Annotated in this window: 55 protein-coding genes and 3 pseudogenes; 32 read left to right on the top strand and 26 right to left on the bottom strand. The window is 62.7% G+C overall.

Annotated features, from left to right (window positions below; genetic code table 11):
* Positions 1-81 precede the first annotated feature (81 nt).
* Positions 82-1,581, bottom strand: a complete 1,500-nt coding sequence (locus tag GWC77_RS19570) for a metallophosphoesterase family protein (protein WP_173259782.1) — start codon at positions 1,579-1,581, stop codon at positions 82-84.
* Between the two features lie 250 nt (positions 1,582-1,831).
* Between GWC77_RS19570 and GWC77_RS19565 the strand changes: the two genes are divergently transcribed.
* From GWC77_RS19565 to GWC77_RS19530, 8 genes are all read left to right on the top strand, one after another.
* Complete coding sequence (locus GWC77_RS19565) at positions 1,832-2,710, top strand: MurR/RpiR family transcriptional regulator (RefSeq protein ID WP_173259780.1); 879 nt, start codon at positions 1,832-1,834, stop codon at positions 2,708-2,710.
* Positions 2,703-3,716, top strand: a complete 1,014-nt coding sequence (locus tag GWC77_RS19560; RefSeq protein WP_173259778.1) for an isoaspartyl peptidase/L-asparaginase family protein — start codon at positions 2,703-2,705, stop codon at positions 3,714-3,716. Before GWC77_RS19565 ends, GWC77_RS19560 begins: the two co-directional genes overlap by 8 nt.
* A 50-nt stretch (positions 3,717-3,766) precedes the next feature.
* The gene (locus GWC77_RS19555) at positions 3,767-5,671 is read left to right on the top strand and encodes a dipeptide ABC transporter ATP-binding protein (RefSeq protein ID WP_254367046.1); all 1,905 of its coding nucleotides are present in this window, start codon (positions 3,767-3,769) and stop codon (positions 5,669-5,671) included.
* A gap of 32 nt (positions 5,672-5,703) precedes the next feature.
* A complete protein-coding gene (gsiB, locus tag GWC77_RS19550; protein WP_173259776.1) occupies positions 5,704-7,251 on the top strand; it encodes a glutathione ABC transporter substrate-binding protein GsiB in 1,548 nt (515 codons plus the stop codon).
* Positions 7,252-7,318: 67 nt separating this feature from the next.
* Entirely contained in the window at positions 7,319-8,239 is a 921-nt protein-coding gene (gsiC, locus tag GWC77_RS19545) for a glutathione ABC transporter permease GsiC (protein ID WP_173259774.1), read from the top strand.
* Between the two features lie 11 nt (positions 8,240-8,250).
* The gene (gene gsiD / locus GWC77_RS19540; protein ID WP_173259772.1) at positions 8,251-9,150 is read left to right on the top strand and encodes a glutathione ABC transporter permease GsiD; all 900 of its coding nucleotides are present in this window, start codon (positions 8,251-8,253) and stop codon (positions 9,148-9,150) included.
* 39 nt (positions 9,151-9,189) lie between these two features.
* The gene (locus tag GWC77_RS19535) at positions 9,190-10,293 is read left to right on the top strand and encodes a P1 family peptidase (protein WP_173259770.1); all 1,104 of its coding nucleotides are present in this window, start codon (positions 9,190-9,192) and stop codon (positions 10,291-10,293) included.
* Between the two features lie 3 nt (positions 10,294-10,296).
* Positions 10,297-11,115, top strand: a complete 819-nt coding sequence (locus GWC77_RS19530) for a M55 family metallopeptidase (RefSeq protein ID WP_173259768.1) — start codon at positions 10,297-10,299, stop codon at positions 11,113-11,115.
* 92 nt (positions 11,116-11,207) lie between these two features.
* On the opposite strand, the gene rpsU is transcribed toward GWC77_RS19530, so the two are convergent.
* The 3 genes from rpsU to GWC77_RS19515 form a co-directional block, all read right to left on the bottom strand.
* The gene (gene rpsU, locus GWC77_RS19525) at positions 11,208-11,420 is read right to left on the bottom strand and encodes a 30S ribosomal protein S21 (protein ID WP_173259766.1); all 213 of its coding nucleotides are present in this window, start codon (positions 11,418-11,420) and stop codon (positions 11,208-11,210) included.
* Positions 11,421-11,506: 86 nt separating this feature from the next.
* A complete protein-coding gene (locus tag GWC77_RS19520) occupies positions 11,507-11,788 on the bottom strand; it encodes a hypothetical protein (protein WP_173259764.1) in 282 nt (93 codons plus the stop codon).
* Positions 11,789-11,828: 40 nt separating this feature from the next.
* Entirely contained in the window at positions 11,829-12,116 is a 288-nt protein-coding gene (locus GWC77_RS19515) for a hypothetical protein (RefSeq protein WP_173259762.1), read from the bottom strand.
* A gap of 289 nt (positions 12,117-12,405) precedes the next feature.
* Here GWC77_RS19515 and GWC77_RS19510 point away from each other — a divergent pair, with 289 nt between their 5' ends.
* From GWC77_RS19510 to GWC77_RS19485, 6 genes are all read left to right on the top strand, one after another.
* Positions 12,406-13,221, top strand: coding sequence for an acetoacetate decarboxylase family protein (locus GWC77_RS19510; protein ID WP_173259760.1), 816 nt, complete (start codon positions 12,406-12,408; stop codon positions 13,219-13,221).
* A gap of 89 nt (positions 13,222-13,310) precedes the next feature.
* Entirely contained in the window at positions 13,311-14,189 is an 879-nt protein-coding gene (locus GWC77_RS19505) for an AraC family transcriptional regulator (protein WP_173259758.1), read from the top strand.
* A 137-nt stretch (positions 14,190-14,326) separates the two neighbouring features.
* On the top strand, positions 14,327-15,457 hold the full coding sequence (ribBA, locus tag GWC77_RS19500) for a bifunctional 3,4-dihydroxy-2-butanone-4-phosphate synthase/GTP cyclohydrolase II (protein WP_173259756.1): 1,131 nt from the start codon (positions 14,327-14,329) through the stop codon (positions 15,455-15,457).
* Positions 15,458-15,514: 57 nt separating this feature from the next.
* Complete coding sequence (gene ribH, locus GWC77_RS19495; protein ID WP_173259754.1) at positions 15,515-16,024, top strand: 6,7-dimethyl-8-ribityllumazine synthase; 510 nt, start codon at positions 15,515-15,517, stop codon at positions 16,022-16,024.
* On the top strand, positions 16,021-16,458 hold the full coding sequence (nusB, locus tag GWC77_RS19490; RefSeq protein WP_173259752.1) for a transcription antitermination factor NusB: 438 nt from the start codon (positions 16,021-16,023) through the stop codon (positions 16,456-16,458). The genes ribH and nusB overlap by 4 nt, the downstream gene beginning before the upstream one ends.
* 90 nt (positions 16,459-16,548) lie before the next feature.
* Positions 16,549-17,748 carry a pyridoxal phosphate-dependent aminotransferase gene (locus GWC77_RS19485; RefSeq protein ID WP_173259750.1) on the top strand — a complete coding sequence of 400 codons (1,200 nt, stop codon included), beginning with the start codon at positions 16,549-16,551 and terminating at the stop codon, positions 17,746-17,748.
* 102 nt (positions 17,749-17,850) lie between these two features.
* On the opposite strand, the gene GWC77_RS19480 is transcribed toward GWC77_RS19485, so the two are convergent.
* On the bottom strand, positions 17,851-18,984 hold the full coding sequence (locus GWC77_RS19480; RefSeq protein ID WP_173259748.1) for a transglycosylase SLT domain-containing protein: 1,134 nt from the start codon (positions 18,982-18,984) through the stop codon (positions 17,851-17,853).
* Between the two features lie 604 nt (positions 18,985-19,588).
* Between GWC77_RS19480 and GWC77_RS19475 the strand changes: the two genes are divergently transcribed.
* Both GWC77_RS19475 and GWC77_RS19470 read left to right on the top strand, forming a co-directional pair.
* A complete protein-coding gene (locus GWC77_RS19475) occupies positions 19,589-21,163 on the top strand; it encodes a UbiD family decarboxylase (RefSeq protein WP_173259746.1) in 1,575 nt (524 codons plus the stop codon).
* 34 nt (positions 21,164-21,197) lie between these two features.
* Positions 21,198-21,875 carry a LysE family translocator gene (locus GWC77_RS19470; RefSeq protein ID WP_173259744.1) on the top strand — a complete coding sequence of 226 codons (678 nt, stop codon included), beginning with the start codon at positions 21,198-21,200 and terminating at the stop codon, positions 21,873-21,875.
* A gap of 111 nt (positions 21,876-21,986) precedes the next feature.
* Here the strand turns inward: GWC77_RS19470 and GWC77_RS19465 are convergent, their stop codons facing one another.
* Positions 21,987-22,265, bottom strand: a complete 279-nt coding sequence (locus GWC77_RS19465) for a hypothetical protein (RefSeq protein ID WP_173259742.1) — start codon at positions 22,263-22,265, stop codon at positions 21,987-21,989.
* Between the two features lie 321 nt (positions 22,266-22,586).
* Positions 22,587-22,748: a hypothetical protein gene (locus GWC77_RS19460; protein ID WP_173259740.1), complete on the bottom strand. Its 162-nt coding sequence runs from the start codon at positions 22,746-22,748 to the stop codon at positions 22,587-22,589.
* Between the two features lie 326 nt (positions 22,749-23,074).
* Here GWC77_RS19460 and GWC77_RS19455 point away from each other — a divergent pair, with 326 nt between their 5' ends.
* Positions 23,075-24,004: a Rossmann-like and DUF2520 domain-containing protein gene (locus tag GWC77_RS19455; RefSeq protein ID WP_173259738.1), complete on the top strand. Its 930-nt coding sequence runs from the start codon at positions 23,075-23,077 to the stop codon at positions 24,002-24,004.
* Positions 24,005-24,067: 63 nt separating this feature from the next.
* Positions 24,068-24,631: a YggT family protein gene (locus GWC77_RS19450; RefSeq protein WP_173259736.1), complete on the top strand. Its 564-nt coding sequence runs from the start codon at positions 24,068-24,070 to the stop codon at positions 24,629-24,631.
* 63 nt (positions 24,632-24,694) lie between these two features.
* Here the strand turns inward: GWC77_RS19450 and GWC77_RS19445 are convergent, their stop codons facing one another.
* Entirely contained in the window at positions 24,695-25,450 is a 756-nt protein-coding gene (locus tag GWC77_RS19445; RefSeq protein ID WP_173259734.1) for an SDR family oxidoreductase, read from the bottom strand.
* A gap of 235 nt (positions 25,451-25,685) precedes the next feature.
* Here GWC77_RS19445 and GWC77_RS19440 point away from each other — a divergent pair, with 235 nt between their 5' ends.
* Positions 25,686-26,687 (top strand): LysR family transcriptional regulator, encoded by a 1,002-nt coding sequence (locus GWC77_RS19440; protein WP_173259732.1) that lies wholly within the window; start codon positions 25,686-25,688, stop codon positions 26,685-26,687.
* Positions 26,688-26,715: 28 nt separating this feature from the next.
* Here GWC77_RS19440 and GWC77_RS19435 read toward each other — a convergent pair whose 3' ends face one another.
* The 5 genes and pseudogenes from GWC77_RS19435 to GWC77_RS19420 form a co-directional block, all read right to left on the bottom strand.
* Positions 26,716-28,269 carry a DHA2 family efflux MFS transporter permease subunit gene (locus tag GWC77_RS19435; protein ID WP_173259730.1) on the bottom strand — a complete coding sequence of 518 codons (1,554 nt, stop codon included), beginning with the start codon at positions 28,267-28,269 and terminating at the stop codon, positions 26,716-26,718.
* A 105-nt stretch (positions 28,270-28,374) separates the two neighbouring features.
* Positions 28,375-29,700 carry an HlyD family efflux transporter periplasmic adaptor subunit gene (locus tag GWC77_RS19430; RefSeq protein WP_173259728.1) on the bottom strand — a complete coding sequence of 442 codons (1,326 nt, stop codon included), beginning with the start codon at positions 29,698-29,700 and terminating at the stop codon, positions 28,375-28,377.
* A gap of 33 nt (positions 29,701-29,733) precedes the next feature.
* Positions 29,734-31,251: an efflux transporter outer membrane subunit gene (locus GWC77_RS19425; protein WP_254367048.1), complete on the bottom strand. Its 1,518-nt coding sequence runs from the start codon at positions 31,249-31,251 to the stop codon at positions 29,734-29,736.
* 111 nt (positions 31,252-31,362) lie between these two features.
* Positions 31,363-31,716, bottom strand: a pseudogene (locus GWC77_RS29660) (lecithin retinol acyltransferase family protein); the annotation flags it as partial.
* Positions 31,717-32,221: 505 nt separating this feature from the next.
* Positions 32,222-33,247: a LysR family transcriptional regulator gene (locus GWC77_RS19420; RefSeq protein ID WP_173259724.1), complete on the bottom strand. Its 1,026-nt coding sequence runs from the start codon at positions 33,245-33,247 to the stop codon at positions 32,222-32,224.
* Between the two features lie 572 nt (positions 33,248-33,819).
* On the opposite strand from GWC77_RS19420, the gene GWC77_RS19415 reads away from it, so the two are divergent.
* Positions 33,820-34,320, top strand: coding sequence for an Ohr family peroxiredoxin (locus tag GWC77_RS19415; protein ID WP_173259722.1), 501 nt, complete (start codon positions 33,820-33,822; stop codon positions 34,318-34,320).
* 55 nt (positions 34,321-34,375) lie between these two features.
* On the opposite strand, the gene GWC77_RS19410 is transcribed toward GWC77_RS19415, so the two are convergent.
* The 7 genes and pseudogenes from GWC77_RS19410 to GWC77_RS19385 all read right to left on the bottom strand — a co-directional run bounded on the left by GWC77_RS19410 (position 34,376) and on the right by GWC77_RS19385 (position 37,949).
* Positions 34,376-34,783, bottom strand: a complete 408-nt coding sequence (locus tag GWC77_RS19410) for a cupin domain-containing protein (protein ID WP_173259720.1) — start codon at positions 34,781-34,783, stop codon at positions 34,376-34,378.
* A 63-nt stretch (positions 34,784-34,846) separates the two neighbouring features.
* A complete protein-coding gene (locus GWC77_RS19405) occupies positions 34,847-35,326 on the bottom strand; it encodes a carboxymuconolactone decarboxylase family protein (protein ID WP_173259718.1) in 480 nt (159 codons plus the stop codon).
* A gap of 187 nt (positions 35,327-35,513) precedes the next feature.
* Positions 35,514-35,615 (bottom strand): annotated as a pseudogene (locus GWC77_RS29655) (RNA polymerase subunit sigma-24); the annotation flags it as partial.
* Between the two features lie 39 nt (positions 35,616-35,654).
* Complete coding sequence (locus GWC77_RS19400) at positions 35,655-35,894, bottom strand: hypothetical protein (protein ID WP_173259716.1); 240 nt, start codon at positions 35,892-35,894, stop codon at positions 35,655-35,657.
* A 303-nt stretch (positions 35,895-36,197) separates the two neighbouring features.
* Positions 36,198-36,521 carry a DUF190 domain-containing protein gene (locus GWC77_RS19395; RefSeq protein ID WP_173259715.1) on the bottom strand — a complete coding sequence of 108 codons (324 nt, stop codon included), beginning with the start codon at positions 36,519-36,521 and terminating at the stop codon, positions 36,198-36,200.
* Between the two features lie 47 nt (positions 36,522-36,568).
* Positions 36,569-36,955 (bottom strand): fluoride efflux transporter CrcB, encoded by a 387-nt coding sequence (gene crcB, locus GWC77_RS19390; protein WP_173259713.1) that lies wholly within the window; start codon positions 36,953-36,955, stop codon positions 36,569-36,571.
* Between the two features lie 19 nt (positions 36,956-36,974).
* Entirely contained in the window at positions 36,975-37,949 is a 975-nt protein-coding gene (locus GWC77_RS19385; RefSeq protein WP_173259711.1) for a LysR family transcriptional regulator, read from the bottom strand.
* A gap of 384 nt (positions 37,950-38,333) precedes the next feature.
* Between GWC77_RS19385 and GWC77_RS29650 the strand changes: the two are divergent.
* Positions 38,334-38,539: pseudogene (locus tag GWC77_RS29650) on the top strand (YeeE/YedE thiosulfate transporter family protein); the annotation flags it as partial.
* Positions 38,540-38,673: 134 nt separating this feature from the next.
* Positions 38,674-39,309 carry a 2-hydroxychromene-2-carboxylate isomerase gene (locus GWC77_RS19375; RefSeq protein ID WP_173259709.1) on the top strand — a complete coding sequence of 212 codons (636 nt, stop codon included), beginning with the start codon at positions 38,674-38,676 and terminating at the stop codon, positions 39,307-39,309.
* A 194-nt stretch (positions 39,310-39,503) separates the two neighbouring features.
* Here GWC77_RS19375 and GWC77_RS19370 read toward each other — a convergent pair whose 3' ends face one another.
* A complete protein-coding gene (locus GWC77_RS19370) occupies positions 39,504-40,211 on the bottom strand; it encodes a type III effector HopF2 (RefSeq protein ID WP_173259707.1) in 708 nt (235 codons plus the stop codon).
* A gap of 956 nt (positions 40,212-41,167) precedes the next feature.
* Between GWC77_RS19370 and GWC77_RS19365 the strand changes: the two genes are divergently transcribed.
* The 4 genes from GWC77_RS19365 to GWC77_RS19350 all read left to right on the top strand — a co-directional run bounded on the left by GWC77_RS19365 (position 41,168) and on the right by GWC77_RS19350 (position 44,067).
* Positions 41,168-42,223 carry a hypothetical protein gene (locus GWC77_RS19365; protein WP_173259705.1) on the top strand — a complete coding sequence of 352 codons (1,056 nt, stop codon included), beginning with the start codon at positions 41,168-41,170 and terminating at the stop codon, positions 42,221-42,223.
* 166 nt (positions 42,224-42,389) lie between these two features.
* Positions 42,390-43,016, top strand: coding sequence for a glutathione transferase GstA (gstA, locus tag GWC77_RS19360; protein WP_173259703.1), 627 nt, complete (start codon positions 42,390-42,392; stop codon positions 43,014-43,016).
* Positions 43,013-43,723 (top strand): glutathione S-transferase family protein, encoded by a 711-nt coding sequence (locus GWC77_RS19355; RefSeq protein WP_173259701.1) that lies wholly within the window; start codon positions 43,013-43,015, stop codon positions 43,721-43,723. Before gstA ends, GWC77_RS19355 begins: the two co-directional genes overlap by 4 nt.
* Before the next feature lie 14 nt (positions 43,724-43,737).
* Positions 43,738-44,067 (top strand): multidrug efflux SMR transporter, encoded by a 330-nt coding sequence (locus GWC77_RS19350; protein ID WP_173259699.1) that lies wholly within the window; start codon positions 43,738-43,740, stop codon positions 44,065-44,067.
* 52 nt (positions 44,068-44,119) lie between these two features.
* Here GWC77_RS19350 and GWC77_RS19345 read toward each other — a convergent pair whose 3' ends face one another.
* Entirely contained in the window at positions 44,120-45,076 is a 957-nt protein-coding gene (locus GWC77_RS19345) for a LysR family transcriptional regulator (RefSeq protein ID WP_173259697.1), read from the bottom strand.
* A gap of 129 nt (positions 45,077-45,205) precedes the next feature.
* Between GWC77_RS19345 and GWC77_RS19340 the strand changes: the two genes are divergently transcribed.
* The gene (locus GWC77_RS19340) at positions 45,206-45,922 is read left to right on the top strand and encodes an SDR family NAD(P)-dependent oxidoreductase (protein WP_173259695.1); all 717 of its coding nucleotides are present in this window, start codon (positions 45,206-45,208) and stop codon (positions 45,920-45,922) included.
* Positions 45,923-45,937: 15 nt separating this feature from the next.
* Here GWC77_RS19340 and GWC77_RS19335 read toward each other — a convergent pair whose 3' ends face one another.
* Positions 45,938-46,921: a haloalkane dehalogenase gene (locus tag GWC77_RS19335; protein ID WP_173259693.1), complete on the bottom strand. Its 984-nt coding sequence runs from the start codon at positions 46,919-46,921 to the stop codon at positions 45,938-45,940.
* Between the two features lie 113 nt (positions 46,922-47,034).
* On the opposite strand from GWC77_RS19335, the gene GWC77_RS19330 reads away from it, so the two are divergent.
* From GWC77_RS19330 to GWC77_RS19315, 4 genes are all read left to right on the top strand, one after another.
* Positions 47,035-47,955, top strand: coding sequence for a LysR family transcriptional regulator (locus GWC77_RS19330; RefSeq protein WP_173259691.1), 921 nt, complete (start codon positions 47,035-47,037; stop codon positions 47,953-47,955).
* 52 nt (positions 47,956-48,007) lie between these two features.
* Positions 48,008-48,556, top strand: a complete 549-nt coding sequence (locus tag GWC77_RS19325; RefSeq protein ID WP_173259690.1) for a putative glycolipid-binding domain-containing protein — start codon at positions 48,008-48,010, stop codon at positions 48,554-48,556.
* 296 nt (positions 48,557-48,852) lie between these two features.
* The gene (locus GWC77_RS19320; protein WP_173259688.1) at positions 48,853-49,665 is read left to right on the top strand and encodes a class I SAM-dependent methyltransferase; all 813 of its coding nucleotides are present in this window, start codon (positions 48,853-48,855) and stop codon (positions 49,663-49,665) included.
* Between the two features lie 126 nt (positions 49,666-49,791).
* Positions 49,792-50,835 carry an acetylserotonin O-methyltransferase gene (locus tag GWC77_RS19315; RefSeq protein ID WP_254367047.1) on the top strand — a complete coding sequence of 348 codons (1,044 nt, stop codon included), beginning with the start codon at positions 49,792-49,794 and terminating at the stop codon, positions 50,833-50,835.
* 139 nt (positions 50,836-50,974) lie between these two features.
* Here the strand turns inward: GWC77_RS19315 and GWC77_RS19310 are convergent, their stop codons facing one another.
* The gene (locus GWC77_RS19310; protein WP_173259686.1) at positions 50,975-51,706 is read right to left on the bottom strand and encodes an MBL fold metallo-hydrolase; all 732 of its coding nucleotides are present in this window, start codon (positions 51,704-51,706) and stop codon (positions 50,975-50,977) included.
* A 495-nt stretch (positions 51,707-52,201) separates the two neighbouring features.
* On the opposite strand from GWC77_RS19310, the gene GWC77_RS19305 reads away from it, so the two are divergent.
* Positions 52,202-52,339: a hypothetical protein gene (locus GWC77_RS19305; protein ID WP_173259684.1), complete on the top strand. Its 138-nt coding sequence runs from the start codon at positions 52,202-52,204 to the stop codon at positions 52,337-52,339.
* Between the two features lie 40 nt (positions 52,340-52,379).
* Here the strand turns inward: GWC77_RS19305 and GWC77_RS19300 are convergent, their stop codons facing one another.
* Both GWC77_RS19300 and tnpB read right to left on the bottom strand, forming a co-directional pair.
* Entirely contained in the window at positions 52,380-53,912 is a 1,533-nt protein-coding gene (locus tag GWC77_RS19300) for an IS66 family transposase (RefSeq protein ID WP_173259683.1), read from the bottom strand.
* A 62-nt stretch (positions 53,913-53,974) separates the two neighbouring features.
* On the bottom strand, positions 53,975-54,283 hold a 309-nt coding region (gene tnpB / locus GWC77_RS19295; RefSeq protein ID WP_173259681.1), incomplete at its 5' end, for an IS66 family insertion sequence element accessory protein TnpB.

The following is a 54,283-nucleotide window of genomic DNA, read 5'->3' as shown; positions in this document are numbered from 1 at the left end:
TGCAACATGCGCCGAGCGTCAATCAACAAACGCTTGTCAGCGTCAATCAACATCGGCATCATCAACCTCGCCGCGACATTCTCATCTTGTTTGTCGCGCGTCTCTCATCCAGATTGTCGCGCCACACGCACCCGGCATCGGACGGTTCGGCTTCGTGAATACCTTCGCTTGCGCCATGCCGGTGCCGGTGTCGACGCCATACACATCGAGCGGCGCGCTGGTGCCGCCACCGCCGAGGATCAAGTGGATCGTCCCGCGCGTGGTGTCGAACGTATTGGCCCCGTACTGCGCATGACGTACCGGTCGCGGCGTCAGCGTATCGACGCGCTCGCCCGTCGCCAGGTCAGTGCCCATGTACCGGAAACAGCCGCACACCGGATAGCTGCGCTCGTAGTCATGGTCGTGCCCGCAGAGTACGAGGTCGACGCCGTAGCGCTCGAAGAGCGGCAGCCACGCCTCGCGCAATGCCTTGTCCGAACCGTTGCCTGTCTTCGACGAACTTAGCGCGTCCTGATGCATCTGCACGACGATCCAGTCGATATCGCGGTCGTCCGCGGCGCAGCGCAGCGTTTTCTCGAGCCAGCGCGTCTGCTCGCCGTTGCTGTAGCCGCGCACGTATAGCGAGGTTCCCGGCGCGATCGGCGCATTGCCCGTGCTCGGAGCGGGCACGAGCGGCGCGGGGCCCGCGACGAACGCGGCTGCATCCTGGTATACGACGTCATCGGCATCGAGCGAGATGAACAGCACCGAGCTCACCTGAAACGCGTACCAGCGGCCCGGGAAACGTGTGCCGTTATCGGGCAGCGTATAGCGCGTCAGATACGAATCGAGGCCTTGCGGGCCGTTGTGAAACTCGAGTTCATGGTTGCCCGGGCACGGCATCCAGGGACGATTCGCCGCCGATGTCTGGTTGTTGTTCCCGAAATCGCGCCACACATCGGTTTGATGCGCCGGGTTGAGGTTCGCGTAACAGAGGTCGCCGTTCAGCAGATGGAACAGCGGCTGAAACCGCTCGACGGCCTCGACCGCGAAGCGGCTTTGCGGCGACGACAAGACCCAGTTGGTGTTGGGCGTCGCCAAATCGCCGTAGCTCGTGAAGCGGAACGGCTTGCGACCGCGCGGAGCGGTCGCGAAGCTCGCGCTGAACGGCGTGCCCACGCGGCTGCTGTTGTCCGCGGTGACTTCATAGCGGTACGTGGTATCGGGCCGCAAGCCACGCACGCGCGCGTGATAAGTGAACACTGCCACGCCGGAGAGCCCGTCCGTGTACACGCGCTGTACCGCGCGCACGGTTTCGCTGTAGCCATGGTCCGCGCTCACGGTCACACGCGCCCCGGTGGCCGCCGCCTGCGACGCCCACGACACGACGACCTCGCTCGTCGGATCGTCGCCCCACGTCAGATGGATTTGTTCGGGCGTGCCGTCGGCCGCCTCGCCTGCCGAAGCCGCTTTCGCGGCCACGGTCAGCGCGCCGGCCGCGCCCGCGAATCCCGAGGCGCCCGCGAGCTTGAGAAAGCCGCGGCGCGAGATGCTGCCACTCGCATGATCCAAAGACGCATCGGTGGTGTTTTGCTTCGTCATTTCCTGTCTGCCCCTCATGTGTCCACGGCCGTGCGCCGGCCGACGCGCTTGCATGTCGCGCCATGCTAGCGGCGGCTAGTGAAGGCCAGATGTCATCCACATTGCACTTGCGCCACCTCTTGCCACCCAAGAACGCCCGCCATCCTCTATCCTCCGTCTCGGTGTAAACCCCTATGAAAATATTTTTTTGTCGTCGATACTCTGGTGAAAATTTACTTACATGACGAACACCACTGCCCCTGGCACCCCCATGAATCCGCCCTCCTCGTCCGTCGTCGAACGCATAGCCGAAACGCTGCCGGCCTTGAGCGACGCACATCGGCGCCTCGCCGATTACGTGCTCGCGAAGCCGTTCAAGGTTGCGTTGATGAGCATCGACGAATTCGCGAACGCCTGCGAGGTCTCGAATGCGACAGCCAATCGCTTCGTACGCAAGCTCGGTCTGCCTGGCTACCCACAGTTCCGCGCGCTGCTCGCGCAGGGGTTCGAGGACGCGCTGGCGCCTGTCGAGCGCTTGCGTTTCGAGCGCACGCGAGCCGCGTCGGCGGCCGATGTCTTCGCTGCATCGCTCTACGAGGATCAGCGCAATTTCGAACTCACGCGCGCGTCGCTGAGCGCCGACCAGTGCGAGAAGGCGGTGCAAGCCGTGTTGGACGCCGGGCGCATCTCGGTTCTCGGCTTCGGAGCGAGCGGCTATCTCGCAGGGCTCCTGCAGCGCAATCTGGCCGTGTATTGCGACATGGTGGAAAACCTCGCGACGATCGGCGGCGTATCGGAAGCCGCGCGCCAGATTTCCCGGCTCCGCGCGGGCGACCTCGTCATCGCCATTTGTTTTCCGCGCTATCTGGCCGATACGGTCACCCTGGTCAAGGCCGCACGCGACACGGGCGCCAACGTTCTCGCGCTCACCGACAAACCCACGTCCCCGATTGCCGCCTGCGCCGACATCTGCTTGTTCGCGCATAGCGAGCGGCAATACCTGTCGAATTCGGAGACGTCGGCACTCGGCTTGATCGAGGCACTGTGCGCGGCTGTCGCCCATCGCTCCGCCAATTCGCTCGACGCGGTGGCAAAGGTCACCGAATCGGTGATGCCCTGGCTGAACCACAAGGAAGAAAAGCATGACTGACGCTGTACTCGCCATTCATGGCGGCGCGGGCGCAATGGCTCGCGCAGAAGCTTCGGCAGACGTGCGCGAGGCCTACCAGAGCGCCATGCGCGAGATTCTGCGCAACGCCGGACGGATTCTCGACGAAGGCGGCACCGCGCTCGACGCCGTGACGCAAGCCGTGCGGCTGCTCGAGGAATGTCCGCTTTTCAATGCGGGACGCGGTTCGGTCTTCACGAGCGCGGGTACACATGAACTCGATGCGGCGATCATGGACGGCCGCACGCTCAAAAGCGGCGCGGTGGCCAATCTGCGCACCGTGCGTAATCCGGTGCTCGCCGCACGTGCCGTGATGGAGCGCAGTCAGCATGTGCTGTTCGTTGCGGACGGCGCCGAAGCGTTCGCGCGCGCACATGGGCTCGAGTGCGTGGAGCCCTCGTTCTTCTCGACACCCGAGCGCCGCGCGCAGCTCGAACGTGTGCAGCGAACGAGCGCGGACGGAACCGCGCTCGATCACGACGGCGCCGCGGCCGCGCAATCGGCGGTACCGCTATCGTTTCCCGGCGAATCGCAGGACAGCGCCCTGAGTTCCCCGCCGCTCGACGAGGATCGCAAGCTTGGCACGGTGGGCGCCGTCGCGCTCGATGCGCAGGGCAACCTCGCCGCCGCGACATCGACGGGCGGCATGACCAACAAGCAGCCCGGGCGCGTCGGCGACACGCCGATCATCGGCGCGGGTTGCTATGCGAGCAACGGCACCTGCGCGATTTCGACGACCGGAACAGGCGAGATGTTCATCCGCCTCGTGGCCGCGCATGACGTCGCGGCCCAAATGAAGTACGCGGGCGCTTCGCTCGAGCGAGCCTCGCATAGCGTGATCCACGAACAGCTGCCGCTCATCGACGGCAGCGGCGGCCTCGTCGCCGTCGACGCCCACGGCAACGTCAGCATGCCATTCAACACCGAGGGGATGTACCGGGGCTTCATTCGCACCGGACAAGCCCCTGTCGTCGCCATCTATCGGTGACACGCGAACGCGCCCCGTCGCTCCCGGCCCTTATCGATGCGAGACAAACGATGAACCCGACCGCTGCACCATTCGAAGACATGGCACCCGGCCAAGTCGTCCGCGTCGACGATCTGAGCGTCGAATTCAAGGGTCCCGAGCGCACGATCCCGGCGGTCAAGCACCTGTCGTTTCATGTGGATCGCGGCGAAACGCTTGCTATCGTCGGCGAGTCGGGTTCCGGCAAATCGGTCACGTCGCTCGCGCTGATGCGCCTCGTCGAGTATGGCGGCGGACGCATTACGAGCGGACGCATGCAATTCCGGCGCCGCGCCGGTCCCGTCGTGGACCTCGCGTGCAGCAGTGCGCAGCAGATGCGCGCGATGCGCGGCGCCGATCTCGCGATGATCTTCCAGGAGCCGATGACATCGCTGAATCCCGTGTTCCCCGTCGGCGAGCAGATTGCGGAATCGATTCGCCTTCATCAAGGCTTCGGCGCAAGCGCCGCGCGCGCCGAAGCGCTGCGTATGCTCGATCAGGTCCGCCTGCCCGATGCCAGGAACGTGCTGGGGCGCTTTCCGCATCAACTCTCGGGCGGCATGCGCCAACGCGTCATGATCGCCATGGCGCTGGCGTGCCGACCCGCCCTGCTGATTGCCGACGAGCCGACCACCGCGCTCGATGTCACCGTACAAGCGCAGATTCTGCAGTTGATTCGCGAATTGCAGCGCGACATGCAAATGGGCGTGATCTTCATTACGCACGACATGGGTGTCGTCGCGGAAGTGGCCGATCGCGTGCTCGTCATGCTACGCGGCGAAGCCGTGGAGGATGGCCCCTCGCAGCAGATTTTCGATGCGCCGTCCCATCCGTATACGCGAGCCCTGCTTGCCGCGGTACCGCGGCTCGGCTCGATGCGCGGCACCGATAGCCCCGCGCGTTTTCCTCTGATCGACGGCGCCGATGTGGCAGGCAAGCTGCCGATAGCGCAGGCTCCCGCAACCGCTGCGGCAACCGCCACGGCAGCCCCCGCCGCGAAACGCGAGCCGATTCTCAGCGTGCGCGAGCTCACGACGCGTTTCGACATCCGTACGGGCCTCTTCAGCCGCGTGAAACGCCGCGTTCATGCAGTCGAGCAGGTCAGTTTCGATCTGCATCCCGGCGAAACGCTGTCATTGGTCGGCGAATCGGGCTGCGGCAAATCGACGACGGGCCGCTCGCTGCTGCAACTCGTCAAAAGCCAGGGCGGCCGAATCGTATTCGACGGCCAGCCGATCGATAGTCTGCAGGGTGCGGCACTTCGCGAGCTGCGCTGCCATATCCAGTTCGTTTTTCAGGACCCGTTGGCCTCGCTCGATCCGCGCTTGAGTGTAGGTTACTCGGTCATGGAGCCGATGCGCATCCATAAGCTGTATGCCGAGCGCGACGCCGAAAAACGCATGCGCCATCTGCTCGAGCGTGTCGGATTGCCGGCCGACGCGGCGCAGCGCTATCCGCATGAGTTCTCGGGCGGCCAGCGGCAGCGCATCTGCATTGCCCGGGCACTCGCCACCAATCCCAAGGTCATCATCGCGGACGAATCGGTGTCCGCGCTCGACGTATCGATCCAGGCTCAAATCGTCAACCTGCTGATCGATCTGCAGCACGAACTCGGCATGGCGATGCTGTTCATCTCGCACGACATGGCCGTGGTGGAACGGATCAGTCATCGCGTGGCCGTCATGTATCTCGGTCAGATCGTCGAAATCGGCTCGCGTCGCGACATCTTCGAGAATCCTCGGCACCCCTACACGAAGAAGTTGATGAGCGCGGTGCCGATTGCGGACCCGCGTCGGCGCCACCTCGACCGCAAGCTCTCCTCCGACGAGATTCCGAGCCCGATTCGCGATGTCGGCGACGAGCCCGTCGTGGCACCGCTTACGCAGATCGCTCGGGACCATTTTGTCGCGCAGCATGCCATTGCCGCGCAGTTTTGATGCACCACCACCCTGCTACGAGGAGTTCAACGATGCGTACGTTTCGCGCTAAACAATGGGTCGGCGCCGTTGCGCTTGCTTTCGGTGTATTCACGGCACCGTTGGCGATGGCCGCAAAGGACGTGACAGTCGCAGTGCAGATCGCCCTGGATTCGCTGGATCCCTACAACACGAATTCGACGCTCGCACAGGCCGTCGGCAAAGCCTATTACGAGGGACTCTTCGGCTTCGACAAGGATTTGAAAGCGCAGCCGGTACTCGCGCAGAGCTATACAGTCAGCCCGGATGGTCTGGTCTATACCTTCACCCTGCGCCAGGGCGTGAAGTTCCAAGACGGTACGGCATTCAATGCGGAAGCGGTCAAGGTCAACTTCGATCGCGTATTGGACAAGAGCAACGGCCTCGCCCGTTACAACCAGTTCAACCGGATCAAATCGGTGGAGGCAGTCAACCCCTCCACCGTGAAGATCACGCTGAATCAGCCGTTCTCCGCATTCATCAACGCACTCGCGCATCCTTCGGCCATGATGATCTCCCCGGCAGCGCTCAAGAAGTGGGGCAAGGATATCGCGTTCCATCCGGTCGGCACGGGTCCGTTCGAGTTCGTGGAATGGAAACCGGCCGAGTACGTGAAGGTCCGAAAGTTCGCCGGCTACTGGCGCCAGGGCTTTCCGAAGATCGATACGCTGACCTTTCGGACTGTGACCGACAACAATACGCGCGCCACGGTGATCCAGACCGGCGAAGCGCAGCTTGCCTATCCGGTGCCGTATGAGCAGGCCGCGCTACTCAAAGCCAACCCGAAGCTCGATGTCGTTTCCACGCCATCGATCACGGCGCGGTACGTCTCGATGAACGTGCTGCAAAAGCCGTTCAACGACGTGAGGGTGCGCGAAGCGGTCAATTACGCGATCAACAAGGACGCGCTGGCCAAGGTCGCGTTCGCCGGTTACGCGTTTCCCTCGCAGGGCGTCGTGCCCCAGGGCGTGGCATTCGCCGACAAGATGTCGCCCTGGCCCTACGATCCGGCCAAGGCACGCGCGCTGCTGAAAGAAGCGGGTTATCCGGACGGTTTTTCGACCGCGCTCTGGTCCGGCTATAACGACGGCACCTCGGCCAAGGTCGTGCAGTTCCTGCAGCAACAGCTCGCGCAGGTCGGCATCAAGACGTCGATCGAGTTGCTTGAATCCGGCCAGCGCGTACAGCGTGTGCAACAGGTCAAAGATGCGAAGACCGCGGCGGTGCGCATGTACTACGGCGGCTGGTCCGCATCGACCGGCGAAGCCGACTGGGCACTGCGTCCGCTGCTGACCACCGATGCATGGCCGCCGGTGTTTTACAACACGGCGTATTACTCGAACGCCGATGTCGATAAAGACGTCTCGGATGCCTTGCTGACCACGGACGCTGCGAAACGGCAACAACTCTATGCGGATGCGCAGCAGCGCATCTGGAAGGATGCGCCGTGGATCTTCCTGACCACCGACCGCACCCTGGCAGTCGAGAGCAAGAAGCTGAGCGGCTTTTATGTGATGCCGGACGGCTCGTTCAACTTCAGCGACGTCGACCTCGCGCAGTAAGTCGTTTCGTATCTCCTACCGAAGCGCGGACGGATTGTCCGATCCGCGCTGACCATGCGGGTTCATCATGCTCGTCTATATCGCCAAACGACTGCTGGGCACCCTTCCGACGCTGGTGCTCGTGACGATCGCCGTCTTCATGTTCGTTCACGTGCTGCCCGGCGACCCGGCGCGCCTTGCCGCAGGCGCCGACGCCGACGAGGCCACCGTCGCGCTCGTGCGCCATCAGCTCGGCCTCGATCTGCCGTTGCCCGCGCAATTCGCGCGCTATACGGAACGCATGCTGCATGGCGATCTCGGCGAGTCGCTGCGCACACGGCGCCCCGTATCGCGCGAGATCGCCGATCGTTTCATGCCGACGTTCGTGCTGACGCTGACCAGCATGGCATGGTCGGTGGTATTCGGTCTCGTGGTGGGCGTGACCTCGGCGGTCTGGCGCAATCGTGCGCCCGACGCGATCGGCATGACCCTCGCGGTTTCGGGCATTTCGTTTCCGGCATTTGCGCTCGGCATGGTGCTGATGCAGATTTTTTCGGTGCAGCTCGGATGGCTGCCATCGATCGGCGGCGGCTCGTGGCGGCACTACATCCTGCCCTCGATCACGCTCGGCGCCGGCGTGGCTGCCGTCATGGCGCGCTTCACGAGGGCCGCGTTCGTCGAGGTGATGCAGGAAGACTACGTGCGCACCGCGCGGGCCAAGGGCCTCTCCGAGTGGATCGTCATCGTCAAACACACGTTTCGCAATGCGCTGATTCCCGTCGTGACGATGATGGGGCTGCAATTCGGCTTCCTGCTCGGCGGCTCCATCGTCGTCGAGGCGGTGTTCGCCTGGCCCGGCATGGGCAGCCTGCTCGTCGATTCGGTCAACATGCGCGATTACCCCGTCATCCAGGGGCTCATCTTGCTGTTCTCCACCGAATTCATCGTGATCAACATCGTGGTGGATGTGCTGTACGGGCTCATCAACCCGACCATCCACTACTCATGAGGGAGGCCGTGATGAGCGAACTCGAGGCTACCGCACTGCAACCCAACGTCGCGCCGCCCGGCCGCGTGCGCACGCCGGCGCGCGAGTTCTGGCGCAAGTTCCGCAAGCAACGGCTGGCAAAAGGTGCGGGCGTTTTCGTCGTTCTGCTCGTGCTGATCGCAATCTTCGCGCCGTGGATCGTGCCTTTCGATCCGGAGAATTATTTCGATTACAACGCGCTGAACGCCGGCCCGTCATGGGCGCACTGGATGGGCGTCGACGCGCTCGGGCGCGACGAATTCAGCCGCATCGTCATGGGCTCGCGCATCTCGCTGGCCGCGGGATTGATATCCGTGGCACTCGGCGCGCTCGGCGGCACGCTCATGGGTCTCATGGCCGGCTATTACGAGGGCTGGTGGGATCGCATCGCAATGCGCATTTCGGACGTGCTGCTCGCATTCCCCGGAATTTTGCTGGCGATCGGCGTCGTCGCGATTCTCGGTTCGAGCATGGCCAACGTGATCATCGCCGTCGCCGTGTTCAGCGTGCCGGCATTCGCGCGGCTCGTGCGCGCCAGCACGCTGTCGATCAAGCACATGACGTACATCGAAGCGATGCGCAGCATCGGCGCCTCGGACTGGGTGATCGTGTTCCGTCACATTCTGCCCGGCACGATCTCGCCGATCGTCGTCTACGGCACCATGCGCATCGGCACGTCGATCATCACGGCCGCAAGCTTGTCGTTTCTCGGCATGGGCGCTCAACCGCCGACGCCCGAGTGGGGCGCGATGTTGAACGACGCGCGGGCGGATATGCTGCTGGCGCCGCATGTGGCCATTTTTCCAGCGCTCGCGATCTTCCTGACCGTCCTGGCCTTCAATCTGCTGGGAGACGGCCTGCGCGACGCGCTCGATCCGAAACTCGACCGCTGACGTCGACTACGACGGCGAGACTGCGATAAAGAGAGTTCCATGCCTTTTCAGCAAGCACCAGACGCCGGTGCCGGCGACGCCCCGAGGGTGGGCACCCTGCCCTCCGGGCCACTCGACCTCATCAGCGACGTGGCCGGAGTAAAAGTCGGGCACGCCACCATCGCCGAAGGCGAGCGCCAGACCGGCGTGACGGTGGTGATACCGCATGAGCGCGACGAATTCCTCTACAAGGTGCCGGCGGCCGCGACCGTCATCAACGGCTTCGGCAAAAGCGTCGGGCTCGTGCAATTGGAGGAACTCGGCGCAGTGGAAACGCCGCTGGCATTGACGAATACCTTTTCGGTCGGCGCGGTCGCCACCGCGCAGATCGAAACGGCTCTCCGCCGCCATCGGCAAATCGGTCGCGAGTGGCCCACGCTGAATCCGCTCGTGTTCGAATGCAACGACGGGTATTTGAACGATATCCAGGCAATGGCCGTGTCGGCCGGGCATTACGCCCAGGCATGCGCGGCGGCCGCGCCGATGTTCGCACAGGGGTCGGTGGGCGCGGGACGCGGCATGTCGTGCTTCGGATTCAAAGGAGGCATCGGTTCCGCCTCGCGTGTGGCCATGCTTGCCAACGGCGAACGGTATACGCTGGGCGCGCTCGTGCTGGCGAATTTCGGGCGCCTTTGCCATCTGAGCGTTGCGGGACAGCCGCTGGGCCGAACGCTTGCCGCGCGCCATGCCGGCGCTCGCGACGAACTCACCGAACCGGAGAAAGGCTCGATCATCATGATCGTCGCCACCGATGCCCCGCTCGATACGCGGCAACTCGGGCGCGTATCGAAGCGCGCCGGGGCCGGGCTCGCGCGCATGGGCTCCGTTTATGGGCACGGCAGCGGCGACATCGCGCTGGCCTTCAGCACGGCCTACCAGATCCCCCACTTGCCGGACGAGCACATGCCGTCTGTGCGCATGCTGCACGAGTCGCACATCGACGCGCTCTTCGAAGCGTGCGCCGAAGCCGTGGAGCAAGCCATCGTCCACGCGATGTGGCGTGCGGCTTCCGTGACGGGGCGGGATGGCCACAGCCGACGCTCGATTGTCGAAGCGCTGCCCGATTGGCGCAATGCCTTCGACCCGCAACGAAGCGAGGAATGACCGTTGAAGATTCTGATTTCCACCGACATCGAAGGCATCGCGGGCGTAGTCCATAGCGAGCAAACGCGCCCGGGCAACGCCGAATACGAACGCGCGCGCATCTGGATGACCGACGAAGCCAACGCGGCGGTCCGCGGGGCCTTCGATGGCGGTGCGACGCAAGTCCTCGTCAACGATTCGCATGGCGGCTTTCGCAACCTGCTGCTCGATCGCCTGGACGCACGCGCGCAGACGATCACGGGCAAGCCGCGCTATCTCGGCATGATGGCCGGCGTCGAACAGGATTGCGATGCGGTCTACATGATCGGCTATCACGCGCGCGCCCAAAGCATGGGCGTGCTCGCACACACGATCAACAGTTTTGCGTTCCGGTGCGTGCGCGTGAACGGCATCGAACTCGGCGAGGCTGGCTTGTACGGTGCGCTCGCCGGGGAATTCGGCGTGCCCGTTGCGCTGCTCTCGGGCGACGATGTCTTCCTTGCGGAAACGACATCGACGTTTCCAGGCGCAATCGGCGTGCAAACCAAGCGCGCAGCGGGCAACGCGTCTTGCACGAGCCTGGCGCCAGCAGATGCATGCAATAAGGTCTACGAGGCCGCGCGGGCAGCCGTGTCCGCAGCGCGCGATGTGTCGCCGTTCACGATCGCGGCGCCGCTCGAATGCGAGCTCGTCGCGCAGACAGCGGGCCTTGCCGACCTGTTCTGTCAGTGGCCCGAGATGCAGCGCATCGATGGCACCGCGTTGCGTTTTCGCGCGGCCGATATGCAATCGATCGTGCGGATGCTGAACTGCCTTTCGGCGATGTCTTTCATGCTGCGCTGATCGCCCGTTGCCGATGCACGTGTCTCGTGAACGGACGAAGCGTCGACCGCGGGGTTGAATCCCCTCGCGCGCCCATTGGGCGGCGCGGCAGTTCAATACATCTTTTTCGGCGGCATGGAACGGCGAATCTGCTTGCGCAGCCGGGACACCGCCGCGGCACGCTTGCGTTTGCGTTCGGTGGTCGGCTTTTCGTAAGCCATCCGCGCACGAAGCTCTTTGATCAGGCCCGTGTTTTCAATGCTCCGGCGAAAACGCCGCAGCGCCACTTCCATGGGTTCGTTCGGTTTGGGAATGACGGTAGTCAATATTGCTCCTGGTTTGCGATCCGGGCAGCGAGCGCAACGCATGTTCGAATGCATCCGCCGACCGCCGAGCGCGCGTGGATCGTTGTTTAAAGGTCACCGACGGATGCGCCTTCCACCTTGCCGTCGATGATGTCTTCGCCGTGTCGATACGCGGCACGGCGTGCCGTGCCGAAAGAGACGAATGCCTGCTGCTGGTCCATTTTGAAGACCCTTCCGGCGCCACTTCGATCCCCGGCCCGGCATACGCGAATGGCGATGTCGTAGCCTTCCGCGTATCGCGAGTGACCGTCGAACCGTTCGAATTTGCGCGAGAACACGAGGGGATAGAGATCGTATCCCTTATAAGAGCGGAGCTGTGTCGCCAACATGATGATTTCCCGACAGGAGGTGCACTATACACGGACCGCGTTATTCGCTGTCCCAGACGGTTTTGTCGGGATCGCACGCATCGATCAACTGCTCCGCATACGCGATGGAAGCTCGGCGCGCGTCGCCGGCATTCTCGAACGGCCTTTTGACCGTCAGCCGGAAGACGCGGCTGCGCGCAGCGGCGCCAGCATCCTCCATCTCCTGAATACGGACGGCGGCATCGAAGCCTTCGTCGTAGTTGTGAGCGAATCCAGGCTTGGCTGCCTGATGCGGAAAGACCAGAGGGTAAAGCTCCAACCCTCGGTATGAATGAAAACCGGTGCTCATGGGGTGACCCCAGCGCCGCACGGGTGCGGCAAGATATCGACAGAAAAACGGCCAGCCAAGGACTGGTACCGCGGAAGCAAGCTTGCCTTATGCCTGGCGTTCAGGGGCACGGGGTGCCCTGGCGGAGGAATCGCGACGTGCGCGGGAAGCGGGCGCTCGAATCGAGCGAGCTACCCCATGTTACGCGTTTTTGCGCCTTCTCACAGAGAAACTTTCGTTCACTGGCGTTCAAGACGCCTCCCGAAGTGCCCGCCATACTGGCTTCTCACCGAAAACGAAGGGGGCACACATGCTGCAAGGCTATTCGATTCCGCGCACGCCGAATGGAACGTCGTCGCTTGCACCGCACCCGCCGTGGCACTACGCCGGCGAGTGTCTTGCCGTCGAATTCGCGGCCGACAGCGACGCCCTGGCGGCCTATCTGCCGCGTGGGTTGACACCCGCGACAGGCGAGCGCGCCGGCCGCTGCACCCTGTTTTTCTGCGAATGGCAATTCGCCACCGATGCAGGCCACGAGTATCTCGACCCGGTCGCAAGTCAATACAAGGAGACGATCCTGCTCGTCGCCTGCGAGCGCACAGGCTCGCCCGCCTCCTACTGTCCGTACATCTGGGTCGACCAGGATCTGGCCCTCATGCGCGGTCTCATTCAGGGCTGGCCGAAACAGTTCGGACACACGGCCATCACACGCAGCTATGGCGTGCATTCCCCGGCATCGCCGAGTCCGTCGGCAGGCGGCCGGTTCGCCGCCTCGCTCGCCTATCGCGATCGCCGCGTGTTCGATGCGCGCGTCACGCTGGACGGCCCCACCGAGCGCCTGCCCGAGCCCGGCTTCGCGTCGACGTTCAACGTGCGCCACTTTCCGCGCCTCACCGCCGGCTGGCACGACGCGCCCGCCGTACACGAACTCACGCAGCTGCGTGCGCGCAACGTTTCGATCGATCGGTTGCAAAGCGGGCGGGCCGAGCTCGACTTGTGCGCGCATCCGTCGCTCGAGCTCGATGCGTTTCGCCCACTGAGCGTCGGCAACGGTTTTCGGATGGTCGTGTCGCTGACCATCGACGATCTCGTCGTCGCCGAGAATTACCTCGCCGACCAGCGATGAATCCCGCATATCGATCGATGATCGGGCGCGTGCCCTCGCCGCCGATCAGCCGCTACCATATCGGCTGATCGGCGATCGAGGAGCGTGTCATGTCCGTCTCGCGCTTTACGTGGTATTGCGGCACCGAACTGCCGGGCGAAATCATGGCCGCTGCGCTGCAGGACTACCGGTTCGAGCCGCATTTTCACGATGCGTGGTCGATCGGCGCGATCGCCGACGGCGCGTGCGCGTTTTCGTGCGCAGGCGCGCAATGGGTCGCCCGGCGCGGCGACCTCGTCGTGATTGCGCCGCGCGCCGTTCATACCGGCGGAGCCGCGAAAGCAGGGCTGAAATACGGCATGGCCTACATCGATCCGGCCTGGTTCGACCAGCACGCCGCGCTCGTGCATCGCGACGGCACCAGGTTCGAGCAGATCGTCATTCGCGACGAGGCGCTGTGCGAACAATGGGTCGCGGCACTGACCGCCTCCGAGCTTTCGTCGCAGGAACGGGCACTCGCGCTCAGCACGGCGCTATTGGCGCTGCTCACCCGACATGGCGTACCGGCGGCGCATGCGGGCGATGCCGCGAGCGCGAACGTGTGCGAACAAGCCGACGACAGCCCCACCGCGAGCCCTTTGCGCGCCACCGGCGCGACCGACCGGGCGAGCGAGGAGCTGCGCCGCCAGCTCACGGAGCACACGCCCGTGAAGGCCGACGTGACGGCCACGGCGCGCCGCTGGGGCGTGCACCGCACGACGCTCGTCAAGCACTTTGCCCGGCGCTACGGACTGCCGCCCGATGCCTGGCTGCGCAGCTGGCGCATCGCCCGCGCGAAGGCCCTGATGATGCGCGGGGCGCCGCTCGCCGATATCGCCGCCCAAACGGGCTTCGCCGATCAGGCCCATTTGACACGTGTCTTCAAACGTATTCATGGAAGCGCGCCCGGAACGCTTCGCAAAGCGTTTGCGCAGGAGCCCGCGCGCTGACGGCAGGCGAGCCGCACGCTGACGGTCGGAGCCGCTTTCCGAACGAATAGGACGAATGCACGCACGCGGACGCGGGATTGCGGCCACGACCGTCAGGCTGGCGTAAAATACGCGCTTTCCAGCACAAGCCCACCGACATGACCCTCGCCTCCACACCCGAGATCATCGCCGAACTGAAGGCCGGCCGCATGGTGATCCTCGTCGACGAAGAGGATCGCGAAAACGAGGGCGACCTCGTCCTGGCCGCCGACTTCGTCACACCGGAAGCGATCAACTTCATGGCCCGCTACGGTCGCGGCCTCATCTGCCTGACGCTGACGCAGGAGCGCTGCAAGCAGCTGCACCTGCCGCTCATGACCTACCGCAACGGTACGCAGTACGGCACGGCTTTCACGGTCAGCATCGAAGCGGCCGAGGGCGTGACAACCGGCATTTCCGCAGCCGACCGTGCACGCACGGTCGCAGCGGCCGTCGCACGCGATGCCCGTCCCGAGCACATCGTCCAGCCCGGCCACGTGTTCCCGATCATGGCGCAGCCGGGCGGCGTGCTCGTGCGCGCGGGGCATACCGAGGCCGGCTGCGACCTCACGGCGCTCGCGGGGCTCACACCGGCCGCCGTGATCTGCGAAGTCATCAAGGACGATGGCACGATGGCCCGTCTGCCCGATCTGCTCGACTTCGGAGCGCAGCACGGCCTGAAGACCGGCACGATCGCCGATCTGATCCACTACCGCAGCCGCACCGAATCGATCGTCACGCGCGTTGCCGAGCGCACGATGCAAACGGCGCACGGTGCGTTTCGTGCCGTCCTTTATCAGGACCACCCGAGCGGCTCGCCGCATCTCGCGCTCGTGCGCGGCACACCGTCGCCCGAACGGGACACGCTCGTTCGCGTGCACGAGCCGCTGTCGGTGCTCGATCTGCTCGAAGTCGGCAGCTCGACGCACTCGTGGACGCTCGATGCAGCCATGAAGGAAATCGCCTCGCGCGATCTCGGCGTCATCGTCATGCTCAATTGCGGAGATTCCAAGGACCATCTGGTCGACGTCTTCAAGGCCTTCGACGAAAAGGAGAAGGCCGAGCAGTTGAAGCGCCGGCCCGTCGATTTCAAGACCTATGGCGTCGGCGCACAGATCCTGCGCGAGCTCGGCGTAGGCAAAATGCAGGTACTGTCGAACCCGCGGCGCCTCGGCAGCATGTCCGGCTACGGCCTCGAAGTCACCGGTTTCGTGCCGATGCCGGGCGCCGCCGCGACGAAAAGCGCATAATCGGCCGTCGCCGCATCGGTTGCGACTCGCCCCCTTTCTCTTCTCACGGATAACCCCATGGAAATCGGACAATACCAACCGAATCTCGACGGCGACGGCCTGCGGATCGGCATCGTCCAGTCGCGTTTCAACGAACCGGTCTGCAACGGGCTCGTCGACGCCTGCATCGAAGAGCTCGAACGGCTCGGCGTGACGGGCGAAGACGTGCTGCTCGTGACGGTGCCGGGCGCGCTCGAAATCCCCCTCGCGCTGCAAAAGCTCGCCGAGAGCGGCCAATTCGACGCGCTCATCGCGCTTGGCGCCGTCATTCGCGGCGAAACCTATCATTTCGAACTCGTTTCGAATGAAAGCGGCGCCGGCATCACGCGCATTGCGCTCGACTTCGGCGTTCCCGTCGCCAACGCGGTGCTCACCACCGATAGCGACGACCAGGCTGTTGCCCGCATGACCGAGAAGGGCCGGGACGCGGCGCGCGTCGCGATCGAAATGGCGAATTTGTCGGTCGCGCTCGAGCAACTGAGCGGCGACGATGAAGACGAAGACGAGGAAGAAGAGGACGAGGCATGAAGAGTGCACGACGCCGCTCCCGTGAACTGGCCACGCAGGGGTTGTATCAGTGGCTGCTGTCGGGTGCCGCCGCCGGTGAGATCGATGCCCAGTTGCGCGGCGCGCAGGGGTTCGACAAGGCAGACAAGGAGCATCTCGACGCGCTGCTGCATGGCGTGATCCGGGACGCCGCCGATCTGTCGGCCGCCCTCGCGCCGTGTCTCGATCGACCGATCGAACAGCTCTCCCCCGTGGAGCGCGCCGTGCTGCTCGTCGCCGCTTACGAGTTCAAGTGCCATCCCGATATCCCCTACCGTGTCGTCATCAACGAAGCGGTCGAACTCGCCAAGACGTTCGGCGGCGTGGATGGCTACAAGTATGTGAACGGCGTGCTCGACAAGCTCGCGATCACGCTGCGCCCCGGCGAAGCGCAGGCAAGCCGCGGCAGCCACTGATCGGGCGCGCACGCGCCGCCGCAGCCAACGGCCGCGCCCGTGCCTCGCCACGGGCCGCCCCTCTCCTACTGAAATCGAACGCGCATCAGCATGACCGTCGCCACCGAACCGCTCGTCAAGCTCGCTTCGCGAGTCGACGCGATCGCCCCGTTCTACGTCATGGAGCTCGCCAAGCAAGCCGCGCAGCTCGAGCGCGCGGGGCGCGACATCATCCATATGGGCATCGGCGAGCCTGACTTCACCGCACCGGAGCCTGTCATCGAGGCCGCCGCGCAGGTACTGCGGCGCGGCGTGACGAAGTACACCGGCGCGCTGGGCATCGCCCCGCTGCGCGAAGCGATTTCCGATTACTACGCGGGCGTCTATGGCGTTTCGGTCGATCCTAGCCGCATCATCCTGACGGCCGGCGCATCGGCGGCTTTGCTGCTCGCCTGCGCAGCGATCGTCGATCGCGACGACGAAGTCCTGATGCCCGACCCATCGTATCCGTGCAATCGGCATTTCGTGGCGGCGACGGAAGGCAAACCGGTGCTCGTGCCGAGCGGCCCCGAAGCGCGCTTCCAGTTGAGTGCGAGCGACATCGAAACGCACTGGGGCCCGCGCACGCGCGGCGTGCTGCTCGCATCGCCATCGAACCCTACCGGCACGTCGATCGCTCCGGCCGAACTCGAGCGCATCGTCCATGCCGTACGCGCGCGCGGCGGCTTTACGATCGTCGATGAGATCTATCAGGGGCTGTGGTACGACGCGCGTCCGGTGTCGGCGCTCTCGTTTGGCGACGATGTGGTCACGGTCAACAGCTTTTCGAAGTACTTCAACATGACCGGCTGGCGGCTCGGTTGGCTGGTCGTGCCGCCCTCGATGATCGATGCCTTCGAAAAGCTCGCGCAGAACCTCTTCATCTGCGCATCGGCGCTGGCCCAGCACGCGGCGCTGGCCTGTTTCGAACCCGAAACGATCGCGATCTACGAAGGCCGCCGGCTCGAGTTCAAGCGGCGCCGCGATTTTGTCGTGCCGGCACTGCGCTCGCTCGGCTTCTCGGTGCCCGTCGTTCCCGACGGCGCGTTTTATGTCTATGCGGATTGCCGCGGCGTGCCGCACCCCGCGGCCGGCGACAGCGCCGAGCTCGCGAAGGCCATGCTGCACGATGCGGGCGTCGCGCTTGTTCCCGGGCTCGATTTCGGCGTTCACGCACCGCGCAACTATATTCGTCTGTCGTATGCGACGGCCTATCCGCTCATCGAGGAAGCCGTCGCTCGGCTGGGCCGGCTCTTCGGCCGGTCAGTCTAGTCGGCATAAGCCGTGACCCCGCCGCAGTCCGCGGCAATCGCCCATAAAAAAAGCACCCGGCCGGGTGCTTTTTTTATGTATCGGGCGCGAGGACGGCGTGGCTTACGCGCCAAGTTCCGAGCTGCTCCCATGCTGCGCATCGGCGTTGCCATCGCTGCCCGTGTCACTGTCGCTGCGGACCGGCGCCGTACTCTTGACGGTGGCAGCCGCGGGATGATTGCTGTTCAGCGCGACCTGAACACGCTTGTTCGAGGCGACCACAGGACGCTGCGGTTGGGGCTGCGGCGCCTGCGGCGCGTTGATGGGTACCGAGCGCCCGCGCGCGACGTCGCGCAAACGCGTCCGCTCCGCCATCACTTTTGCACCGTAGCCGCCATCGTCAGGCGAGGTGGAACCGACATAGAAGCGCAGACCCTCGGCAAGCGAGCCGCCGCGCGCGATGCAGTCCTTCAGCACGAGTGCGCCCACCGTGATATTGGCGAGCGGCTCGAGTGCCGCCGTCGTCCCCCCGAAATACTGGAACTTGTCGGAGTGGACCTTCGCCATCACCTGCATGAGGCCTTGTGCGCCTACGCCGCTTTCCGCGTAGGGATTGAAGCCCGATTCGATTGCCATGACCGCGAGCAGCAAGAGCGGATCGAGGCCAACTTGGCGGCCCGTTTCGAACGCCGCTTTCACGAGCTCGGAGACCGGTTCCTGGGCGACGTGATACCGGCGCGCCAGATAGGAGGCGACGAGCGCCTGCTCGCGCACCGACACGAGAACGCGGTCGTCGCGCGCCTCCGCTGCAACGCGCTGCGAGGAAATCGTCTTCGCGAGCAGATCGACGCTCGTAGGCGTGCGTGCATCGAGCGAGGTTGCGCTGCTTGCAACACTGAGCCCACTCGCGCCGCTGCCATCGAAAGCGCCGTCATAGCGCGCGTTGTCGGCGTTGATTTCGTTGGCACTGAGCGTCTCGTCGCGGGACGCCGCATGGGCAGGCGCGAACGGCGGCAGGGGATGGCCGCTCAACAGACGCGCGGGGCCGGCCTCGACGGCGGCCGTCAGCACCGGCATCAGCTTGGCTGCGAGCGTCCCACGCACCGTCGGCAACAGCCACAACGCGAGCGCCACCGCCACGGCGCAGGCGCCGACGATGCTGAACAGATGGTGGCTGACACGCGTTCCACGGCGCAACGCTGCCCGCACGAGCGGGGCGAAGCGAACATCGGGACGCCACGATAACCAAGTATTCATTCAGTTCTCCCATTGGGCATGGCCTCGCGAGGGGTACTGCGGCGCATGGTGCGCCAATCGCGAAAGCCAAGGCGTGCACGGCCTTGGTTGGGACCGCGGCGACGCCGGGATACGGCACGGTACCGTCGAATACGGTACCGGACCGTGTGGAGAGCCACATCGGAGCAAAAGGACCGTCGGCATGCCCCGAAGGCATGCACGCGGTGGCTCTCACACGCAAACGCCAGCGGCACGAAGCGCTGGCAAGAACAACCATCGGACCGAGCACCGTGCAAGGCGGCGAGCGGTGACGCGGTGCGTCAATGACTGGGGTATAGAACTCGAATCGCATTGGCCCAGCAGCCAATGCCGACGGATTCTAGCAGGCTTTTATAGATCGTCAATGCTACAAATTCTCAAATTCATAACTAAATGTAATTAAAGAAAGGCCCCAAACGGCCGAAAACTATGCCTCACGCGCGTTTCGGGCCGATTGTGAAAACGCTTTCGACGACGCGATTCCGCGCTCGACGAGTACAATCGCAGGCCATTCGGCCCCCTCGCCGTAGCGGGGAACGGCCCTCATTCCGAGCGCCGCGCGGCGGCCGCCGCCTGACCGTTATCCATGAAATACAAAGACTTGCGTGATTTTGTCGATCGTCTCGAAGCAACGGGCGAATTGCGCCGCATCGATCATCCGGTGTCGCCTGTCCTCGAAATGACCGAACTCGCCGATCGCGTGCTGCGCGCGGGCGGCCCCGCATTGCTTTTCGACGCGCCGAAGGGCTACCGGTTTCCCGTGCTTGCGAACCTCTTCGGCACGACACGCCGCATCGCGCTGGGCATGGGGATCGACAGTGCCGGCGCGGCGAGCGACGGTGCCGCGCTGGATTCGCTGCGCGATATCGGCCGACTCCTGTCCGCATTGAAAGAGCCCGAGCCGCCCAAGGGGCTGAAAGACGCCGGCAAGCTGATCTCGCTCGCCAAGGCGGTCTGGGACATGACGCCGAAGACGGTGAGCTCGCCGCCGTGCCAGGAGATCGTCTGGGAAGGCAACGATGTGGATCTCGCGAAGCTGCCAATCCAGACCTGCTGGCCCGGCGATGCGGCGCCGCTCGTCACATGGGGCCTCACGGTCACGCGCGGGCCCAATAAGACGCGGCAAAACCTCGGCATCTACCGACAACAACTGATCGGCCGCAACAAGCTCATCATGCGCTGGCTCGCGCATCGCGGCGGTGCGCTGGACTTCCGCGAGTTCGCGCTGAAGCACCCCGGCCAGCCCTACCCGGTCGCTGTCGTCCTTGGCGCCGATCCGGCGACGATTCTCGGAGCGGTCACGCCCGTTCCCGACACGCTCTCCGAGTACCAGTTCGCCGGACTGCTGCGCGGCGGGCGCACTGAACTCGCCAAGTGCCTCACGCCCGGCGTGGACACATTGCAGGTACCCGCACGCGCGGAGATCGTGCTCGAAGGGTTCATTCACCCCCAGGCCGGCGACGCCACAGCCGTCCCGCCCGGTGCCCCCGCGCGCCCGTCGCATGGCCCCGCCGCAGCCTATGAACATGCGCTGGAGGGGCCCTATGGCGACCATACCGGCTACTACAACGAGCAGGAGTGGTTCCCGGTGTTCACGGTGGAGCGCATCACGATGCGCCGCGACGCTATCTACCATTCGACCTACACCGGAAAACCGCCCGACGAGCCCGCAATGCTCGGCGTCGCGCTGAACGAGGTATTCGTGCCGTTGCTGCAAAAGCAGTTTCCCGAGATCACGGACTTCTACCTGCCACCCGAAGGATGCAGCTATCGGATGGCCATCGTGCAAATGAAGAAGAGCTACGCCGGGCACGCGAAGCGCGTCATGTTCGGCGTCTGGAGTTTTCTGCGGCAGTTCATGTACACGAAGTTCATCGTAGTCGTCGATGAGGATGTCGACGTGCGCGAGTGGAAGGAAGTGATATGGGCCGTCACGACACGAGTCGACCCCGCGCGCGATACGCTGCTCGTCGAACGCACTCCCATCGACTATCTCGATTTCGCCTCGCCCGTGGCGGGTCTCGGCTCGAAGATGGGTATCGACGCGACCAACAAATGGCCGGGCGAAACCGATCGCGAATGGGGACGTCCCATCGCGATGGATCCGGCCGTGAAAGCACGCGTCGATACGCTGTGGGACCAGCTTGGCTTCGGCCGTTGAGATTGCCGACAAACGAACGGACGGCAAAACCGCTATGTACTCCCACTCCGCATCGATGCTGTCGAACGGCTTTTTTCTGTCTTTATCGTTGTGCCTCGACATCGGGCTCGTCAACGTCGCGATGCTTTCGCTGACGTTGCGGCACGGCTTCAAATCCGGGTTCTGGCTCGGGCTGGGGTCCTGCTTCGGCGATCTGGCCTACGCGACGCTCGCGCTCGCAGGGATGACCGCTCTGTTGCGCTTCGAAGCCGTTCGCTGGATCGTCTGGCTCGGTGGCGCAGCGATGCTGCTTTACCTGACCTGCAAGATGGCGCGCGAAGCGCTCGCGAGCCGCGCGCTCGTAGCAGAATCGACGGCGGCGCACGCGGATGCGTCGTCCGCTCCGGCGCGTGGGTTCGTGCGCGGTGCTGTGCTCGCCCTCTCCTCGCCTTCGGCCATCGTCTGGTTCGCCGCGGTGGGCGGTGCGCTGATCGCGCGGGCCGGCGCGACCGACGCGCGCGCGGCTTCCGTGTTTCTCGGCGGATTCTTTCTCGGCGGGCTCGCTTGGACGCTTTTTCTGTGCGTACTGGCCAGCCACGGACGCAAGCGCGCCGGCCCGGGCCTCTTGCGCGCCTGCCACATCGTTTCGGCGCTGCTGTTCGCTTATTTGTCCTATAGCGTCATCGTCGACGGATACCGAGACCTCATCGTGCATGTCACGCGAACTGCCTGACGCATTCGCGCGGCGGTCGATAAAAAACGGCGCAACACCGCGGCAAAGCATGTGTTGCGCCGCTTTTACGGCACCTGCGTCGATGCGAACGCACCGGCGCGTGAAACGCGATCAATAGCCCCAGGGGCGGCCCCAATAGCCTCGATGATGGTGGTGCCATGGGCGGCCGTAATAACCGCCGACATAGACCGGCGGCCCATAGACGACCGGTGGCGGCGAATACACGACAGGGGGCGGCGCATAGTAAACCGGCGGCGGTGGCGAATAGACCGGATAGGCCGGCGCAACGGGGAAACCGATCCCGACGCCGATCGACACGTGTGCCTGCGCCGTGGCGGCGAACCCCACGCCGGCCGCAGCCACTGCTATCAACGAGACGAGCTTTTTCATTTCTATTCCTCTGCGGTGCAGGTGCGGCGCCAACGACGGCGCACGACTGACCCATGCACTGACATGTCAAATGTATAGAAAAAGCGTCGCACACACCGTGTGCATTTGTTGCAAATTGCAATTGCGCTCCGCGCCCAGCGCCGGGCCGCGCCATCGTCCGCGCGGAAGCAGCGACTGCCCCCGGTCCTCTTTACCGATCGACGGCCACCGCGCCCACACTCATCGGTAATCTTTGATTACAAAACGATGTGTCGGACCCACGCCCCGGCAGTTGGACTCCGGGGCGGCGCAACGAACCCGCGGTGCAGCCGGGCTGCCGCGTCAACCGACCTTCACATAGGTGAATTCGCGCGTAATGGCGGGGGGCACGTAGGCGCCGCCGATCTTCACGCGCGGCGTCAGGCGCTTTTTCTGGTCCCACCAGATGCGCCGTTGCGAAGGACTCAAAAAGCGCAAGTGTTTGCGATAGGAAAAGACGTTCATCGTGACCTCTCATACATGGCTGCAACACCGGAACGAAAATACAACCCGAACTCATTCCAACCTTCGTCCATGCACCGGCGCGACGCGGGTGGCGTCCGTGCCCGCCTGGCGGCCTGTGACCGACGCCTTGCGGTCACATCGCACTTGTTCTTTACGCTGCCACTCTCTGCTCTGGCTCTCATACCACACCCGAAAACGATCCCCGGAAATCGGCACGAACCCCGGTTGCGCAAAACAGGGAGTGTGGGCTAACGGCGACGCCGCTCGCCGCTGACAATCCAGATGCGCGATACTGCGTCGAATTGCTTTCGTCCGTCTGTCCCGACATGCCGTTCTCCCTCGCTCCGCGGCTCGGCTTCATTGGCGCCGGCCGGCTTGCCCGCTGTCTGGCGCTCGGCTTCGCGCGCGCCGGCTATCCCGTGACTGCCGTCGCGAGCCGCCACGGCGATACCGCGCGTGAGCTTGCCGCCGCGCTCGGCGCCTGCCAGGCCGTGGAGGATCCGCAACAGGTTGCCGAAGCCGCCGATATCGTCTTTTTAGCGACTCCCGATGACAGCATCGGTACGATCGCGAACACATTACGGTTCGATGCCGCCATCGCGCGCGGCGCCCGCAAGGCGCTCGTGCACTGTTCTGGGGCAACCGGAGTCGACGTACTGGCCGGCGCCGCGGCGCATGGCGTGCTGACCGGCGGCTTCCATCCGCTCTTTCTCTTCAGCGGCGCCCCCGCGGATGTCGACCGTATCGCGGGGTGCTCGATCACGATCGAAGCGGACGCCGAGCTTGCCGAAGCATTGAAAACGCTGGCGCGCAGTGTGTCATGCCATCCGCTCGAGATTCCAGCCGGACAACGGATGCTCTATCACGGTGCGGCCCACTACGCGGCAAGCTTCGCGCTGTGCGCACTGTTCGAAGCCGTGGAACTCTGGCGCACGCTGGGATTGAGCGAGGAAGACGCATTGCGGGCGCTGCTGCCGATGCTGAGCGGCACCATCGACACTGCCCGGGAAAAAGGCCTGTCCAATGCGCTCGCGGGCCCGGTTTCGCGCGGCGATGCGGCGCTGCTGCAAAAGCAATTGGCTTGCTTCGAGGCACTCGGCAGCGACCACGCCGCCCTTTATGGGCTGCTCACGCGCCGTGCCGTGGCGCTGGCGCGGCAGCGAGCGAATCCACCCGCGGCACTCGATGCAATCGATCGCATCGTGGAGGATTCGCTCGCCCGTGCACTGCAAGTGCAAGCCGCCAGTAAGCCGTGATATGGTGACGACCGGCGCGGCGCGCCGCACTCTCCTAAGAACCCAAGAACGAAAGGACCAACGATGTTCGGCGATATCGCCCGCTTTCTGCTCAACACCGTATTCACGCTTTTCGGGGCTGCGCTCCTTTTGCGGGCGTGGATCGTCGCGGTACGCTTGCCGCCTTACAACCCCGTCTCGAACGCGGTCAACCACGCGACGAACTGGCTCGTGCTGCCTTTGCGCCATGTCTTCAAGACGGCGCGCGGAATCGACTGGGCGAGCCTGGTCGCCGCGCTGATCGCGGCGATCGTCTATGTCGTGCTGATGGTATCGGTCGCCGGTGTCGATCCGCTCGGGCTCGCGCCCGTCATCGCGATCGTGGCGTTGCTGACCGTCATCAAATGGGCGTTGAACCTGCTCGTCTGGCTGACGATCCTGATGGCGTTGCTCTCATGGCTCAATCCGAGCTCGCCCGCCATGCCAATCCTGTATCAGCTGACGGCGCCGTTTCTCAATCCGCTGCGGCGCGTTCTGCCGCGCTTCGGCGGCATAGACTTGTCGCCGATCCTGCTCTTCGTGATCGTTCAGGTGCTGTTGATGATCGTGACGCGCGTGGCCGTTTCGTTGACGCTGTTCGGCATTTGAAGCGGCGGCTATAAGGCATCGGCCACAGCGCACGTCATGGCCTTGCAGCGTCCGCAGACGGGGTCAGGCGCGAACCTCGGAGCTGCGAAGCCATTCGTCAAAACCAACGCGACCTAGACGCGCCTCGCCCAACGGCACGAGCGAAAGCTCTTCGACCATGCCGCCGAAATAACGGGCCTCCGGATCGCGCACGACTTCGCGCGAATCACCGACTGCCTTCAGATAGCGAGCGATCATTTCGTCGAACGGCGCGCGCTCCGGGCCCGCGATCTCGACGATCCCGTTTCGAGGTGCCGCAAGCGCCACCTCGGCAACGACTGCCGCGACATCGTCGGCCGCGATGGGCTGGAACAGACCGGGCGAAAGCCGGACAACGTTTCCAGCGGTACCCGCATCGGCAATGCCGCGCAGGAATTCCATGAACTGGGTCGAACGGATGATGGTGTAGGGCACGCCGGAAGCCTCGATCAGTCTTTCTTGGGCAACCTTGGCGCGGAAATATCCGTTCTCGGGCGTCCGGTCGGCACCGACGATCGACAGCGCGACATGGTGACGGACACCGGCGGCGGCCTCCGCTGCATGAACGTTGCGGCCAGAAGTCTCGAAGAATTCCCGCACTGCCTTGTCTTCGAACGAGGGCGAATTGGCGAGATCGACTACCACCTGCGCGCCGGCAATGGCCGCATGGAGCCCCTCGCCGGTGATGCTGTTGATGCCATTATTGGGCGAGGCTGCGACGACGACATGGCCACCTTGACGCAAAATAGCGACGGTCTTCGAGCCGATCAGGCCCGTACCGCCAATGACGACGATCCTCATGATTCACCCTCCATCTGGTTGGCGGCAAGGCACCGCAGGAAGTCATCGTAGAGCGGCGGCGCGTATCCCGGTAGACACGCAAAGAGGCTCACTGTGTTGTCCTAATAGCATCAATCGAAGTCGATCAGCCGCGCAGCGAGTCGCGACGTCCTGCAATAAATGAAGCCGCAAACGTGTCACAAACGGCAGCGCCGATACGTCTAGTTCGCTTATGGACTCCAAGACTTGCGCTCCCATGTCAACGTACCCCTCACGCTTCCCCCTTTCGGGCGCGGACGATCCGTTCGCAAGCAAAATGGCGACCAGTTTTGCTTGTGTCGTTTCTTTTTTGGCCGTCGCCAGCGAAGGCAGCTTTTCCCGCGCCGGCGACCGCCTCGGCATCGGTCGCTCCTCGGTCAGCCGGAACGTACAGAAACTCGAGGCTCGACTCGACACGCGTCTCTTTTTGCGCACGACTCGCAGTACGTCGCTGACGCGCGAGGGTGAGCTCTTCTATGAGAACTGTCAGCCAGGTATGGAGCGCATCGCCCAGGCGCTCGAAGACATGCGGGAGCTGCGTAACGGGCCGCCGCGCGGCCATTTGCGCATCGGTTCGACGCCCGGATTCGGCCGCAAGGTCGTCGCACCGTTACTGCATGACTTTCATCTTCAATATCCCGAGATCGAGCTCGAATTGCTGCTGAACGATCAGCCCGCCGACTTCACCGCCGATCGAATCGACGTGTCATTTCGCGAGGGACGCATGGAAGACAGCGGAATCGTGGCACGGCAACTGATTCCCATGCAGATGATTGTCTGCGCGTCACCCGGCTACGCACGGATTCACGGTTTGCCGCGCCACGTCGAGGAGCTGCCGAATCATCGCTGCATCAACTTCCGGACGGCTTCGGGCCGCATCAGGGAATGGGAGTTCAAGATCGACGGGGTCGCGCAGCGGCGTCAGCCTCTCGCGCAGCAAACGTTCAACGACGCGGATCTGGTGCTGCAGGCGGTGCTCCGCGGACTGGGCATCGCTCAGTTGCCTGCCTACCAGGTCTGCGACCTGCTTGACGATGGACGACTGCTAAGCTGTCTCGCGCAGCATGCACCCGACGACGGCGGTCACTACATCTGCTATCTCAGCCGCAAGCATCTTCCGGCCCGAATCCGGGTGTTCATCGACTACATGATCGAGCACACCAGAGCACTCGATCTGCAGTGTCTGCCGACGATGCCGACCTTATCGACAGTCGAATGACGGTAAGCAGGCACTGGAAGTGCCTCCTTCAGTGCGCAACTGCCGTCGCCGCGCCGCCGCCCTTTGCGGGCCGGGTGAGCCATACCAGCGGAACGATCGCAATGAAGATCATCGACGAGAGCCAGAAGATGTCGTTCAGTCCGAGCATCGCGGCCTGCGCATTCAGCGAATGTTCGAAAAACGCTGTGGCTTGATCCATACCGCCGCCGAGCGTCGCGCGAAGGTTCGCGATGGAGCTCATATAGTCGGGGTTGTTTACGCTCGATTGTTCGGCGAGTTGCGCATGATGCAGAATCGTGCGCTCGTTCCAGCCCGTCGAGATCAACGACGTGCCGACGCCGCCTGCGAACACGCGCGTGAAGTTGGACAAGCCGGCGGCCGCCGGAATCTTTTCGGGTGACAGCCCCGATAAGATGATCGCGGTAAGCGGCGTAAAAAAGAGTGCCATGGGAATGCCTTGCAACAGCGTCGGCAGCACCAGGGTATAGGGGTCGACACTTGTCGTGTAATGCGAACGCATGAAGAACACGCCTGCAAAGCCGAGAAACGCCAGCGTCGCGAGGAGCCGTGCATCGGACTTCGGCAACACCTTCGCCATCACGGGCGCGAGCAGCACGGCGAAGATTCCGAGCGGGGCGGTCACGAGCCCGGCATCCACCGAACGATAGCCTAGATAACCCTGAATCCACTGCGGCAGGATCACGAGATTAGAAAAGAACACCGCGTACGCAACCGAGATCGCAATTGTGCCGCCGCGGAAGTTGCGTTCCGCAAAGAGGCGAAGATCGACGATCGGGTTCTTCTCCGTCAACTCCCATATCAGGAAGAACAGGAAGCTGACGGCAGCGACGACAGCGAGCGTGCAGATCACGGGCGAGTTGAACCAATCGAGATCCTTTCCCTTGTCGAGCATGATCTGCAGCGACGCCACCCATGCGATCAGCGACAGCAGGCCAACCTTGTCGATGGGAAGCTTTCGCGGCAGGGAATCGCGGTCGCGGTAGATCACCCAGGTGACGGCAGCGGCAAACAGCCCGACAGGAATGTTGATATAGAAGATCCACGACCAACTATAGCTGTCGGTGATCCAGCCGCCCAGCGCAGGACCCGCAATCGGCCCGACCGTTGCCGTCATCGCCCACAGCGATAGCGCCGTCGAACTTCTCTCCTTCGGATACGAGCCAAGCAGAATGGCCTGCGAGAGCGGGATGAGCGGGCCTGCGACTGCTCCCTGCAACACGCGCGCGGCAAGTAGCACGAGCAAATTCGGTGCGACGCCGCACAGCCACGACGAGAATACGAACAGCACGATCGCGGCCACGAATAGCCTGATCTGGCCGACGCGCTGCGTGAGCCAACCCGTCAACGGAATCGAGACGGCGTTGGCCGCCGCGAAAAGCGTGATCACCCATGTTCCTTCATCGACGGATACGCCGAGATTGCCCGAGATGGTTGGAATCGCAACGTTGGCGATGGAAGAGTCGAGAACGTTCATGAACGTCGCGAGCGCGACTGCGATTGTCGCGAGGACCAGCTTGCCGCCTGTCAGCGGAGGTGGTGCAAGGTGCATCGAGGAATTCATCTCGCTTCCCGTCTGAAGTTTCCGACAGGTCCGGCGTATCGATCCAACCCGTCAGAGTAGTGAATGAACCGGAACACGATCGCGAGTCGTGCTCCGGCAGGCGATTCAGCCTGCGTGCAGGCTGGTGTCGATCTTGTCGCTCTTCTCGCTTGCGTCGGGCTTTGCGGAAGGTGTCGACGATACGACGTTGCCCATGGACCCCGCACGCGAAGAAACGATGTTCTGCGCGATGATCTTTTCGATCTCGGCATTTGCCTGCGCACCGTATTCGGCAAACACATCCGTGCGATACGATGTGTTGGCCGCGGCGCCGAGCTGTGCGCCCGTGTTGCCGTGCGTATCCACATCGACATCCATCGACAGGCCGATGCGCAGCGGATGCGCTTCGAGCTCCCTGTGATCGAGCTGAATGCGCACGGGCAGACGCTGGACGATCTTGATCCAATTGCCCGTCGCGTTCTGCGCGGGCAAGGTGGAAAACGCGCTGCCCGTGCCCGCCGAGAACCCGAGAACGCGGCCGTGGTACTGGACTTTGCCGCCATATACATCGGCCGTCAGCGTCACGGGCTGACCGACCCGCATGTTCCGCAACTGGCTTTCCTTGTAGTTCGCATCGACCCACACGCCTTCGAGCGGCACGATCGCCATCAGAGGCGTGCCCGGCGACACGCGCTGCCCGACCTGCACCGAACGCTTCGCGACATAGCCGGTGACGGGCGCCGGCAACGTGTCGCGCGCATACGCGAGATACGCATCGCGGACTTTCGACGCGGCGGCCTGCACGTTCGGGTGCTGGTCGATCGTCGTGCGGTCGGTCAACGCGCGATTGGCTTGTGCCTGTCGACGTGCGGCATCGAGGGCCGCCTGCGCGGCCGTCACGGCGTCACGCGCGTGCGCGATGTCTTCGGCGGACACAGCACCGGTATCGGCGACGGCCTGGCGGCGGCGCAGATCATCCTGCGCACGGGCCAGCTCGGAGCGCTTCTGTGCGACGTTCGCGGCATAGAAATCGTTGTCCACGTATAAACGGCTGACCTGCCGCACGGCCTGACCAAGCATGGCTTCTGCGTTGCCGAGCGCAACTCTCGCATCCGCGTTGTCGAGCGTAACTACGGGATCGCCTGCCTTCACGATCTGTGTGTCGTCGGCATTCACGGCAATGACAGTGCCCGTCACCTGCGGCGTCAACTGCACGAGATTGCCGCTGACGTACGCGTCGTCGGTAGATTCGTGGTAACGCAAATACGTCATGTAGTACGCGCCGTAAGCCGCCACCGACACAACGACAACTCCGCCGAGCAGCGCGAGCAGCATCTTGCGCTTGCCTGTGTCCGGTCGATTCTCGACCGCGGCTTTCGGGTCGACTGCTGCGTCATGTTTTGCGCCGGTCACCCGGGTCTCCTGGCGCTCCACAGTATTGATCTCGCTCATTCCAGTTCTCCAGGCAAATTCTGTGGCGGCGGCTCAGCGCGCGGCGACAACGGGGCTGTTGGGTGCGGACGCTTCTGTGCGCGACGCTGCCGCAGAGTCTCGGTTCGACGTGTCGACGAAACCGCCTCCCAGCGCGGAAGCCAGTGCAATCTGCTGATCTCGGCGGTTCATGCGCAGGTCCGCGACGGCCTGATCGGCGGAGAGCGCGTTGACGTCGGCGTTCAGAACAGTCAACTGATTCGTGAGACCCGCCTTGTACTGCACGAGCGCGAGCTTGTCAGCCTCGTGTGCGGCGTCCTGCGCGGTCTGAGCATCCGCAAGCTGCGCATCCGTCGAACGCACATCCGCGAGTTGTTTGGCGACTTCGCTCAGCGCGGTCACGAGCGACTGGTTGTAAGCCGCGACCGCGTAGTCGAAGTCGGCGTAGCGGCCCTTCAGTTGTGCTCGCAGTTCGCCCGCGTCAAAGATGGGCAGATGGATGGCCGGACCGACCGATGCCGTGCGGCTCGCTGCCGTCAGAAAGCGACCAAAACCGAATGCGTCGAGCCCGATTGCAGCACTCAAGTTGAAGTCGGGATAGAACTCGGCCTTGGCCTCGTTCACATCGTGTGTCATCGCATCGACACGCCATCGCGCAGCCACGATCTCCGGGCGGCGGCTCACGAGATCGGCGGGCAAGTTGTCGGGCAGGCGCACTTCGTCACCCATGCCCAGCGCCGGACGCGCGATACGCAGGCCACGATCGGGACCTGCGCCAAGCAGCGCAGCGATCTCATAGCGAACCGTCAGGATGCGTCCGTCGAGCGAGTTCAGCGCGGCGCGGCTCGTCGCGAGGTTGGCCTGCGCGGTCTTGCGCTCGACTTCTGTGTCCAGCCCAGTCGCGATACGGCCCGCCGCGATCCGGTCGATCTGCTCGCGATGCGTGATTTCGTCTTCAGCGATGTCGCGTAGCACATACAGGCGCGCAAGCTGGTTGTACGTGCGAGCAATCGACGTCGTCAGCGTCAGCTCGACGACTTCCGCGTCCACCTGGCTCGCCTGACGCAGCGAAATTGCCGCTTTCAGCGCTTCGCGGTTCTTGCCCCACAGATCGAGATCATAGGACGCGCTCAACAGTCCCTTGTTCTCGGTCTGCCACGAGCCGCCAAACGGGGGCGGCACGAAAGTCGTACTCGAGAACCGTTGACGCGTGAGCGAATAGTTCGCGTCGACCCGCGGCATCGTGCTCGCCTTCGCCATTTCGCTGTACGCCGATGCAGCAGCAACGCGTGCACGCGCCTCTCCGAGCGTCGGACTGCTTTTCAACGCTTCCTCGATCAGCGCCTTGAGTTGAGCGTCGCCGAACTGGTCGGCCCAGTTGGCGGCGGGCCAATGGCCGTGTTGCGCGGGAAGGCTTTGCTGAGTGGCATACTGCTGCGGCTCGGCCATTTTCGCGTCGCTGTGTATATCGGCATAGTTCACACACGCCGAGAGCACCGCCGCAAACATCACCGGCACAGCCTGTTTCAGCGCACGCGGTACGCACTGCCTGATGTTCGATTGAATGTTCATCTTCCGGCCTATCATGCATTCCTCTCTCGCAAGCGCGAGCAGCATCTTCATGCCTTGCCATGGGTTCCTTATGCATCGGCGTACCTGTTCGCTATGTCCGACACCTGACACACACCATGTGCAGAAGTGTTCGCAGTTATTGGTCAGCAGCCGATATCGGTCTTCGCCCAGGCGGGACCTGGCTCGCTCCACGGCATCTATCCCGGTATAAATGGCTCCCGGTTCAGATCGAACCTTTATCGCTCTTCCCGCCGCAAAGCCGTGCAACGGAATATATTCAATGGGCCGCCGTTGCGCGGAATGATGAAATCCACCGTAGTGAATCACCCGTCCATTCCCCGCATAAATTCCATGGTGTGTATAGCCTTGCCGCTCTGTGACAATATGGGCGCCAACTTCGATAGTGCATTCGGTGTTGCCCAGCTCCGGTGAGGTTGTGCGGCAATCAAGATACGAACTTTCCATGGCGAACCGCCCATGTTATGGCTGCATTAAGACGCGAGTCCCTCCGAGATTCCGCTCGGGAGATTCAATTGGATGTCTGCCTTGCGAGCCGCATCTTTCCATTGTCAGGCGTGCCTGGCTATGGAAGATTTCGATTTGAGGCGGATATCGCGCTTCAGAAAATGCCGCTGAACGAGACGGCAATTGCAAGCCCGACACTAACCGCAGACAGCATGATCCAGCCTGCAAACACCGATAGGGGTCCCAGACGAAGCATGATGCTCTCCACTAACGACCCCGACTCCCGGCCAATTCAATCGAGCAAATCGAGCCGATCGCGGTGCCATGTCGGGAATAGTAGGCGTCGAGTCGCGACCTCGGTAGATACGCATCGGAACACTCACTGTTGCCGCGTGGACACCAATAAGCGCGGCCAAGCTATGGCTCCGGAAATCAGCGAGGCGAACCGCCTGCCACCATCGGCGTGCTCGAGCATGTCAACATGCGACGGCACCGCTGATGATGTTCACGCCTGATGCAGGCTTTCGGAATCGTCAGTATTGAATTCGCCCAGGCAAAGGGAATTGTGCGCCCGGATCTCGTCCGTCATGAAATCGACGAACACACGAATGCGTGACGGCAAATGCTGCCGGCAGAGATAGCATATGTAGTGACCCCGGTCGTCCGGGACATATCTCCTTAGAGCCGTGACGAGCTCATTGCGCGCAATGTAATCGCACACTTGATATCCGGGCATCTGGGCGATTCCGCGGCCCTCGAGGACCGCTTGCAATACCAGGTCCGCGTCGTTGAAAGTCAGTCTGGCGGTCGGCAGATACTTTCGCATATGGCCGTCGACCTTGAAATCCCAATCGAATACGCGACCGTTGAGCCTCAGGTTGATACAGTCGTGCCGGGCCAGGTCTTCCAGCGTAGATGGAAGTCCTCGCTCCTCCGCGTAGGCACGCGACGCGCAGAGTACCATCTGCATTGGAATCAGCTGTTTCGCAATAATGCTGGAATCCTCGATGCACCCATCGCGAAACGCGACGTCGATCTGTTCCGCTGCGAAATCGACTGGCCTGTCGTCCAGAAGCAGGTCGACTGCGATATCAGGATAGACCTCGGAGAACCGGAAAAGCAGCGGAGCAACCACTTTGCGTCCGAAGCCCACAGTCGAGAGGACGCGAAGGAAGCCACGAGGTGGACCCTGGCGGAGGTCCAGCATATCGTTCACGGCCCCAACGATATGAGCCACGCCCTGGTTGCAGTTCTCGAAGAACCTTTCGCCCTCTTGTGTCAGGGTTGTCGTTCTTGTCGTTCGGAGAAACAGGCGCGTACTGAGCTGCGTTTCGAGCTTCTGAACATTTCGACAGACAGCCGAGCGCCCTACCCCCAATCGCTCCCCGGCTTTGGCAAAGCTTCCCTCGGTTGCGACCGCCATGAAGGCGATGATCCCAGCGTAGCTCGTCGCGAAACAGGTAGACAAAGCGTCAGCGTTATTTGGCAAGCCAACGCGGAAGCCTCGCTGCGATGTATCCGATTGGTCCATTGATAGCCCCACTGCCGAGACGTGACCGGATGAGCCGTCCGGGCGCCAGCATGCGCTGGCACCGACAACGACTGCCAAGTTGCGACTATGAAGTGGCGGTCATTGGCGCCGCTCCGGTGGGACCGGAAACGGCTGCGAATGCAGCTCGAGAAGGCCGACGCGTCACAGTACTGGACCTTGCCTTCAGGTGCACAGCGGACACGAATGGTTGCATCGAAAACTATCGGGGAAGGCCCCGTTCGCATGCGGCGCCGTCAAACTGGAGGTGGGTCTGGTGTATGGCAGTGTAGCACCCGCCTGTTTCAAAAGCAGTCTCTTGGATGAGCGCCTTACGTCCGATCATTACATTTGGATTGTCGCCGAACGGGAAACACCGTGTCTCCCATAGCGGCCCTACCGTTGCAATCCGCGTGCATTTACGATGGAAGCGGCGTTGTCCCGTAAACTGACGAGCAGCCCGGATACACGGGCAGATCGGGCATTCCTTACACGATCGTTCGCTCGACAAGAGAGACTCCGACGAATCGAATGATCGGGGTCGAGTCGCGCGTCACTGAACTCGAGAATGCGTAATGGACGACAAAAAGCTGCAAGCCCCCCCACTTTCTCTCCTGGACAGGTACCGGGGCCGGGATTTTCATCCCCTGTATACAACGACTGTCACCGTTTCCGGTGGCGAGACGGGGCACGGGCGCGCATCGGGAGTGGCCCGTTCGGATGACGGAAATCTCGTTGTGGAGCTGCGGCTGCCCACCGAATTCGGCGGCCCCGGGAACGGGACCAATCCCGAGCAGTTGTTCGCGGCGGGCTTTGCGGCGTGCTTCCACGGAGCGCTGAACCTGCTCGGGAAACGCGCCGCGATGGACATCGCCGATACGGTTGTCGAAGTGCAGGTTTCGTTCGGTCGGGATCCGATGGACGGAGGCTATGCGTTGGTCATCGACCTTCGGGTCCGGATGCCGGGCGTCGATCGATGCCTGGCGGAAGAGATGGTTCGAACCGCCGAGCGCTTGTGCCCGTATGCAAAGATGGCACGACAAGGGACCGTCAATATCGTGACCGTCGTTGACTGACTCAACGCCCCTGGGGCAGCAAGAGCGTGTGACTGTCGATCGTCGAAGACATTCCTTACTTCACCGGCACAAGGACCGGCGCACCCTTCTTCTTCAAAAGAAACACGATGAACTTTGCGGGTTGGGTCTGGCTCGCGTTGCGCCCAACCGTATGTACATCGTTCGGGCCTTCGTAGAAGGTCTGCCCAGGCGTGAGCGTGACTTCCTTGCCGCCCTTGACCTGCATCACGATCGATCCCTCGAGCACATAAACGAAGGCGTTCGCATTATGGCGATGGACGGGGTCGACGGCACCCGGCGGATACGTCACAGTGATCATCAATGCTTCCTCGCCCGGATGACCGATGAGCGCCTTGGTCATCAGCGGTGTCACGACGGCTTCGGGCGCCGCCGCGCGTGCCATGCCGATATGGGCGCTGGCGACGGCGAGCATTGCGATTGTGGTGTGCTTCAGTCGAAACATGGTGTGCGCTCCAAATAGCGCGTCCCGCACGCGCGGGACGAAGACGAGGAACAACGAGACGGTTCAGGCGAGGTTAGCCTTGTCGAGGCCGAATGCCTTGTCGGCCGAACCCGGCACGGTCCGGAATGCAACGTTCGCGCGGTTCCAAGCGTTGATGGCCATCACTTCGTACGTCAGGTCGGAGATCTCCTTCTCGGAGAACTGCGCACGAACGCGTTCGTAGATATCGTCGGACACGCCAAGCTCGCCAAGTTTGGTCAGCGCTTCCGTCCACGCGAGGGCGGCGCGTTCGCGCGGTGCGAACAGCGTCGATTCGCGCCAGATCGCCAGATGATGGAGGCGCAGTTCGCGCTCGCCGTGTATGCGTGCTTCCTTTACGTGCATGTCGACGCAAAAGCCACAGCCATTGACCTGCGACGCTCGGATCGACACGAGATCACGGATCGATTCTTCGATTGCACTTTCCTTCAGCCGATTACTGAATTCGAGGAGCTTTTTGAAGAGCTCCGGCGATTGTTGAATGTAGTTGATACGCTGGGTCATAGGATTCTCCTGGCGATGACGGCGGACATACGCTTGAAGCGGATGTCGCTAGCGGCAATGCGCCGCACGAAGTCATCGTAGGAGGAGCCGGCGTACCGCGGTAGCCATTCAAACGGGATCACGGTGTTGTCCCTTTGGCACCAATCAACCGCAATCAGGCCCGGGCAGGCCGCAGGGATTACTGCGCCTACGCGTTGCGGTGTGCCGCAGCGATACGTGTCAGCTTGTCAGGATTGCGCTGCAGGAGAATACGGACGACGCGCGTGGCGTCCGCTTGGAATGACTGCGAAGGCCAGCGCGAGCCTTCAATATCCAGTCGACGCGCCGCTCATCCGCTATGTACCGGAACAGCCAACGTGCGCTCGTATTGCGGCAACCGCAAGTCCGTCGGCATCGCTGAAAGCTGCTCCAGCAACGCGGCTAACCGTCGGCGATCGGTCATCGATATCGTTGTCGCTGCCAACAGGTGCTCGATCTGCGAGACCCAGTATTCACGACGGATCAGCCAGGGAAGGCGGGCTAAAGTGTGCACCGTCTTTTCCAGCCGCTCGATTTCTCCCTTCACCATGCGTATCCTCCTGCCCCGTCGGGAACCCACCGCTTCGTACGGCCGGATGTTTCCGAGCTGTTCGATGAACTTGACGCAACAACCATGCATCGAGTCGCGGAATGACGGTCAGGCCGACCAAGCTCGGAAGAAGGGATAGCCACAGCGTTCGCGCAAACGTTTGGCCGTTCATCACCGCCCTCTCGTCATGACTCCATGCCTCTTGTGTAACGGCTGACGAGCGCGGCACTTGATAGGGGCAAACCCTTATTCGGGCCGTCTCCTCCCGAAATCGCGAGCGACGGCCTCGGTTGCCTTCACGGTCTATGTATTGTCGATGGCACCGAAGCGGGCCGGGATGATCGCATAGAGGGCGCGCAGCTTTTCCTGCGAAACCCGTTCGATGAGGCGCTGCGCTTCGGCCTCGGTCACGACGAATTCGACTTCGACTGTCAACGAGCCCTGCAGCTCGAAAAAGCGCTCCTCGTGCAGCACGCGATGCGCGCCGAAACCAGCCATCGCGCGAAAAGCGGAGCCGCCCGTGACGCCCATTCGGCTTGCTTCGGTCAGCAGCCACTCCCACAACGGCTTCCAATGCAGGCGATGGTTTTCGTGGACATAAAACCGTAACAGCACATACTCGTCCATGGCGCGTCTCCAAGAACGGTGTGGAGCAGAATCGAACGCCGGTCTGCTTACCCTGCGTAGAGCCAGGCCCGGGCTGTCCAGATGCCGAGGCCGGTCAGCGCGAACGAGCCGAACACATGCAGCGCCGCTTCGATCAGCGCCCACGCAAATTGCCCTTGAGCGATCAGTGTGACGACTTCGGCCGAAAACGTCGAGAACGTCGTGAGCCCGCCCATGAAGCCGGTGATCACGAAGAGCCGCCACTCGGGCGGCAAGCCGGCCTTCGCGCTGAAAAAGACCACGGCGACGCCGATCAGATAGGCGCCGATGAGGTTCGACGCAAGGGTGCCGAGCGGCACCATCGGAAACATGGCATTGAGTCCGATCGAAAATCCCCAGCGCAGCAACGCGCCCAAACCGGCGCCAATAAAAATGGAAAGCAGCGTGTAAATCAAGGTCCCGTCCTGATTCAAGTCATGTTCGGAGTTTTTTATTGAACCGGGATGGTACGGCAGACGTTGCCGGACGAACAGCCTCGTTCGCGTCGAACCGCCCTTCGAACAGCTCGCGCTCACGAGCCAGCCCCTCGCCCACGACATCGAAAAACGCTCTGACGCGTGCCGTGCCTTTCAGATCGGCGTGCGCGACGATCCAAAGCTCGCCCTCGAGTTCCGGCACCGGTGCGCGCAGCGCACGAACGACGCCGGGCTGGCTGTCACCGAGATAGCACGGCAGTAGCGCGAGCCCAATACCGGCACGCGCCGCGACGAACTGGTTGATGAGACTGTTGGCCCGATAAACGAAAGCATCAGGAGCGGCAGTGCGCGCCAGCCATTCGGCCGCTTGGATACCGGATGCAGCGTATTCCCAGCCAATCAACGCATGGCCTTCGAGTTCGTCGACGTGCGCCAATGCGCCGCCGTGCTCCTCCAGATATTCGGGCGAGGCGTAAAGCGCCCATCCGACATTGGCCAGCCTGCGGCCCCATAGCTCGCCTTCTTTCGGGCGCACCGGACGCAGCGCGATATCGGCCTCCCGGCGCGAGAGATTGAGCACGCGATTGTCGACGGTGAGTTCGACCACGATGCCGGGATGGGCCTCCCTGAATGCTGCCAAGTGGCGGGTCAGCCGACTGTAAGCGAGTGTTTCCGACGAAGTGACGCGCAATCGGCCGGACAGCCGATGGTCCCGGCCCGTGATGTCGCGATCCATGGCCAGCACCTCGTCCTCCATCCGTTCGGCCGCGGCAGCCATGCGGGCCCCCGCTTCCGTGGCCTCGTAGGCCCCGCCCGCCGAGCGTTCGAAAAGTCGCACGCCGAGCCGGCTTTCAAGCGCCTTCAGACGTCGAAAAGCCGTCGAATGATCGACGCGCAGCCGCTCGGCCGCGGCCGTCAAGCTGCCGGTTCTATATACGGCGAGGACAAGGCGAAGTTCGTTCCAGTCGTTCATGAACGCGACGCTAATCGGCTTCTTGCGCGGTTGCAAGCCCGGACCGCGTTTGCACCAGGGATTTTGCGTCGATGCATTGCTCGCGCCGCGCCAAGCTGTCGGCCGACGGTGGACGATGACCCTGCATCCTACGGGGGAATACGCTTATAACTAATCATTCGTCCACGGCCCACCGTCTCAGACAGATAATTCATTTGGAATACCGCTTTTCCTATCAGTCTGTCTTTCCCTCAGAGATTGGCCACTATGTCCGACATTTCCGTTGCCGGTCGCGCGACGCGCTCCGACATTCATCTGGGTGCGCTCGGCGTTGCATCGCTCGCTTTCCTTGCGGGCCTCGTTTATCTCGACACCACGGTCAGTGGCCGTCAGGCTGCGCTATGGATCGTGGGCGGTTTACTCGGGCTCACGCTTTATCACGCATCGCGTTCGGCTGCAATATCGGCGCCTATTTCAGCGGTATCGTCTCGGGCAGCCTGCATGGATGGCTTTGGGCTGCCTGCGCGTTTTTCGGCAGCGTGATCGGTACGTTAGTGCGACCTGTATTCGGACTCGCGAACGAAAAGACTGTCCGACAGGGTGCTTGCTGAACGATGCGACCGGGACCGGCCTCGCGCTGCACGAGATCGTCTCGCATGCGACACTGGCGGACATTCGCGCCCTGACCGGGGCGCCGTTTGTGCCGTCCGCGCGATCGGATGCGCGTACCGCCCGAGGAGCGTCCATGCCCGACACCATCGACTGGTTCTTCGACGTAGTCTCCCCGTTCGCCTACCTGCAGATCGAACAGTTCGACAGGCTGCCGGCAGGCCTCGCCATCCGTCCGCGCCCGGTGGTACTGGGCGCGATCCTGAACCACTGGGGCCAAAAGGCCCCCGCCGAGATCGACGCGAAGCGGACGTTCACTTACCGGCATGCGCTGTTTCGCGCTCAGCAACTCGGCATTGCATACCGCATGCCGCCCGCGCATCCGTTCAACCCGATCAAGGCGCTACGCTTGACGATTGCGATGGGTGGCTCGCTCGATGCCGTCCGTGCGGTATTCCGGCACATCTGGCGCGAGGGACGAGACGTGGCTTCACCCGAGGGCTTCGCCGCGCTGTGCGAAGCGGTCGGCTTTCCGGAGGGCGTCACCGCCGTCGAGCAGCCCGCGGTGAAAGACGCCTTGCGCCATCACACCGACGCGGCGATCGCACTCGGTGTGTTCGGTGTACCTACGTTCGTGCGCAACGGCGATCTGTTCTGGGGAGAAGACGCGACCGCGATGTTCCTGCAATGTCTGGAGACCGACTGGCTTGCCACGCCCGAAGTGCAGCGGGTGAGCGCGTTACCGGTCGGCGTCCGGCGTAGCGGATCGTGACACCCAGGCGCGCCCCGGGGACCCCATGAAGTTGCGATGACCGTGGCCGCCCCGACGGGACTGCAGCATCCAATGAAGCAGTAGCCCGATCGCTGCACCGGCGCATTCAGCCAACAGGAAAGCCGGCACGCTCTGCGGCGCGGCGTGCGTGTGACGTCTGTTCGCCCTGGCGAACGACAAGACCGCTATCCGGTCTAGCGCTCACCCGGCCGCGCCGCGGATTTCGGGTTAAGGGCCGCGTCAGTCGAATCGTTATTGGCGGACGGCTCGGCGGTGCGCTTCATTTCCGCCGCAATGTACGCGAACTGCCGTTCGTACGCTGCGGTATGGCCGGACTTCACGGCGGCGCTCACGTAATCGTTCGCCGTCGGGTAGGCGCCACGAACGTCGCCGAACGGACCGATACGGGCGTACCAATCGGAAGGATTCCCAAAACCCATTTGCTCCAGACTCCGGCGCGCCTCGGAAAAGAACCGAACCATATCGGTCACCGAGCCGTACTCGGCGGTTTCCTTCAATCGAGCGGCATGCTCGATGCCGAGGCGCCCATGCTTGACATGACGGTTGAGCGTCTCGAACTCTTCACCCCGATACAGGTTCGAGATTTCCACCGCAAGCGCTGGCAGCGACCGGTGAGCAACGCCCGGGGCATCGCTAGCCACTTCCTCGGAAAGATGGATGCGACGCAGTCCGGGGTGCGTAAAGGCTTTGGGCAAATGGTCGCTTTTGGCAACGGTGATCGTGACTCCCCCCTCGCCGACCACCTTTTTCATGCGTGCGCGAAACGTCGGCGATTGCTCGTGGAGCACCTCGAGTTTCGCGACGAGATTCGATACGCGCGGGTCGTCGGCGGGATTTCGGATATGCGCGGCGACAGCAGCCCACCCGCTCGGCTTGGCCACCGCGGCCGGTCTTGCGCCGCTCGCAGTCCGGACGGGCAGCCCTTGCAGGTAGCCATCGGTGAGCGCTCGCCGACCACGAGACGCTGACGCCCCGGCGGCATTCGATGACGATGTTTGGCTCCCGCCCGTAGCGGAAGCGATCGGGTGCACCCCGTTCGTGCGAGTGATGTCGAAGCCCATTTCCGCGCTTGTGATGCCGTTACCGATAAAGGGAACGTCATGCTGACCCCGGCCGGTACGAAGTGCCGCATTGTCCGGCGAAATGCGGGAGCGATGCGCGAAGGCATCGCTAGACGTTCGCTACGCTCGCTGCTGAGCAGCGAAATGTGCGATGAGAGCGCGAATGCCCCGCTCCGCCATCGACTCGTCGTCCGATATGCTTGGGCATGGGGTTGTGGCACTCGACAGCCTGCACATCGAATAAGGTTTCCCGGCGGTCTCACACTTGTCTTGGTTTAGTTCCTATGTCTTCGTTACCTATTCACGGATCCGGCCGGACAACGCCGCCCTCTTCTGAGAATGGGCGTTCGCCCGCCAGGGCATCTTCGCCGCCAACGCGCTTATCCGGGCAACGCCCTATTATCGGCCCGCTTGCGGCATTGAGTGGGCAAGAGCCGCACGCGTCCGCGAAGAATGACGTCTCGAAGCCGAAGTCGCTCATCGTTCGCTCCACTGATAGCCGATCGAAGGCTTCGGAGTCGGCGTCAGCAGCGTTGCGTGCGTCGGTCCAAGACCTGCTCGGGCCGACCTATGACGCGAACGAGTATGCGAACGAACTATTAAAACATGCCGATAAACCCGCGACGGAGCGCGAAGCAGCGATCAAGACATGGCTTCGACGGCGGGCATTGCATATCGCGCCCAGCGAACACCCGCTTTTTGCAAGCTTGCGGCCGGAATTCCTGAACGCAGGAGGTGTGTTCAACGCCGTTTACAGGTTACCCGGACATCCGCTCGTGGCGAAGATCGACATGCTGCAGCCGAGGGTTCAGACGGGCTACAACATGCAATTCATGGGCAGAGATCCGAACTACGAGCCTGCTCATCTTGCCGCAATGGCCCAGAGCAGTTTGCGGCAGGAGCGGCGCAATCTGCGGGAAATGCGGAGCTTTTTTGGTTCACGTCTGCCTCGGGAATTTCTGCGGTATACGACCGTGCCGGTTCCGGGCAGGATTCTCAAGCTACTGGCGCAGGAAGAAGTCCGAGAACATGAGGTCGTCGTCGACGGCCAAAACGTCATCTATTCCCCGATGCCGATCGACAGCAATCGAATCTACCCAATGGACCTTGTCGTGCGCTATCAGAAGGATATAAGCGAACTGTATGACAGGGTGGCACGCGGAGAGGATGCGATCAGTTTCAGAGGCCACTACGTCGAAGATTCCTCGCATCGATTACCGGATGCGGAGGACTACAAATTGGCGTCCGATCTGTGGGTTGCCAATAAGTATCCCGGCCGTGATTTCGGCCCCGACGAGCGGATGCTATTCGAGAAAATTCATGGCCTCGCCGAGCAGGACACGCTGATCAGCCTTCTAATGCAGTGTGACGATCCCGACCTTCTCAGCGAGGTGCGCGATTTCGTAGCGTTGGCGATCCGATTTTCCAACTCCACCAAGCGGACACTGGATACGATCGGTGACGCGAACGTCTTCTTCGTGAAAATCGACGGCCAGTGGACGTGCGTGATGGGCGATGCGCAGGTCCCACGCTTGGAGCCGATGTTGGCGACGTTTTCCGATTCGCTGAACAAAATCGCACGGGATGAATTACCCGATGCCAATGCCGGTTGGCATTTGACGGTTGGACTGCCCTATGTACAGTCCGTGAACGCGGTCGCACATTTCCTCGGATTGACCGAGCGAATTCGCATCCCCGGGAAGATCCCCGCGCAGGTGCGATGGGACCGGCTCTTATCGCTGATCGTATCGGCTCGCCGACCGCCCGCGCCTCACGCGGCGATTCCTTTTCATGATCGTCCCTTATGGCGCCGGCCGCCGGAGATGTGGTGAGTTGCCAAGCCAGTGTGGCGCGGCAGAGAGTCATCGCCGCACATGAACGTTGACGATCGCTTGCGTGAATGCAATCCGAAACGGCATTTGCGCAATAGACGTTGCGTGCTCGCAGCCCGTATGCTGGTCGGGTCGTTCATTTACCGCCATCGTTCAAGAGGCCCCCATGAAGCTCTATTACTCCGCCGGCGCCTGCTCGCTGTCGCCGCATATCGTCGCCGTCGAAGCCGGCATCGCCGTCGACCTGGAACGCGTGAGCCTCACTAAAACGCCGCACACCACCGGTTCCGGGACCGACTTCTCGGCTGTCAACCCAAACGGCTATGTCCCGGTGCTCGAACTCGACGACGGCACGCTCCTGACCGAAGGCCCCGCGATCGTGCAATACCTGGCCGACCTGAAGCCGGAAAGCGGCCTGGCGCCGCCGGCGGGAACGATGGCTCGCGTCCACCTGCAAGCGTGGCTGAACTTCATCGCCACCGAATTGCACAAGATGTACAGCCCATGGCTGTTCCACGATGAATACGGCGCGCAAGCACAAGCAGTCGCGCGCAACAAGATTGCGGAGCGGCTGCGATACGTCGAAACGCATTTGGCTGCGGGCGGGCCCTTTCTCGCGGGCGAAGCCTTCACGGTGGCCGACGCGTATCTGTTCACCATCGTCAGTTGGTCGCGGTTCGTCGATGTCGATCTCTCCAGCTTCCCGAGTCTGCGCGCCTATCTCGAACGGGTCGGCCGGCGACCGGCCGTCCGCGAAGCGATGAAGGCCGAAGGATTGAAGGTGCCGGCATGACTGCCTTATCGAGTACGCCGACCTATACCCTGGTGAGCCATGCGCTGTGTCCCTATGTACAGCGCGCCGCGATCGCTCTCGCTGAAAAAGGCGTGGCTTTCGAGCGGCGCTACATCGATCTGGCGGACAAACCCGCATGGTTTCGTGCGATATCGCCGCTCGGCAAAGTTCCGTTGTTGCTCGTCGACGGGCGCAGCGCCGAGCCGCCTGCCGCCGTCTTCGAGAGCGCGGTCATTTGCGAATTCCTCGAAGATGTCGGCGCGGGCCCCTCGCTGCACCCGTCGGATCCGCTCGAGCGGGCGCGGCATCGCAGTTGGATCGAATTCGCTTCGGCCATCCTCGCGGATCTCTGGCATTTCGAGACCGCGACCGACGCGACCACCTACGAGACGAAGCGCGAGGCCCTGGAACAGAAGTTCGTTCGCGTCGAAGCGGAACTCGGCGACGGTCCGTTGTTTTCCGGTTCGCGAATGTGCCTCGTCGACGCGGCATTCGCGCCGATCTTCAGATACTTCGATGTTTTCGATGCACTCGTGCCCACCGGCGTCTTTGCGCACACGCCGAAGGTCGACGCCTGGCGGCGCGCGTTGTTCGAAAGACCCAGCGTGACGGATGCGGTCTTGCCCGGCTATGAGGAGCGTCTGCGGGCGTTTCTGACTCGGCACGATGCCTATTTGCTCAAACGCTCGGGAGCGTCGACGCAATGAACGGAATCAACGCTATGAGCCAAGGGGCCGCATGGGGGTGGTTGATCGTATCGGGGCTTTGCGATGTCGCCTGGGCGGTCTCGATGAAATACGCCGAGGGCTACACACGGCTGGGTTGGAGCGTGATTTCCTTGCTGTTGCTCGCCGCGTTCGTCTTCCTGTTGGGCCGCGTACTACAAGTGCTGCCCGTGGGCACGGCGTACGCGGTATGGACCGGAATTGGCGCGGCGGGAACGGTACTGCTCGGCATTGCCCTGTTCGGAGAGCCCGTCGGGCTGATCCGACTCGGCGGCGTGGCGCTCGTGGTGGCCGGCATCGTCACGTTGAAGATGGCGCCTGCGTAAAGTGCAGTTTCACAGATCGTATGCACGCGTTCGGTGGGTCTCGCCGCGAGGCTCAGGTCGATGAAGGTCTATCCCGACTCGCAGTGCGCGGGTAAGCGGCCAAGCACAGCGCCAGCACTTCGGCGCGAAACCAGCGATGAGCCGGATCGTGATCGAGGCGCGGATGCCAAATCGCCGAGACGTTGAATGCCGGCACCGCCAGCGGCAGCTCGAAGCTCTGCACGCCGTTGGCCGTTGCATACTCGGGCACAAAGGCATTGCCCAAGCACGAATACGGGACGACGGCCAACAAGTCCGATTGACGAACGAGCTGGATAGCGCTCGTGTATGACGGCACGACGATCGGCACGCTCCGCCGCAGATCGCGCGACGCGAAGGAGACGTCCACCGGACTATCGGCTTCGCCAGTGCGGGATATGTCCACGTGCGGGTACGCGGTCCATCGATCGATGCTGACATCACCATTGCTCAACAGCGAATGACCGACGCGGCACACGCCGACGTAGCGGTCGCGCAAGAGCACGCGCGCGCGGACCTCCGGCGCGGCGGTTTTGACGATGCCGATCTCCAGATCGACGCCCCCTTCCCTCAGCGGTTGCGCATTCCAATCCGGCTTCGGCGCGAAGCGAAGCTGAACACCAGGCGCCGCTCGATGCACCCGATCGATCAACGCTGCGCCCAGCAGATCGATGAAGCCCTCCCCGGCACGCACGGTGAAACGCTGCTCGAGGGCCGCGATCTCCAGCCGAGGGTCGGCACGGCTCAGCGCTCCCTCCGCTTCGCGTAGGAGCGCCGGAATGCGCTGACCCAACTGCTCGGCGTAAGGCGTCAGAACCAGCGCGCGGCCCGCTTGCAATAGCAACCGGTCGCCAGTGGCTACGCGCAGGCGCGCCAGCGTACGGCTCATCGCCGAAACGCTGAGGTTCAGGCGTAGCGCGGCTCGCGTAACGCTGCGTTCGCTCAGCAACGCATCGAGCGCGGTCAAGAGGTTGAGGTCGATGCGTGACATGCCCGCAGCATAGTCCAAAACAACTCGGGTATGGCGCTGCGTGCAACCGTCGATTGCATCCCGAGCGTCTGGCGCAAGCTGACCGCGATCCGGAAAATCGACGACGTCACTTGAACAAAGGATCCCGCCATGCCAGACATTTCCACATCCGCTCGTGTCCGCACCATTTTGCTGATCGGCGCCTCGCGCGGCCTCGGCCACGCCATGGCGGCCGAGTTCGCGAAGAAGGGATGGCACGTGGTGGGCACCGTCCGCGCCGGCCGCCGAACGCTGCTGCACGACTTGGCCGATGCATGTCCCGGTCAGGTCGAAATCGAGACGCTCGATATCACGCGGCCCGAGCAGATCGCCGCCTTGCGCGAGCGCCTGGCCGGACGCACGTTCGAGATGCTATTCGTCAATGCGGGCACCACCAATCCGGATCCCACCCAAACGATTGGCGAGGTGTCGACCGAGGATTTCGTCAACCTGATGATCGCCAACGCGCTCAGCCCAATGCGCGTGGTGGAACGCCTTTCCGACCTGGTTGCGCCGGACGGCCTGATTGGAATCATGTCGTCGGGGCAAGGCAGCATCGCCGACAACGAAACGGGCCAGCGGGAGGTCTATCGGGGCAGCAAAGCGGCGCTGAATCAGTTCATGCGCAGCTTTGCGGCGCGCCAAGCCGGCATGCCACGGCCCATGGTGCTGATGGCGCCGGGCTGGGTGCGCACCGACCTCGGAGGGCCCGAGGGACGATTGTCCATCGACGAGAGCGTGCCCGGGGTCGTGAACGTGCTGCTGGGCAAGTTAGGGCGTCCCGGGTTGGAGTACCTCGACTACCAAGGTCGGACCGTTCGGTGGTGAGGGGATTCGCGTCAATCAGACATCGACACTCACTTCAGCGGCATCGCCCCGGACAGCCTGCATGGATGGCATGCGTACGCGAGCACCGGCGGCCGGCAACTCTTCGGGATGCGAACCCTCCTCGATGCTGGCAATCCATGCGCGCAGCGTTTCGCCGATCTGCGCCGCGTGGTCTTCCTGCAGATAATGGAAACCCGCGCCCAGTTCGACGACGCCGATATTCTGCTGGCCTGCCGCAAACTGTTTCGCGAAGGCCGGCGACACGATTGCGCCCGGATCGCCGACGAACAAGAGCTTCGGGTACGTCGAAGCCTTGAGCGCCGCGTGTGCTTCGGTCAGCCATCGATGGACATCTTGCGGTTGCCCTTCGATCGGTAATTCGTTTGCCAGACGCCAGATCGGCTTGCGCGATTCCTCCGTCGGAAAGGGCAGCTTGTAGGTTGCGAATTCCTCGCTGGATAGCGTGCGCTGGATCGAGCCCGGAAGAACCCGTTCGAGGAAAAAATTGTCGCGCTGGATCATTTCCTCGCCGATGCCCGGGGTGCGGAACTTCTGAAAGGTCGCACGCGCCTGGGAATTTTGATGAAATTCATCCCAGCGGTCGAAAGGCCGAATGAATTCCATGAACGCCAGGCCCTTCACGCGCTGAGGAAAACGCGCGGCGAAATGAAATGCCAGCGCAGTACCCCAGTCTTGCGCCACGAGATAAAGGGAACCTAGACCCAGCGCTTCGATGAAACCGTCCAGGTAGCGCACGTGATCGGCAAAACGGTAGTCGATGTCCGGCTTGCCCGAGTGCCCATAACCGATCAGATCCGGCGCGATGGCATGGTGTGTATCGGCGACTGCAGGCATGATGTTGCGCCAGATGTACGACGAAGTCGGATTCCCATGCAGGAACAGAACGACGGGGGCGTCTTCCGGGCCCAACTGCCGGTAGCTCATCGTCGAATCGAGGACGGGCACCCGCAGGGTTGATGCGACGGTGGGTAGCGGCATGACGAGGCTCCTTCCAGAAGTTCGGCTAGCGACACCTCGTCATGCTAATTACGCGCGCCTGGATTGATAATATTGCGTCGACGGAAAAGACCATTTACCAGGGGTGCGCAATCATGGACCGCATGACCGCGTTGACTGTGTTTCGGACCGTCGTCTCCGTCGGCAGCTTCAGCCGGGCCGCGAAACAATTGGGCCTGTCTCCCGCTGCGGTGAGCAAGAACATCGGCGAATTGGAGACGCATTTGCGCGCGAGATTGCTGAACCGGACGACCCGGCGGCTCAGCTTGACCGAAGCCGGCACGCAGTATTACGAGCGGATCGCACGCATTTTGGACGATCTCGACGAAGCGGACGGCTCGGTGGGCGAATTGCAGCAACAGCCTGCCGGACAGCTTCGCGTCAGCGCGCCCATCACGCTGACACTGCTGACGATCTCGCAATCGCTCCCGCGATTTTTGGCGCGTCACCCCGGCCTTTCGCTCGATCTCCACCTGGACGACCGGCGCGTGGATCTGATCCGCGATGGCTACGATTGCGCGCTGCGCGGCAGCGACAGGCTGGAGGATTCCCGGCTCGTGGCGCGCAAGCTGATGGTTCTCAAGCATGTGCTGTGTGCGGCGCCGTCTTATTTCGAGCGCTGCGGCATGCCAAATGATCCACTTGAGCTCGCCGACCATAGCTGTGTGCAGTTCACGTTGTCGGATCACTCCGCCGCTTGGGCGTTTCGCAAGGACGGGCGGTCCGTGACGGTGCCTGTGACGAGCCGCTATAAAGTTTCCTCGAGCCTGGCGGTACGAGACGCACTGCTCGCCGGATTCGGCTTGAGCCTGATTCCGGAGCTCTACGTGCGCAGTCACTTGGCCGAAGGCTCGCTGGTGCCGGCGCTCACCGAGTGGGAAAGCGACGAAACCACGATTTATGCCGTCTATCCGTCGCGGCATTTCCTGCCCGCGAAGATGAAGGTGTTTCTCGATTTTTTGGCGAAGGAGCTTGGCGAGAGTGGGATCGTCCCGCCTGAGAATGGGGTGTCTTAATGGGAAACCATACCTGGGAAGACTTCAAGTCGAGCCTGCAGAGGGACAACAGATGACATGCGTTGCGCAGTGGGTCGCCGAAGACGGCGCGGGCGCCGAGCACCTGGTGTTGAACGAATGGCCGGATCGCGTGATCGGCGAGGCGGTGGTCGTCGGTACCGGCTTCGGCTCGCCGTATGGAGTGCACTACCGGGTTGAGATGGCCCCCGACTGGACGGTGCGACGCGTACTGGTCGCGCTTACCGACGGGCGCACGCTGGTGGTATCGGCTGACGGCAATGGCCATTGGTATGACATCGACGGCAGGCCGCTGGCGGCACTCGATGGCTGCATCGACATCGACATTTCGGGCACGCCATTCACCAATACGCTGCCAATCCGTCGCCTGGGGCTGATGCAAGGCGAACGGCGCCAAATCCGCGTAGCCTATCTGGCGCTACCGGCGTTGACGATCGAGCCGGCCGATCAGGCGTACACGTGCATCGAACCGCGGCGGCGCTATCTGTACGAGGGCCCGTTGCGGCAATTCCAGGCGGAGTTGGCGATCGATACGAATTGGCTGGTCGAAGACTATCCGACGCTGTTCAAACGGATCGCGTAATTTGTGCAGAGCAAGATGTGCCCCGCTCGCAAAAACAGAAATGGGCAGCGCCCCACCGAATTGGATACGGCGCGAAAAAGACAGTACGATCGTCGCATTAGGCGGCACCGCAAGAAACCGAGAGCCGCCGGCGTTTTTCGTCGGCTTGCTAGGAAGAACGACGACGGACCCCTTAGTTCTTCGTGGCGGTTACCGCTGAAAACGCAGAGCATGAGGGCTGATGATCCTCATTGCAGCAGGTTGGTGCGCTCTTGAATGATGGTCAAGGGCACCGTTAGTGCTTTCGCGGAGGAATCATGACCGAGCGCGATAAGGTGTTTGGAGGCTCAATCCCGAAGTTCTATGACACGCTGATGGTGCCGCTGATCTTCGAGGCCTATGCCGCCGACTTGGCGGAGCTTGTCGCAGCCTCCTCGCCCAGCTCGGTGCTTGAAACGGCGGCCGGCAGCGGCGTGGTCACTCGAGCGCTTGCGCCAAAACTTTGCGCGGGTGCGCGCTACGTCGTGACCGACCTCAACCAGCCCATGCTCGACTATGCCGCGGCCAAGCAGGGGGCCGACAGCCGTATCGAATGGAGACAAGCGGACGCGCTCGATCTGCCGTTCGAAGATGCCTCGTTCGACGTTGTTTGCTGCCAGTTCGGCGCGATGTTTTTTCCCAACCGGGTCGCCGGCTACGTCGAGGCGCGGCGCATGCTGAGGCCTGGTGGTCGCTTTGTCTTCAATGTCTGGGACCGCATCGAAGAGAACGACTTTGCCGAAGAAGTTACCGATGCCGTCGCCACGCTGTTTCCGCACGACCCTCCGAGATTCCTCGCCCGCACGCCGCACGGCTATCACGATGTCGCGCTGATCCGCGAAGAGCTGAGCCGCGCAGGATTTGCCGACATCGAGGTCGAGACACGCGAGAAGGTGAGCTCGGCGAGTTCGGCGCGAGACGCTGCCGCCGCATATTGCCTGGGAACGCCTCTGCGTAATGAAATTGAAGCGCGCGACGCCAGCTTGCTTCAACTCGCCACGGACCGAGCGACGAAGGCAATTGCCATCCGCCATGGCGAAGGGCCGGTGGCCGGCAAAATTCAGGCGCATGTGATCGTGGCAACAGGATAGTGGATTCGCGACGCATTGCTCGTTCGTCTGAAGGATAGCGAGCGCTTGAAAAGCTTTTCTTCGCCTACTACGCTATTTCATGCTCTTCACATTCCGCCGGGAGCAATGATGAAAAGCACACCGAGCATGGTTCAAGAGGAGCCTGTCGCTGACGACACGCGCCAGAGCGAACCCTCCCCTGAACGGGTACTCCAATTGGGCATGGGGTTCTGGGCGTCCAAGGCCCTATTGTCCGCAGTCGAACTCGGTGTGTTCTCGCGCCTCGCGACAGGTCCTCACGACGCCGCGCAGCTCGCTGAGGCACTCGAGCTTCATCCGAGGTCGGCCCTTGATTTTCTCGATGCGCTGGTCGCATTGAATCTGCTGGAACGCGAAGACGGGACATACCGCAATGCGCCGGATGTCGAACTCTTTCTGGATCGGGCCAAGCCCAGCTATGTAGGCGGGTTGCTGGAAATGGCCAACGCGCGGCTGTATCCGTTCTGGGGTTCTCTGACGGAAGCCCTTCGCACGGGGCAGCCACAGAGCGAGGTTAAAGGAGGTGGCAATTTCTTCGACACGATATATCGCGACGAACACAAACTACGTGAATTCCTGCGTGCAATGAGCGGGGTCAGCCTGGGCGCGGCCAAGGCGATTGCGCAACAATTCCCCTGGCAGAATTACAGCACCTTCGTCGACATCGGCGCGGCCCAAGGCGCCTTACCTGTGCAGATCGCACTCGCTCATCCCCACTTGCGCGGCGGCGGCTTTGATCTGCCGGTAGTACGCCCCGTATTTGAAGAATACGTCACGTCGCACGGCCTGCAGGAACGGTTGCATTTCTATCCGGGCGACTTCTTCAAGGATCCCTGTCCGGGGGCCGACGTGCTCGTAATGGGGCACATCCTCCATGACTGGGACCTCGGGCAGAAGCTCGAACTCCTCGCGAAGTGTTACGCAGCGCTACCTCCTGGAGGTTGCCTGATCGTGTACGACGCGATAATTGACGATGAGCGAAGGCGCAATGCCTTTGGCCTGCTGATGAGCCTCAACATGCTTATCGAGACACCGGGCGGCTTCGACTATACCGGCGCACAGTGTCGCGAATGGATGCAGGAAGTCGGCTTCACACAGGTACGCGTCGAGGCTCTTACCGGGCCCGATTCAATGGTGATTGGAACCAAGTAGAAAGTCGCCGCAAAATCCGCAGGCATTCGACCACCGACCCACGTTGCTTCTCGGCGGTCGGTGACAGACGGACGACGGGCATAGCCCCGGACGAGGCGAGCTGATCGGCTTGCTCCGAAGCGGTCCTTCAGCGCAGGGCCTAGCCGCGTTCAACGCTGTCGGCGAGCGCGCGCAACAAGGCCGCGCCATCGCCGCGCCAAGCACTGCCGTGCATGCAGGCGAGCGTTGTCGGCTCAAATGCAGCGAGGCGTTCCAGCATTGCGCGGGCGTTCCTGGTGTGAGAGAAGTAGTCCATTTTGTGACGGAATGCCTCGCTCGGTTCGAGGATGTCGCCCTCGGTAAGCGGCGGGTGATTCGAACCGCCTTGGGTAAACAAGTCGCCGCAAAGCAGCGTTGCCGACGCTGTCTCCATGAGGAACCCGCATTCCCATGCGTGCGGTAAATGCGGTGTATAAAGCCAGCGCACGGTGTGCTGCCCAAGCGAGAGGGTCTCGCCATCATCCAGCGCACGTGGCGGCCGGTCGGCATAATCACTAACCGAGACCATAGCCGCGATTTGGCCGCACAGTGGCTCCGCACGCGGCGCGGCCGTGAGAAACTCGTTGAGTGCGCCGCATTCGTCGGCCTCGAAATGCGAGAGACCGACATAACGCAAGCGACCGATTGGCATGATCCGCTCGACTGCTTCCCGGACAACCGGAAATAACCTGCGCAGACCCGTATGGAATAGCAGCGGCTCGTCGTCGTCGATCAGGTACTGGTTGAACGAGAATCCGCCGCCACCTGGGATCTCGACCGGAGTGGAAAGGCGATAGATGCGGTCCGCAATCTCGTCGATTGTCGTACCGCTCGAAAGAGATAGAGTCGACATGGTGCGCTCCTTTCTTGGGCAACTGACATGCTCCAGGCGCGGTCACATCGTCGGTGCACGTTCACCGATTGTCGATTATCCACGGTACTGATGTCCAATGCCCAAAACGCGGAGCCGATCCCGACGGGAACCATGCCCGAGGCGGTAGCAGCAAACGGCGGTCCGTCTATTCTCAGATGAATCGAGTTCTGACACGTTCTCGCCCTGATTGACTCCGAGGACCAAAACGTGTCGAACAACACCTACACATGCGGCATACATACAACCTTACGCCGCCGCAATTGTTCATTCTCGTCATGCTCGACGAGGCCGCAAAGCACTTCGGCGTAGACGATCTGACCGGGCTGGCACTGCTGATCATCGGCTGGCCATTCCTTCCAACGAGGCGCAAACCGAAGGGTGCGACAATCGGCACATCGATAGCATCACGGGTGGCGTAATCAGTTACCGCAGCGCCATTCATTACAACCAACTCGTGAAGCCCGAGGACCGTCTATGCGCAATCCGCTGCCGCTCGAAGAAGTTGAATTATTCGTGCGTAAGGAGCGCGGCTTGTCGAAGAGCAAGGTCATCACGACGTCCACGACGCTTGAAGACGACCTCTGCATCATCGGTATCGAGGGCGAAATGTAAGCACCCGGCGAAGACACCCCCAGGTCCAAATCGCCGTCAATCAAGCTGCGGCAGGCGCCCAGCGATGCGGTAGAAGCGCGACGATGTCGTCGGCTCGATGGGTAGGCAAGCGATTGAGGACGTCTTTCAGATAGACGTAGGGATCGTGGCCGTTGAGCTGCGCAGTTCGAATCAGGCTCATGATCGCAGCGGCGCGTTGTCCAGCGCGCAATGAACCGGCAAACAACCAGTTCGACCGGCTAATGGCCCACGGACGAATTTGATTTTCGAGCCAATTGTTGTCGATTGGGACGTGCCCATCGACCAGATAACGCGTGAGTGCCTCCCAGCGCCTGAGGCTGTAGTCGAGCGCCTTGGCGATCGCCGATCCCTCGGAGACCAGCTTACGCTGGGCAATCATCCACTCATGTAAGGCATCGGCGATCGGACGGGCGCGCTCCTGGCGCACTTCACGTCTTCGATCAGGCGTGAGTTCTGCGACATCGCGCTCGACCGCGTAAAGTTCGCCGAAGTATTTCAGCGCCTGCTCGGCGATTTGACTCTTGTTGCTGGCGTGCAGCTCAAAGAATTTTCGTCTCGCATGGGCAACGCATCCGATCTCGGTGATCCCCAGCTCGAATCCGGCTTTGTAGCCTTTATGGTCATCACAGACCAGCTTGCCGCGCCAATCACCGAGGAACGTACGAGCATGTTCGCCCGCGCGACTATCGGCGAACTCATAGACGACGGCGCGCACGTCGGCGAACTGCGTGGTGGCATACGCCCATACGTATGCGCGCTGCGTCTTCCCTTTGCCGGGAACCAGCATTTGCACCGGCGTCTCATCGGCGTGCAACACACCGTGCTGTAGAAGCACTTCGCGAAGCGCCTCGATCAGCGGCTGCAACCGCACGCCGCAAACGCCAACCCACTCGCCCAGCGTCGATTGGGGGATGGCAAGACCCGCGCGCGCAAAGATCCGTTCCTGACGATACAGCGGTAAATGATCGCCGTACTTCGCGACCAATACTTGCGCGAGCAAGCCGGCGGTGGGGATGCCCTTGTCGATCACATGCGGCGGCACAGGTGCCTGAATCAGCGTCTCGCACGCCTTGCAGGCCCACTTGCCGCGGATATGCCTCTCAACCGTGAACACCCCCGGCATATAGTCCAGCTTCTCACTGATGTCCTCGCCGATACGCACGCGCTGGCAACCGCAGGAGCAGGTGATGTCGTCAGGTTCATGGTGGATGTCGGTGCGCGGCAGTTGCGGCGGCAAGGGCGCGCGCTTTGGCTTCTGACGTTGCTTGTCCGGCGCCGGATTCGACTGTAGCTGCTCGAGCTCGATTTCGAGTGCGGCCAGATCAGCGTCGATCGCCTCGTTGAGCAGGCTCATCTGCTCGACGTTCAGTTGCTCGCTGCGCTTGCCGAAATGCAGGCGCCTGAGCGTAGCGATCTCGTGCGTGAGCTGGTCGATACGCGTCTGACGGTAGTGCAGTTCCCGCTCGTTCTCGCCGACCTGAGCCATCAACTGCGCAGCCAGCGTGCGCAGTTCGTCGGGGCTCATCGCGTCGAGATTGGCGGGTAGGTTCATGCGGCCAGTCTGCCAGAACCCACCGCGCCGCGGAAGCAAGCCGGTTTACGACTTTAGGGACATTACACGAGCGTGATCGCGTGATCGTGAGCGAGCGTGCGCCAGGGCAGCCCCATCACCAGCGCCTGCAATTGCTCAGGGTTCAGTGCGGTGGCAATCATCAGATCCCCATTGGTCCAGATGAACCGCCCCTTGTTCAGACGCCGAGCGGCCAGCCAGATACCCAGGCCGTCATAGACAAGCACCTTCATCCGCGTCGAGTTCTTGTTGGCGAACAAGTACGCGTGATGAGGGCGCGCCGAGCCGAAGACCTTGACGACACGCGCGAGGATCGTCTCCGTGCCGGCGCGCATATCCAGCGGTTCGGTCGC

Origin of the sequence: Paraburkholderia sp. NMBU_R16, assembly GCF_013282575.1 — a bacterium.
In the GTDB taxonomy this organism is placed as follows: domain Bacteria; phylum Pseudomonadota; class Gammaproteobacteria; order Burkholderiales; family Burkholderiaceae; genus Trinickia.
Note: the sequence above shows the minus strand (reverse complement) of the source record. Positions and strands in the feature narration are given on the sequence as shown.

What these genes read in the sequence shown, in the direction of transcription:
- GWC77_RS19320 (WP_173259688.1), top strand. Translation starts at nt 48,853, where the DNA reads ATGACCGAGCGCGATAAGGTGTTTGGAGGCTCAATCCCGAAGTTCTAT.
- GWC77_RS19310 (WP_173259686.1), bottom strand. Translation starts at nt 51,706, where the DNA reads ATGTCGACTCTATCTCTTTCGAGCGGTACGACAATCGACGAGATTGCG.
- GWC77_RS19420 (WP_173259724.1), bottom strand. Translation starts at nt 33,247, where the DNA reads ATGGACCAATCGGATACATCGCAGCGAGGCTTCCGCGTTGGCTTGCCA.
- GWC77_RS19445 (WP_173259734.1), bottom strand. Translation starts at nt 25,450, where the DNA reads ATGAGGATCGTCGTCATTGGCGGTACGGGCCTGATCGGCTCGAAGACC.
- GWC77_RS19565 (WP_173259780.1), top strand. Translation starts at nt 1,832, where the DNA reads ATGAATCCGCCCTCCTCGTCCGTCGTCGAACGCATAGCCGAAACGCTG.
- GWC77_RS19305 (WP_173259684.1), top strand. Translation starts at nt 52,202, where the DNA reads ATGCGCAATCCGCTGCCGCTCGAAGAAGTTGAATTATTCGTGCGTAAG.
- GWC77_RS19460 (WP_173259740.1), bottom strand. Translation starts at nt 22,748, where the DNA reads ATGAACGTCTTTTCCTATCGCAAACACTTGCGCTTTTTGAGTCCTTCG.
- GWC77_RS19505 (WP_173259758.1), top strand. Translation starts at nt 13,311, where the DNA reads ATGTCCGTCTCGCGCTTTACGTGGTATTGCGGCACCGAACTGCCGGGC.
- GWC77_RS19415 (WP_173259722.1), top strand. Translation starts at nt 33,820, where the DNA reads ATGGACGACAAAAAGCTGCAAGCCCCCCCACTTTCTCTCCTGGACAGG.
- GWC77_RS19405 (WP_173259718.1), bottom strand. Translation starts at nt 35,326, where the DNA reads ATGACCCAGCGTATCAACTACATTCAACAATCGCCGGAGCTCTTCAAA.
- GWC77_RS19425 (WP_254367048.1), bottom strand. Translation starts at nt 31,251, where the DNA reads ATGAACATTCAATCGAACATCAGGCAGTGCGTACCGCGTGCGCTGAAA.
- GWC77_RS19570 (WP_173259782.1), bottom strand. Translation starts at nt 1,581, where the DNA reads ATGACGAAGCAAAACACCACCGATGCGTCTTTGGATCATGCGAGTGGC.
- gsiC (WP_173259774.1), top strand. Translation starts at nt 7,319, where the DNA reads ATGCTCGTCTATATCGCCAAACGACTGCTGGGCACCCTTCCGACGCTG.
- GWC77_RS19330 (WP_173259691.1), top strand. Translation starts at nt 47,035, where the DNA reads ATGGACCGCATGACCGCGTTGACTGTGTTTCGGACCGTCGTCTCCGTC.
- GWC77_RS19475 (WP_173259746.1), top strand. Translation starts at nt 19,589, where the DNA reads ATGAAATACAAAGACTTGCGTGATTTTGTCGATCGTCTCGAAGCAACG.
- GWC77_RS19440 (WP_173259732.1), top strand. Translation starts at nt 25,686, where the DNA reads ATGTCAACGTACCCCTCACGCTTCCCCCTTTCGGGCGCGGACGATCCG.
- GWC77_RS19480 (WP_173259748.1), bottom strand. Translation starts at nt 18,984, where the DNA reads ATGAATACTTGGTTATCGTGGCGTCCCGATGTTCGCTTCGCCCCGCTC.
- GWC77_RS19465 (WP_173259742.1), bottom strand. Translation starts at nt 22,265, where the DNA reads ATGAAAAAGCTCGTCTCGTTGATAGCAGTGGCTGCGGCCGGCGTGGGG.
- GWC77_RS19535 (WP_173259770.1), top strand. Translation starts at nt 9,190, where the DNA reads ATGCCTTTTCAGCAAGCACCAGACGCCGGTGCCGGCGACGCCCCGAGG.
- GWC77_RS19315 (WP_254367047.1), top strand. Translation starts at nt 49,792, where the DNA reads ATGGTTCAAGAGGAGCCTGTCGCTGACGACACGCGCCAGAGCGAACCC.
- GWC77_RS19400 (WP_173259716.1), bottom strand. Translation starts at nt 35,894, where the DNA reads ATGGTGAAGGGAGAAATCGAGCGGCTGGAAAAGACGGTGCACACTTTA.
- GWC77_RS19470 (WP_173259744.1), top strand. Translation starts at nt 21,198, where the DNA reads ATGTACTCCCACTCCGCATCGATGCTGTCGAACGGCTTTTTTCTGTCT.
- gsiD (WP_173259772.1), top strand. Translation starts at nt 8,251, where the DNA reads ATGAGCGAACTCGAGGCTACCGCACTGCAACCCAACGTCGCGCCGCCC.
- gstA (WP_173259703.1), top strand. Translation starts at nt 42,390, where the DNA reads ATGAAGCTCTATTACTCCGCCGGCGCCTGCTCGCTGTCGCCGCATATC.
- GWC77_RS19450 (WP_173259736.1), top strand. Translation starts at nt 24,068, where the DNA reads ATGTTCGGCGATATCGCCCGCTTTCTGCTCAACACCGTATTCACGCTT.
- GWC77_RS19430 (WP_173259728.1), bottom strand. Translation starts at nt 29,700, where the DNA reads ATGAGCGAGATCAATACTGTGGAGCGCCAGGAGACCCGGGTGACCGGC.
- GWC77_RS19385 (WP_173259711.1), bottom strand. Translation starts at nt 37,949, where the DNA reads ATGAACGACTGGAACGAACTTCGCCTTGTCCTCGCCGTATATAGAACC.
- GWC77_RS19350 (WP_173259699.1), top strand. Translation starts at nt 43,738, where the DNA reads ATGAGCCAAGGGGCCGCATGGGGGTGGTTGATCGTATCGGGGCTTTGC.
- GWC77_RS19375 (WP_173259709.1), top strand. Translation starts at nt 38,674, where the DNA reads ATGCCCGACACCATCGACTGGTTCTTCGACGTAGTCTCCCCGTTCGCC.
- gsiB (WP_173259776.1), top strand. Translation starts at nt 5,704, where the DNA reads ATGCGTACGTTTCGCGCTAAACAATGGGTCGGCGCCGTTGCGCTTGCT.
- GWC77_RS19510 (WP_173259760.1), top strand. Translation starts at nt 12,406, where the DNA reads ATGCTGCAAGGCTATTCGATTCCGCGCACGCCGAATGGAACGTCGTCG.
- ribH (WP_173259754.1), top strand. Translation starts at nt 15,515, where the DNA reads ATGGAAATCGGACAATACCAACCGAATCTCGACGGCGACGGCCTGCGG.
- GWC77_RS19335 (WP_173259693.1), bottom strand. Translation starts at nt 46,921, where the DNA reads ATGCCGCTACCCACCGTCGCATCAACCCTGCGGGTGCCCGTCCTCGAT.
- GWC77_RS19410 (WP_173259720.1), bottom strand. Translation starts at nt 34,783, where the DNA reads ATGTTTCGACTGAAGCACACCACAATCGCAATGCTCGCCGTCGCCAGC.
- GWC77_RS19485 (WP_173259750.1), top strand. Translation starts at nt 16,549, where the DNA reads ATGACCGTCGCCACCGAACCGCTCGTCAAGCTCGCTTCGCGAGTCGAC.
- GWC77_RS19345 (WP_173259697.1), bottom strand. Translation starts at nt 45,076, where the DNA reads ATGTCACGCATCGACCTCAACCTCTTGACCGCGCTCGATGCGTTGCTG.
- GWC77_RS19300 (WP_173259683.1), bottom strand. Translation starts at nt 53,912, where the DNA reads ATGAACCTACCCGCCAATCTCGACGCGATGAGCCCCGACGAACTGCGC.
- GWC77_RS19340 (WP_173259695.1), top strand. Translation starts at nt 45,206, where the DNA reads ATGCCAGACATTTCCACATCCGCTCGTGTCCGCACCATTTTGCTGATC.
- GWC77_RS19560 (WP_173259778.1), top strand. Translation starts at nt 2,703, where the DNA reads ATGACTGACGCTGTACTCGCCATTCATGGCGGCGCGGGCGCAATGGCT.
- GWC77_RS19455 (WP_173259738.1), top strand. Translation starts at nt 23,075, where the DNA reads ATGCCGTTCTCCCTCGCTCCGCGGCTCGGCTTCATTGGCGCCGGCCGG.
- GWC77_RS19520 (WP_173259764.1), bottom strand. Translation starts at nt 11,788, where the DNA reads ATGTTGGCGACACAGCTCCGCTCTTATAAGGGATACGATCTCTATCCC.
- nusB (WP_173259752.1), top strand. Translation starts at nt 16,021, where the DNA reads ATGAAGAGTGCACGACGCCGCTCCCGTGAACTGGCCACGCAGGGGTTG.
- GWC77_RS19555 (WP_254367046.1), top strand. Translation starts at nt 3,767, where the DNA reads ATGAACCCGACCGCTGCACCATTCGAAGACATGGCACCCGGCCAAGTC.
- GWC77_RS19355 (WP_173259701.1), top strand. Translation starts at nt 43,013, where the DNA reads ATGACTGCCTTATCGAGTACGCCGACCTATACCCTGGTGAGCCATGCG.
- GWC77_RS19395 (WP_173259715.1), bottom strand. Translation starts at nt 36,521, where the DNA reads ATGGACGAGTATGTGCTGTTACGGTTTTATGTCCACGAAAACCATCGC.
- ribBA (WP_173259756.1), top strand. Translation starts at nt 14,327, where the DNA reads ATGACCCTCGCCTCCACACCCGAGATCATCGCCGAACTGAAGGCCGGC.
- GWC77_RS19435 (WP_173259730.1), bottom strand. Translation starts at nt 28,269, where the DNA reads ATGAATTCCTCGATGCACCTTGCACCACCTCCGCTGACAGGCGGCAAG.
- GWC77_RS19325 (WP_173259690.1), top strand. Translation starts at nt 48,008, where the DNA reads ATGACATGCGTTGCGCAGTGGGTCGCCGAAGACGGCGCGGGCGCCGAG.
- GWC77_RS19515 (WP_173259762.1), bottom strand. Translation starts at nt 12,116, where the DNA reads ATGAGCACCGGTTTTCATTCATACCGAGGGTTGGAGCTTTACCCTCTG.